Genomic DNA, 56,064 nt, shown 5'->3' on the forward strand with positions numbered 1-56,064 from the left:
ATCTGATCCACCAGAATGACTTTCTCATGCCCGGCATCGCGCAGCCCCTGCTCGATGATGGAGGCGCGGATCTTGTTGTCGTCGATGACCAGGATGGAAAGCTCGTCACTCATGCCTGCATTATGCGCAAGGCTAATTTTTATGCAATTAAAATGCTGCGACGCAGCAAATCAATTCACAGCCTGAGCAGCGTCTGCCGCCGCCTGAAGGCGGAAAATTCAAATGCTCACAACGTTTATTGGCAAATCTGCACTGGACAGATGTACCTGCCCCCCAGAAAGATATGGCAGGAAATACGGACAAGGGACATCATTATGCCGAAACCGTTTCAGGCGGGCCAGCATGTGGCGCATATGGAAGCCGTCATGGGATTGACCATCGAGGACAATTGGCGCCCGGTGGTGGAAATGCACATCACTGCGATCGAAAAGGCCGCCGAAGCGGTTCTGGCATTTCCCCTGGAAGACGATGTCGAAGCCGCGCCGGTCTTCGTGCCATGAAGGATCGGGACACAAGCATGCGCGGCTGGACCGCTGCACGAACCGCGGCCGCCGTGTCGGGCGGCGAGGTCAAGGCTCTGGAAGTTGCCTATGCGGCGCTGCAATCCATCGAGGCGCTTGATCCCAAGGTCAATGCCTTCACGGATGTGCTGAATGACCGGGCGCTGCGCGAAGCAGGTGCTGTCGACGATGCCCTTGCCGAAGGCCGCGATCTGCCGCTTGCGGGCGTGCCCTATGCCGTCAAGAACCTTTATGACGTTGAAGGCCTGACCACCCGGGCCGGCGCGAAGATCATGCGCGAGAACCCGCCGGCCGGTGCCGACGCCACGCTTGTGCGCAAGCTGAAGGACGCCGGCGCGGTCCTGATCGGCGCGACGCATATGGGCGAATACGCCTATGACTTTACCGGCGAAAGCGCTCATGACGGCATCTGCCGCAACCCGCATGACACCGGTTACATGACCGGAGGCTCGTCTTCCGGCTCGGCAGCGGCCACCGCCGCCGGTATGGTGCCCCTGGCCATGGGGTCCGATACCAACGGCTCGATCCGTGTGCCGGCCTCCTTCTGCGGTCTGTTCGGACTGAAGCCGACCTATGGCCGGCTGAGCCGTGCCGGGACCTATCCCTTTGTCGGCAGCCTGGATCATCTGGGTCCGCTGACACGGTCGGCAGAAGATCTTGCGATGATCTTCGACATTCTCCAGGGGCACGACCCTGCCGACCCGGCGCAATCGTCGCAACCCGAAATCGAGACCCATCCCCGGCTTGCAGAGGGCATCGGCCAGCTGCGCATCGCCGTTGCCGGCGGCTATTTCAAGGAAAAGGCCCTGCCGGAAGCGCTTGAGGCCACCGACCGCGTCGCAAAGGCGCTCGGGGCGAGCTTGGAAATCGACATTCCGGAAGCCGCGCGCGCGCGGGCCGCTGCCTATGTCATCACGGCTGCGGAAGGCTCCAGCCTGCATCTGAAACGGATCATCGAACGCCCGCATGATTTCGATCCCGAAACCCGGGACCGTTTCCTGGCTGGCACCATGGTTCCCGCCGTGTGGATGCAGCAGGCTCAGCGCTTCAGAAGCTGGTTCCGCGACCTGTTCCGCAAGATCTTCGAAAAGGTCGACATCCTGCTGGCCCCGGCAACGCCCTTCCCGGCCCTCGCCTCGGGCACCAAGACCTTTACCATCAATGACGAGACCATGCCGGCGCGGCCGAATATCGGCCTGTTCACCCAGCCGATCTCCTATATCGGCCTGCCGGCCGTGACGGTGCCGATCTGGCTGGAAGGCGCCAAACTGCCCATTGGTGTTCAGGTGATCGCCCCCGCCTGGCGCGAGGACCTCGCCCTGCGCGTCGCCCGTCACTTGGAATTGACCGGTGTCGCCACGGCTCCGATCGCGGATCTGGCTGACTGACAACAATGGACAATGCGTCTTCCCGCTCCAAGAACGCCTTGAGCCTTGTGCAGCTGCGCGCGCTCGAAGCCGTGGTTAGAACCGGCAGCTTTTCAGCCGCCGCCAAGGAAATCGGCGTGTCGCAGCCGTCGATCTCCAACCATGTTCAGGGACTGGAAAGCCGATTCAAGACGCGTCTGCTGGCAAAATCCGGCTATTCGGTCTCGGCGACCCCGGCACTGGAAGGCCTGCTTCCCCGGATCCGCGCGGTGCTGGCCCTGGTCGGCGATCTGGAAACCGAGCTCACCCACCAGAAGGCGCTCGCCTCCGGTGAGCTTCGGATCGGCTATTCCACATACCAGCTGGCGATCCCGAAGATCTCGCACTTCATGTCCAGCCATCCGGACATCGCAATCGAGGCCCGCGCGCTGGCAACCCGGGACATTCTCGATCTTTTTGAGAACGGCGAAATCGATATCGGCTTCATCACCGGCCGCGAGATCCCCGCCGAACTTGACGGCGAACTCCTGGTCAAGACCCGGATCGTCATTGCCGCCCCGCCCGATCACCCGTTGGCAACGAAAGGCAAAGTGACCTGGAAGGACATAGGCAAACTCGCCTTACTCCAGCGGGAAAGCTCGTCCGGCACGCGCAAGATCTTTGAAGCCGCGGCAACCGTTGCAGGGTGCAGGCCCAGAACCGTGCTTGCGCTCGGCTCTTGGGGATCGATCGCCACCTTGATTCGGTCCGGCGTCGGCGTCGGCATCGCCATGGAAGCGGAAATCACCGAGCGCGACGGCTGCGTCGCGATCCAGATCGACGATCCGTCCCTGGTGGCCCATCATTACGTGGTCTGGCAGACGGACATGGCCAAGGTGGCAGCGGTGGAGGCCTTTCGAGACAGCCTGCACGATGTTTGACACTTCCGTGTCAGGCCTCAATTTATAATGAAAAGCTATACACTTACTTTTTTCATCGACTTGTCTTGGAGCGCGTGTTCTCTGTTCCTGCTCCGCACATACGACGCAGTCGGTTTTGACGGCGCGCGGGGAAGAGATCTGCCCATCCCAAGGCGATTCAACCGGAAAACCAAGAGCCTCACCGCATGAAACTCAAATCATATGACCTTGCGATTGTCGGCGCGGGGATCGTGGGCCTTGCCCATGCCCTCGCCGCAAGCAGACGTGGCAAGAAGGTCGTTGTGATTGACCGGGACAGCGTCGCCAATGGCGCCTCCATCCGCAATTTCGGCTTTGTCACCGTGACCGGCCAGCAGGCCGGCGACTGCTGGCAGAAGGCCGCCCGCAGCCGTCAGGTCTGGGGCGAGGTCGCCGAGGCCGCGCGCATTCCGCTGCTGCAACAGGGCGTGACCCTGACAGCCCGCCTGCCTGAATCCGAAGCGGTGATCGACGCCTTCCTGAAGACTGATATGGGCGCGGAGTGCCGCCGCCTGAGCCCGGCGGAAGCAGCCGAGAAGGTTCCGGCCCTGCGCCGCGACGTCATCACAGCCGCGCTTTATTCGCCGCTGGAAGTGCGGGTGGAATCGAAGGATGCCCTGCCCCGGATCGCCAATTGGCTGGAAGAGGTTCACGGCGTCGACTTCCTGTGGCAGACCAGCGTCAATGCCATCGAGACGCCGAGGCTGGAAACCTCGCGCGGCACCCTCCAGGCAGAGACCGTGATCGTTTGCCCGGGCGATGATGCCACCACGCTGTTTTCAGACCGCATCGCATCCTACGAGGTCACCCGCTGCAAGCTGCAGATGCTGCGCGTCACGCCGAAAACCCCGATGACCCTCGGGACCGCGGTCATGTCCGACCTGGGTCTTGCCCGTTACCTCGGTTATGCCGAGCTGGCCGAAGCGACCCCTCTGAAGGACCGGCTCGACCGGGAGATGCGCGAGCACCGCGACAACGGCATTCACCTGATCGTCGTCCAGTCCGGGGACGGCAGCCTGGTGGTCGGCGACAGCCATCACTACGGCCCGACCCCGGACCCGTTCATCGATAAAAGCGTGAACGATCTTATCCTGCACGAGATGGAAACTGTTCTCGATCTTGGCGCACACGACATTTCCGAAACCTGGATCGGCACCTATGCTTCCGCGCCGGACCGCTGGCGGCTGACCGATGCGCCCGATGATGCCACCCGCATCGTCATGGTGACCGCAGGCTGCGGCGCCTCCACCGCCTTCGCCATCGGCGAGGAAACCATTGCCGACCTTTACGCCTGAGGACAAAACAGAATGAGCAAATTCAAAGCCGTGGTCTTCGACTGGGCCGGCACCATGATCGATTTCGGCTCTTTCGCGCCGATGGGCGTCTTCGTGAAGGCCTTCGAAAAATTTGGCATCACCGCCACGATCGACCAGGCGCGGGCGCCGATGGGCAAGCCGAAATGGGACCATATCCGCTCCATGATGGACGACCCGGACATTGCCGCCCAGTGGACCGCGAAATACGGCGAAGCGCCGAGCGACGCCGATGTCGACAAGGTCTACAAGATCTTCGTGCCAATGAACGAGGAAGTCGTCTCCGACTTTGCCGACCTCGTTCCGGGCGCGCTGGAAACGGTCCGTTTTCTGCGCACCAAGGGCATCAAGATCGGCTCGACCACTGGCTACACCCGCTCGATCATGGAACGGGTCCTGCCGAAGGCCGCCGAACAGGGCTATGAACCGGACAATCTCATCTGCGCCGACGATCTGCCCGAAGGCCGCCCCGGCCCGCTCGGCATGTATCAGTGTTTTGTCGATCTCGTCGCCTATCCGCCGAGCGCCGTCATCAAGGTGGATGACACCGAGCCGGGCATTGCCGAAGGCGTTGCCGCCGGCTGCCTGACCGTCGGCCTGGCGCTCTCCGGCAATTATGCCGGCAAGACCCCGGACGAGCTTGCGGCGCTGCCCGAAGCAGAGGTCGACGCGCTGCGCCGGCACGCCACCCTTAAGCTCAAGGAAGCCGGCGCAGACCATGTCATTGACACCGTCGCCGATCTACCGGCCCTGATCGAAAAGCTCGAGGCAGCATGAGCAACCGGCCGAACATTCTCCTGATCACCGCCGACCAGTGGCGCGGCGACTGCCTCAGCACTGTCGGCCATCCGGTGGTGAAAACACCCTGTCTCGACGCCTTCGCCGAGACGGCAACCGTCTTCGAGCAGCATTACGCGGCAACCGCGCCCTGCTCACCGGCACGGGCCTCGCTCTATACCGGGCTCTACCAGATGAACCACCGGGTGGTCTCAAACGGCGCGCCCCTCGACGACCGTTTCGACAACATCGCCCGCGCTGCCCGCCGGGCCGGCTACCTGCCGACCCTCTTCGGCTACACCGACACCGCGCCGGACCCGCGTCTGCACGATCCGAACGATCCGGCACTCTCGACTTATGAAGGTGTGTTGCCGGGCTTTACTGTCCGCCAGAGCCTGCCGGAAGACGACAAGCCCTGGCTGTCCTGGCTGGCGGCCCGGGGTCATGACCCGCAAGGATTTGCAACCATCCACCAGGTTTCGCCGGAAGACGGCGAAACGATCTCACGCAACGCGCCGCGCTATGGCAAAGACGAGACCCAGACGGCCTTCCTGACCGACAGCTTCCTGACCTGGCTCAAAGAACAGGACGGGAGCACGCCCTGGATGGCCCATGTCTCGTTCCTGCGCCCGCATCCGCCGATCACTGTGCCGGCGCCTTACAACACGATGTACGACCCGGAAGACGGCCCGGATTTTGTCGGCGGCACGACGCTCGCGGACGAAGCCGCGTTCCATCCGCTGGTCGCCGCCCTTCAGGCACGGCAGCATCTCTCAAGCCACATTCCGGGCGCGACAAACCACGTGCGTGATCTTTCGCGGCGCGACCTGAAACGCCTGCGCGCGCTCTATTACGGCATGATCACCGAGGTCGACACCCAGCTCGGCCGGATTTTCAACGCGCTGGAAGCGCTCGACAACACGCTGATCATCTTCACCTCCGACCATGCGGAGATGATGGGTGACCACTGGATGCTCGGCAAGGGCGGCTTCTATAAGGAGAGCTACCACATCCCGCTGATGATCAAGGCACCGGGCGGCGCGAAGGCCAACCGGGTCTCCGCCTTTACCTCGGCGACCGACATTTTCCCGACGCTGATCGACCTTCTGGAAATCGATCCGGAACACGCCCCGGACGGCGCCAGCCTTTTGCCTTATCTCGCCGGCAAGACACCGCTTTCCTGGCGCGACGCGGCTCTGTTCGAGTTCGACTACCGCCAGCTGCTGAAAGCCAATCCGGGCCTCTTCCCGGAAGGCTCCGGCTCCACTTCCGTCCTCAGCCGTCTCGGACCGGACTGGCACTATGTCCATGCTTCGGGACTGCCCTGTCTGCTCATGGAGACCGCGTCTGGAAGCCTTGAGAACAAGGCAGCCCAGAACCCCGATGTGGTCATGACCAATCTGGAAGCCCTCCTGAACGAGCGCCTCGCCCATAACGACGAAACCCTCGCCCGCTCCCTGGTCTGGGACTATTACTCGGAATAGCAAAAGAGCCGATCCGGTGAACGCTGGAGAGGCGCCGGGTTTCTCCGGCCGGTTTTAGCTCCCATTAAGCCGTGTCCCCGACAATGGGGCACGGCAAGGGAAACCGAGACATGCGCGCCAGTCCAGATCAGCATCATACGACCACGGCATCCAGACGGCACCGTTGGGCAGGCAGGCTATTCTCGCTCGCCCTCACGACGCTCGCCTTCACGCCCGTACAGGCGGTCGAACTGAAAGTCATCGACAGCAAGGACGCGCCCTGGCCGTCCATCGGCCGGGTCAATGTCGCCGGTTACCGCTCGACCTCCATGTGCACAGGCACCTTGATCGCGCCCAATCTGGTGCTCACCGCGGCCCACTGCCTTTTCAACAAGAAAACCCTGAAACCCTTCCCGGCCGACGATCTCCTGTTCATCGCGGGCGTGCGCCGGGAGGAATACTCCGCCCGCCTGGAACCGGCCTGTTTTTTCGCCAACAAGGACTATCTTCCCAGGCAGAAACCGAAGCTGCGCGACGTCCATGACGATGTCGGCCTGATTGTCCTGAAGGAACCGAGCACCCTGCCACCCGTGCCTGCGCTGACCCTGGAGGAAGCCGCTGTCCTGACCAAAGACACCCGCTTCCAGTCCGTCGGCTACCGCCGCAGCCGCCGCTTCCTGCCGACCGTGGTCGAGGCCTGCAAGGTCATGGGCACGACTGAGGACGCCTGGGTCACCGACTGCGCGTCGGAAGCCGGTGCTTCGGGCGGTCCGTTGCTGGTGGAGACGCCGGACGGGCTGCGCGTCGCAGGCGTGATGTCGGCGAAGATCGACGATGTCCGCTCGGCGATTGTGCCGTTTTTCGAGTGGCAGGAGTTGTTGGGGAATCCGAGCTGCCAGACATCTTTGGATGCCTCCACTCCCGCCCTCAGGTCCACCCTGCCGCCAGCCGAATAACAGGCGGGAAAAGTTCGCGATCACAATTTTTCGCTGCCCCTCGGCAGGAAGCCCGGCTATGGTGCAGCCCTCAAAGCCCTATCCGGGCTGGACTGTCAGAGGAAATCGCCGCAGGCCATGAACCAATCCCCACCACTGCCCAGTTCCGAAGACTACCAGCCGGTTTCGACCGAACGGCTCGCCTTTGTCGCCAGCGACACAGACGAAGCCCAGAAGGCGCGGCTGGAGCTGTCGCACCGATATGGCAATGTGCCCGCGGAAAATGCCGACGTGATCGTGGCGCTTGGCGGCGACGGCTTGATGCTGCAGACGCTGCACCGCTTCATGGGCAGCGGCAAGCCGATCTACGGCATGAATCGCGGTTCGGTCGGCTTCCTGATGAACGAATACCGGGACGACGACCTGAAGGAGCGACTTGCCCGGGCCGACGTCACCACGATCCGGCCGCTGGAAATGACCGCGACCTGCGAAGACGGCAAGCCGCACACGGCACTCGCCATCAACGAAGTCTCGCTGCTGCGCCAGACGTCCCAGGCAGCAAGGCTCAGAATTTCCGTTGACGGCCGCACCCGGCTGGAAGAGCTGGTCTGCGACGGCATCATCGTCGCGACCCCCGCCGGCAGCACCGCCTATAACCTTTCGGCCCACGGCCCGATCCTGCCGATCACGGCCCAGCTGCTGGCGCTGACGCCGATCAGCGCCTTCCGGCCCCGCCGCTGGCGCGGTGCGCTGCTGCCGAACTGGGCTCAGGTCGACATCGAGATCCTGGACGCTGCCAAGCGGCCGGTCAGCGCCTCGGCGGATCACACCGAGATCCGGCGCGTCACCCATGTGACGGTCCGCGAAGCGACTGACGCCCAGGGCGTGATCATGTTCGATTCCGACCATGGCTGGGACGAGCGCATCCTCACGGAAATGTTCCGCTATTAGCGCTGAAAGACTTTTCCGGAAACACCCTGTTAAACATGATTGCCCATACTGCCCGCCACAGGCTCCATGCCGAGCCAGGAGACGAGGGCCCCGTTTGACATGGCTGACACCGCCAAGGATCAGGAGTACGAGATCTTGACGCCGCCGACCGATCTGCGTTCGAAGGTTCGGGAGCTGACGCCGCGCGAAGCCAAGAAGTTCGACCCGGTCAAGGCCGCCGAGGCCGCTCTTGAACGCCTTGCCCCCCATTTCGGCAACTGGATGGACAACGAGACCAGGGATCTCCTGAGCGCCTGGGAAAGCATCAAGATCGACGGGCTCAACGAAGGCACAATGGCAACGCTTTATCAGGCCGCCCACAACATCAAGGGCCAGGCCTTGACACTCGGCTTTCCGCTGGTCGGCGACGTCGCCGCCGGCTTCTGCCACCTGATCGAGACCATTCCCTCCCCGGACAAGCTGCCGCCGGAGCTCGCGGAACGCTACGTGGAAGCCATCCGCGCCATGGTCACGGAAGGCGCCAAGGACGACGCCAACAAGACCGGCGTCGCACTCCTGGAAACGCTTTCCAGCGTCACCGACGCCTACCTGGCGCAGTTTCCGAAAAAAGACGGCGCCAAGGACTGATACCAACCTCAATAGATTGGAACCCATCTGATGGCGCTGATCCGGTTTGGCCGGCAAGGCGCGCTTCGCAGGACGGGCCTGGTTGGTATGCCGTCTCTTTCTATGCTGTTTTAGGGAACTCTGAGACTGTGCTCGCTTTTTGCGTCGATTGGACAATTCTGTTTCGGCCGGTTTTCTTAGCCTGATAAAGCGCGACATCGGCCCGCTCGATAAGCGTCTGCTCCGTCTCCGTTGTCGAATCCAGACATGCCAGACCGATACTGCAAGTTACAGTGAACTGGCCATTTGCAGTGGAAAACTGAAGCGCTTCAATCTCTGCCCGTATCCGTTCCAGAAACGCCATGGCTCCGCTTTTGGAGCCTTCTGGCAGCAGCAGGCAGAATTCTTCGCCCCCAACCCTTGCAACCACGTCAGACGCTCTGGCAGACGCCTTGAGAAACGATCCGACCTTGCTCAGAACTTCGTCGCCTGCCGCATGCCCAAAGCGGTCATTTATCTTCTTGAAATGGTCCAGGTCGAGCATGGCAGCAGCGAGGTCGTGCCGATAGCGAGTGGCTCTATCAAATTCTTCCGACAGCCGAATATCAAACAGGCGACGATTGTAGAGACCTGTCAGCGGATCTTCGGACGCAAGCTTTTCCAGTTTTTTGTTGGCCTCGTTTAGCGCCTGCGTGCGCTCCGCAACTTGCGCCTGAAGGTTTTCGTTCAGTTCACGCAGCGCCTTGATCATGAACGTGAAATGGTCGGCAAGATCTCTCGCTTCTTTCCAGCCCGCTCTTTCCAGGTGCGGTTCTTCGAGGGAGCCTTTTGAGGCAAGCGCGGTGTAGGCCCTCAGTTTTTCGATCGGTCTTGCAATATAGAAGGCCAACACAACCCCAACGGCAATCGCCAGCAGGACGATGACGAACTCAGCGACATAGATTAGCGATTGGTTCCGCGTCACAAGTTCGTTCACTTCCGCCTCGCTGACCTTGGCAACCAGACCCCAGTCGAGCTCCGGAAGGTACCGTGTCGACGCAAGCACAGGCTCTTCCCGGTAGTCAGGTGCGTGATCGAGAACGATTTCATTGCCAAGCATGGCTTGAATGATCGGAACATCGTGTCGGTCTTTTGAGACCCGCCGCTTGAATGCCGCTGCCGAGTCGTATTTCAGCGGTACGGCAAAAAGCGCATCGCCGTTTTCGGCCCGTACCGCCACCAGCCATTCACCGGTCTCGCCCAGTCCGGTGCGGTCCCTGGCGAGCGCATTGATGAAGTCAGCAAAAAACTGTGCTTCCACATAGCCTACGGTAGTGTGGTCGAGGATGAGCGGCTCTCGGCTGATCGCGACGGTATACCCGTCATTGGCAGCGAGCGACACTTCGATCTTTTCCGGCTTCGTTTGCAACTCGGCAGTTTGCGGCTCGGCTTCCAAGGTGGATACGACCAAGCGCCCGGCCGCATCGTAGATCCGGATTTCCCTGAGATGCGACAAGCCCTGCTTCGCGTCGTGAATGATCTTGGCGATCTTCGCCCTGTGCCGAACCTCGCCAGTCCTGGTCCACTGGTCCAGACTCAGGCGCAATTGGGTCCGGCTCGAAATCAATGCCGAATTGTCGCGGATCCGTTCAATTGCCGATTGGATACGCTGTTCGGCAATCGCCGACATAGCGGACAAATGCTCGACATATTGCTCTCGCGAATATTTGCCAAAGTGGTTGTTGAGGTATTGCAAGCCCAAAAACAGCGGCACCGCCGACATCAGGACGAACATTAGGCTCAGCAAATGTTTGAGTTTCATGCGTACCATCCTCAAACTCCCAGCCCCCTAAAACAAGGACACCAGTTAACAACCAAGAGATGCGCACTAAATTTATTCTATCAAGCAACCTGTGAGATTTTGTGATCATAAGAAAAAAAAATTAAATATTGCTTTCAATCTTCTGATAAACTTAGAGCAGCTTCTAAAAAAACAACTTATATTTGTATATCAACTGACAAAGCAAGCTGAGAATCATCACAATTGACTTCTGGAGGCTGATAGAAATCACCCTCCAGGTGGCATCAATTCATGGTCGGGACGTGAGGCTTTCGAGGTTGTGAGATTCTTGCTGCCAAAAACTGGCGCCAGCTTTGCGGCTGGACGAACTTCCGGGTTTACCCATGCTCGTAGCGTTCAACGAAATCCAGAAGCAAAAGTTGTTTTAAATGAAAATGTAATGCGTTCGGATCACGCCGCCGCGGTGACTTGAAACCCGCTGTTCTTCAAGAGCAGCCGAGCTTCCAGGCGGGCAACGTCGATGGCGAATCGGCGGAGGAAGGCGATGACGTCTTCGTCGGCACCAAGCGCGCCGTCTTGCATTTCAGCAAGCAGCGTCTCGGTCAGCATGCGGGCTTCGTCCAGCGGCAGGTCATAGGTGAAATCCGCTTCCGCCTGGCGGGCGATGTCGATTGCCAGCAAAAACGCCTGATGCGCCCGCAGCGGCAGGCCCGCCTTGCGCAGGATCGCCTGCAGGGCGGAACGGCGTACGCTCACCAGAAGCTTGCTGAGGCGTGGCAGCGGCACACCGCCGAGATTGGCGAGAGAAGCCGCGAAAAAGCGCAGGCGGCCGCAGCAGACGGCGCGCAGCAGCAGCCTCGTCGTCAACTTGCCGTCGGTACGCAGATGTTCGACAAATTCGGGCAATTCCTCCGCGCCGGCCTCGAGCGCCAAGCGCAGGACCACCTTGTCCTCCGCGTCGCTCAGGAAGGTCTGGCGCTGATTTTCCGGAACCCGCTCCAGCACGATCGGATGATCGTCGAGATTTTGCGCCAGCCGCATCAGCAGCCGGAAGCGTATGACCAGGGGCAGGTCCCGTGTCTTCAAGAGCTGGTCGCACAGGTCCGGACGGTCCTCGAAGCGCTGTGCCAGACGCAGCAACGAGGATTGAAGCACCCGGGCGCTCCGGTTTTCCAGAAGGATCCGGCAGGCCGCCTCGCAGCCGACCTCGCAAATGGCGGCGCTCACGGAGGCCGACAGGCCATCGCGCGAGGCGATGGCGCTTTGAACGGCATCGCTGCCCTCGGCCAGGAGATCGACCAGCTCGATATCGCTCAAGACCGGAGACGCGGAGAGAATCGGGATTGCGACCTCGTCGACATCACTGGCAAGGCAGCGGATGATATGGCCCGGGGCATGGGCGCTTGTGCAAAGCACCCTGGCGATCGCCTTGCGCACTGCCCGGCTGGGGTCGTCGAGAAGGATTGTCAGTGCCGCCGCCATGCTGGTCCGTTCCTGGCTGCCCGGTTCGGCGGCCAAACAGCGCTCCGCGAATTCCTCTGCGGCCTGAATATCCAAGGTGCGCTCGTTGTCATCGTGAAAGTGCAGAATGTCGTGTTGGGTCATGGCGGTAAAACGATCTTCCCATATGTCGGAGACGATCCTGACATCAAAGGCTTAACGATCGGTTCACCATAATTTTGCCAAGGTTTTCTAGGGTCTGTGGACAATTAGGTTTCGGTCTTGGCGCTTGTCGGATTTCGGTCTTCGAGAAGAAGGAAAGTCCGCAGTGGTGTGGATACCACAAGGACTTTCCGACGCACGCGAAACCGAAATCCGCTGCGTCCCGCAGGGATTTGGCTCAAATGGCTCATTTCGGCGTCGCAAAGGCTTGAAAGGGCCGGCCCTTCCTGCGCCTTTGCTCCTTGAACTCGAGCCATTTGCATCCAAACCAAGACCAAATCCTAATTGTCCACAGACCCTAGGCAGCCGCTCAGGCTGGCGGCAGCAGGTCTTTCTGTTCTTCCTCCGCCTTCAGGCGCAAGAACCTTGTCAGGTCCAGTGGCCCGCCCTGATTGGCAAGCGCCAGTTCCTGGGCCTGCACCTGGCTGGAGGCGCCGGACAACGCGCTGTAAAGCGCCGCTTCCTCGACGGCGGCAAAGGCGGAGGCAAAGCGCGGATTCACCTCGGCATTCGCGGAGGCCGGGTCATTGCGGAACAGCGCCTCGAACGGATTGGCCGTTTCGGCAGCCTGGAAGGCCGAGAGCACCCGCGTAGAGGCGCCGAAATCCGTGCCCCTGATCGAGGCTTCGGTGGGGTTCTGCGGCTGTGGCGGATTGGCTGCGGCCACAACGGTTTCTTCCAGGAAGACGGCGCTCGGCGTCGAATCGGCCGGTTTGCCCGGACGGCCTTCCGGAATAGGAACGGTGACCTCGGCAAACTCAAGCGGATCTTCGTCCGGCAGCTGCGGGATCTGGGATGCCGCTGCGGCCACCTGCACGGGCGCTTGCGGCTTGGAGCGCATGGCAAAGGCGGCGGCCGGATCCCCCGCCAGATGATCGAAGGGTTTCTGTTCGATCGGCGCGCCGACAACGGGCTTGGCGGTGGGCAATGTGGCCACCTGGGTCAGCTCGCCGGAAGTGCGCAAGTTCTTCTTGGTACCGGCCTGGGCGATCATGGTCACCGCATCATGCTTGGAGACGATGACCTCGTAGACCTCCTGCATCGACCGGGCCTTGCCGTTGCGCTCGTAAAAGATAGGCTTGTTGGCGCGGGCCTGGGCGGAGAACATCTTGTCGGCGCGCATATCCGGATTGGCGTTGGTCGCGCCGATCAGTTTGCTGGCCCCGTGCGCACCCAGGAAATGCGCCATGTAGAGTTCACCGTCCGTGGGCTCCCGGCCGATCTTGCGCTCCAGGTACTGGGCGTTCTTCTGCGTCAGCGCCCCGGCCATCATCGACGAGATTTCCGGATCCTTTCGCAGGTCCAGGATTTCCCGCCGCATATTGGCGTCGCTTACATAGAACTTCCCGCTCTTGGAGCGTTTGATGAGGTCGGAGTATTTGTCCAGCCCGTGTTTCGGCCCGGCTTCCTTCATGGTTTCCAGCCAAGTGGACTCAATGAACTGGAACAGCCCTGTTGCACTTGATGTCTTTGCCTTGGCCGACGGGTTGAACGATGACTCCCGTGCGGCCGTCTTCACCAGGTAGTCGAAGGACGTACCTGTTGAAGTACTCGCAGACTGAAACGCAAGCTCGATCCGTGACGCGACCGAGGCAGTGTCAGCAACCCGCATGACGCTCTCTCCTCGACGGAACTAAAGTTATTACTTCGTTAACTTTCGCGCTCAAAAGGTTAACAAAACCTTAACAGCACACAGACCGTACTCTTACTGGCGTCAGGAGAAATTCTTTTTTTTGTTGACCTGCGCAGAACTACCAATGCGCACGTCCGGGAATGTGGAAATCAAAGGATTCCCGGACTTTTTCTTGGGAAAAACGCGCCAAGAAAAATGTCCATGCCGCGACTGGATACCCGTCCGGCGCTGAGTCGGCAACTGGTTAATGAAAAAAGGCGCCGACTCGGCCGGCGTCTGCCCAAACGCCCCCCCCTCCTTCGTCATCCCGGACGCAGCGCAGCGGAGATCCGGGATGACGAAGGAGAGAATTTTGAGAAAAATTAAGCCCTAAGTTCCCACCTTCAGACTTTCGGCCGGCCCATCTGGAAGACTTCCGTCACCGCCGAATAGTCCATGTAGCCGAGCCGGGCGAGCGGCTGGTAGCGGGTGACGTCGATAAGGCCGTCGACCAGCACGCTGTCATCGATGTGAACACCGACAACCTGGCCGTACACCACGTAGCTGTCCGTGTCCGCTCCCTCGACGGTCTTCAGGCGCAAGGTCTGCAGATGTTTGCACTCCAGCGCGGTGACGGCCCTGGCCACGCGCGGCACCTTGACCAGATGGCACGGCGCTGTCTCCAGGCTGGCGAAATCGAATTCGGAGGTTTCGTGCGGCACGGCGGCCGAACTCCGGTTCATCTCATCCTTCAGCTCCAGGCTGGCCATGTTGCAGACGAACTCACCGGTCGCGTCGATATTGGCGACGCTGTCCTTGTAGCCGGACGAGGAGAACATCACGATCGGTGGCGAGTCGCAGACGGCGTTGAAGAAGCTGTAGGGCGCCAGATTGGTTCGGCCATCCTTGTCCAGCGAGGAAATCCAGCCGATCGGCCGCGGCGACACGATCGCCTTGAACGGATTGTGCGGCAGGCCGTGGTCGTTTTTTGCGGTCTCGTAAAACATGGGTCAGTCGGTCTCGGTCCAGTTGGAAATCAGGTCGTCCAGGGTCGGGCGTGGCCGCTCGACAGGCGGTTGTGTCGCCGTGCCGATATGCACAAACCCTGCAAAGCGTTCGCCCGGGCGGGCTCCCAGATATCTGGCGGCCTCGTCGTCAAAGGCAAACCACTCGCTCAGCCATTGCGAGGCGAAGCCTGCGGCCGCCGCGGCAGTGACCAGGTTCATGCAGACGGCCCCGGCGGAAAGTTGCTGTTCCCACACCGGTATCTTGGGATGGTCGGCCGCCTGGCTGATCACGCCGATCACGAGCGGCGCCCGGGTGAAACGGGTCAGTTCCTTGTCGCGTGCGTCTCCTTCGAGCGGTCCATGCAGCGTTTCGTAACGCGCCGCCAGCCAGGCGCCGATCCTCTCGCCATCCTCCGCGGCGCGGTACAGAACGAAGCGCCAGGGTGCAAGCTTGCCGTGATCCGGCACCCTTGTGGCGATGGTCAGAAGGTCCCGGATCTGGTCCGGGTCCGGCCCGGGTGCCGCCATGGTGATCGAGGGGTGGGAGCGGCGCCGGCGCAGAAAGGCAAGCGTTTCCGGCGATCCGGTTTGATAATCCGACATGAAGGGTCCTGTCCCGCCTGTTACAGAGTTATGATCCACGTAATTCATTGACCGTAATTGTCAACTTTGAAGACGGCGTCTTGAATTTGCCGGAATTTCAGGGCCCTTAGGGAGCCATCGGGGCTAGAGACTCAAAAACACTGGTTATATTTTTCGAGCCATAATGATAATGAAGTGGGCATGTTGAAGACAGCAACCGTATCAGCCCGGTCCCCATGGACGCGTGCCGTCATGAATATCGCGACCGGCGCGATCATCTGCGCCACCCTTCTGATGGCGCCATCCGGCTTGTCCTTTGCGCAAGATGCCGAGTTGCCGCCGGTTCCGGCCGGCAAACCGGATCCGAATGCGCCGCCGACCATTTCCGACACGCCGATCATCAATCTGCTCGACCGCGAGCCGGAACCGCTCTTTTCCGACATCATCGCGCCTTCCCCCTACGCCCCGACCTCCTTCGCGTCGACCGGCGTCAAGGGCGGCCTGCATCAGGGCGCGCTCTATCTGATGGCAAAGCTGACGCCCGACAGCCCGCCGCTCGATGACGATCTCATCTGGCGGATTTATTCGGAGACCACCAATGCCGACGGCCGGCTGGAACTGGTGGCGACGTCACGCGGCGGCGACGCCGAATTCCGCCTCGATCCGGGCACCTACCTGATCCACACAGCCTATGGCTTCGCGCAGGCCACCAACCGCATCGTGATCGGCAAGGAAGTGCAGTCCAAGATGGTCACGCTCAATGCCGGCGGCATCAAGTTCGGCGCGGCACTCAAGGATGGCGAGGATCTCGACGGCCGGCCGGTTTCCTTCGACATTTTCGGCCTGGACTTCAACCAGCGCGGCGAGCGCAATGTCATCGCCCGCAACGTCAAGCCGGGCTCCATTGTCCGCCTCAGCGCCGACACCTATCACGTCGTCAGCCGCTACGGCGACGTCAACGCCATCGTGCGGGCCGACATCCAGGTCCTGCCCGGCAAACTGACCGAGGCGACCATCTTCCACAAGGCCGCCGATATTACGCTGAAACTGGTCAACGAACGCGGCGGCGAGGCCATCGCCAACACCACCTGGTCCGTGCTCAGCCCGGGCGGCGACGTGGTCGTGGAAGCCACCGGCGCGTTCCCCGACTTCATCTTGGCGGAAGGCGAATACGAGGCCCTCGCCCGCAACAACGGCAAGACCTACCTGCACACGTTCACGGTCGATCCGGGCGCCGACCGCGAGGTTGAGGTGGTCACGTCGCTAAGTGAACTATCAGGTCAACAAACGACCGTAAACAACTGATTCTTTTTGACGCTAGGCCTAACTACGCTCCCCCGAAGCCCTCTTCATTCCGTCATCCCATGGCTTGACCATGGGATCCATGCCGTTGCCACTGCCCCAGAAACACCCCCGGTCAATCGGCCGAAGTCACGGCATGGATTGCCGGATCAAGTCCGGCAATGACGAGGACTGGCAACTGTATGAAATGGCTTGCGTTCGACAGCGCGAACCCTCTTCCGTGTTCGTCATCCCATGGCTTGACCATGGGATCCATGCCGTTGCGACTGCACCAGAAACGCCCCCGGTCAATCGGCCGAGGTCACGGCATGGATTGCAGGATCAAGTCCGGCAATGACGAAAACGGGAGGATTGTCCGAGCCTGCTCGCGATCGGCAACCAGCTGTCATCCCCGCGAAACGGGGACCCTGGAAACTTCATCGTCGCCGCAGAAAACGCCAGTTCCCGGGGGTCCTGGGTCCCGGATCTCCGCTGCGCTTCGCCCGGGATGACAAGTTGCGCGCCCGTTCAGCCCAACTCGACAGACAACACTTGCCGGGTGCCGTACCTGATAGGGGTGACAGTCGAAAGATTTCGCTCAGTGCCGCCGGCCGAGCAGGCGTTTTTCGGCGTCGACCGGGGCCATTTCCATGACCTTGGTCTGGAGGAAATCCATGATTTCCTTCTGGTCGCCGAAGCCGGACAGGGTCTCGAACGGGATCGGACGGCCAGCGCGGGCGGTGATCACCGAGCCGAGGATGCGGCGGAACTCGCGCACCAGCAGCGACAGTCGCAAGGTCAGCGAGTACCTGCTGACAAGATGGAACAGCCAGGAGTTCTGGCCGTCGAAATAAAGCGGCAGCACCGTCGCCTTGGACGAGCGGATCATCTTGGCGGTGAAGGTCTTCCAGGGAAGTTCCTCGGCGCGTCCAAAGGGCTTGGCTGCGGTAGCGACCCCGCCACCCGGGAAGACGATGATCGTCGTGCCCTCTTCCAGAAGGCGCAGGGCCTCCTTGCGCGTCGCCATGTTGGTCTTCAAGGCTTCCTTGGTTTCCTCGAAATCCACCGGCAGCGAGAACGGCCGGACTTCGGGGACCTTCAAAAGCTCGTTGTTGATCAGAATCTTGAACGGCCGGCCGAGCTTTTCGGCCAGCGCCAGGATCGCCAGGCCGTCACCGATGCCGTAAGGGTGATTGGCAATCAGAACCAGCGGTCCTTCGGGCAGGTTCTTCGGCGGCCATTCACCGCCCGCCACCGCGACATTCAGATTGATCAGGCCAAGAAGATCGTTCCAGATATAGTCGGACGTGCCGACCATCGTCTCTTGCCAGATCTCATAGATATCGACGAGCTTGCGCCGGCCGGACATGCCTTCAATGGCGCGAATAGTCCACCGCTTCAGCGGCGGGTGGTCCGGATTGGCATAACTGAATTCAGCGTAATCCACGGCGGTCGTCTTGGCCCTGAAGAATTTCTGGAAAAGTTGGAACCCAATACCAGACCTTCTGTTTCACGATTGTGACAGCGCATTGCCTTTCACACCGGAGCATATGCCCTTAGGGAAGGACAATGCGCAAGCTGTCACTTTTCTCCTAAATCGGAGGTAACCGGGCTATTTCAAGTCCGGCGGGGTCGCTTCCTCGACAAAGGCCGCGATCGCCTCGTCGAGCCCCATGGATGTCTGGTCCTTGGAGCCGAGCCGGCGGACATTGACCGTGCGCTCTTCGGCTTCGCGCATGCCGCAGACGATGATCACCGGAACCTTGGCCAGCGAATGTTCGCGGACCTTGTAGTTGATCTTCTCGTTGCGGAAATCGGTCTCCACCTTCAGCCCCTTGGCCTTGAGCAGATCCGCGACTTCCTGGCCGTAAGAATCGGCTTCCGAGGTGATGGTCGCAACCACGATCTGATGCGGCGCGAACCACAGCGGGAAATGACCGGCATAGTTCTCGATCAGGATGCCGAGGAACCGTTCCATCGAGCCGCAGATCGCGCGGTGGATCATCACCGGCGTCTTCTTCTCGCCGTCGCTGTCGACATAGAACGCGCCGAAGCGTTCCGGCAGGTTGAAGTCAACCTGGGTGGTGCCGCATTGCCATTCACGGCCGATGGCATCGCGCAGGGTGTATTCGAATTTCGGGCCGTAGAAGGCCCCTTCGCCCGGCAGGATGTCCGTCTTGACCCGGCCTTCGGACTGGGCCTCGATCTGCTTCAGCACATCTTCCATGATCTTTTCGGCGTGATCCCAGGCCTCGTCGGTGCCGACGCGCTTTTCCGGGCGGGTCGACAGTTTGACGACGATCTCGTCAAAGCCGAAATCCTTGTAGACCGACAGGATCAGGTCGTTGATCTTCAGGCACTCGTCCGCCATCTGCTCTTCGGTGCAGAAGACATGAGCATCGTCCTGGGTGAAGCCGCGCACGCGCATCAGCCCGTGCAACGCGCCGGACGGCTCATACCGGTGCACGACGCCGAATTCGGCGAGGCGCAGCGGCAGGTCGCGGTAGCTCTTCAGGCCATGCTTGAAGATCTGCACATGGCCCGGGCAGTTCATCGGCTTCAGCGCGAAGGTGCGCGTGTCTTCCGCGTCCGGATCGGCGGACTGCACGGCGAACATGTTTTCCTTGTACCAGCCCCAGTGGCCGGAGGTCTCCCACAGCGAAGTGTGCAGCACCTGCGGCGCGTTGACTTCCTTGTAGGTGTCCCGCAGCACCCGGCGCTTGTAGGCGATCAGGTTCTGGAACATGTCCCAGCCCTTCGGATGCCAGAAGACAACGCCCGGTCCCTCTTCCTGGAAGTGGAACAGGTCCATTTCCCGGCCGAGCTTGCGGTGATCGCGCTTTTCGGCTTCTTCCAGCATGTGAAGGTAGCCTTTCAGCTCCTTCTCGTTGTGCCAGGCGGTGGCGTAGATGCGGCTCAGCATCTCGTTGTTTGAATCGCCGCGCCAATAGGCACCGGCCACCTTCATCAGCTTGAAGGCGTCGCCGATCTGCCTGGTGGAGACCATGTGCGGACCGCGGCAGAGATCCAGCCACTGGCCCTGCTTATAGATCTTGAGCTCCTGGTCTTCCGGGATCGCATCGACCAGCTCGACCTTGTAGGTCTCACCCTTGGCGGCGAAATAGCGCTTGGCTTCCTCGCGGGACCAGATCTCCTTGGTGAACTGCGCGCCGCGCGCGATGATCTCGCGCATCTTCTTCTCGATCACCGGCAAGTCGTCCGGGTGGAACGGCCAGTCGTCGCCGGTGTCCGGGTGCACGCGCTTGAAATCGTAGTAAAAGCCGTTTTCGATCACCGGGCCGATGGTCACCTGGGTGCCCGGCCACAGTTCCTGCACAGCCTCGGCCATCACATGGGCGGCGTCGTGGCGGATCAGTTCCAGGGCACGCGGATCGTCGCGGGTGACGATCTCGAGCGCATGGTTGCCGGTGATCGGATCTGACAGATCCTTGAGCTCTCCGTCGAGGGTCATCGCCACGGCCTTCTTGGCCAGCGATTTTGAAATGCCCTCGGCGACGGCAAGGCCGGTGGTGCCTTGCTTGTATTCGCGCACGGAATTGTCTGGGAAAGTCAGTTGAATCATTTTCTCTCTCCTGCTCACTCCTGCAGACAAGGCAGGTAAGCTCTTCGAAGGGGGCGGAACGGGCCGGGCATACGGGATTCAGCCTAATCCGGCAACCTTTTCCCGGGCATTCCTTTAAGATTTTACCGGCAACTGTGACCTCACCGCGTCTCCAGCCGGCGCACGAACCAGCGGATCACCTGGTCCCAGACGGCATCCTTGTCGGCCTGGTCCTCGACGCCGTGCTCCAGGTTCGGATTGTCATTGACTTCGATGACGACGATCCGATCGCCGATGACCTTGAGGTCGACACCGTAAAAGCCGTCCCCGATCAGGCGCGCGGCACGCACGGCGATTTCGACCACCGCCGGCGGGGCTTCGGCGAGCGAAACCGTCTGGTGACCACCCTCAACCGACTTCTTGCCGCTCTCATGGCGCACGATCTGCCAATGTTTCTTGGCCATCTGGTATTGGCAGGCAAACAGCGGCTCGCCGTCGAGCACACCGATGCGCCAGTCGAAATCCGTCGGGCAGTATTCCTGCGCCAGCAGAATGGCGCTGTCCTGGAACAGGTCCTTCAGTTTCTCCTTGATCGCCTCCGCCCCCGCAACTCGGAAGACACCACGGCTGAACGAGCCGTCCGGGATCTTCAAAACCACGGGTGAGCCGAGCTGCGCTTCCAGATCGCCTGCCTCCTTCAAGGAGGACAGCACCACGGTTTTCGGCGTGGCAATGCCGTGGCTGGCGAGCAGCTCCGTCAGATAGACCTTGTTGGTGCAGCGGATCATCGACACCGGATCGTCGATCACCGGCATGCCTTCCTGGACCGCGCGGCGGGCGAAGCGGTAGGTGTGATTGTCGATATTGGTGGTTTCGCGGATGAACAGCGCGTCGTATTGCGCCAGCTTGTCGAGATCCCCCTTGCCGATCGGCACCACCTCGACCCCATGCCTGGCGGCAATCCTGGCCATGTGTTTGAGCGAGGCCACCGAGGTTGGCGGCAGCTCCTCCTTCGGGTCGGAGAGAACCGCAAGCGCGTATTTCATCACGGCCCGCTGTTTCGGCGCACGCCAGGGCCGAGTCGTGTAAGCTTCGATGGCAGCCAGGAACCGGGCACGCTCGTCCGGGAGCAGATCATTCACCGCCAGGACACGGATGCGCTTGATGGCGCGCCAGTCGCCGTCTTCCAACAAAACCTCCAGGACCGGCGCCCGGAACCAGTCGAACAAGAGCCGGGCAAAAGGCTCCAGCCGGCCGTCGTCCATCTGGCCGAGATAGACCAGCATCCGCTTGACCGCGCCGGCGTCTTCCGCCGGCATCTTGCGCAAGGACCGGTTCAGACGGTCTTCCAGTTCGGGCAAGGCGTGCTGGTAAAGTTGCTTGCGCGACAATTCGATCATGGTTTCGACGCCCGGCACCACCCGGTGCTGGCGGGCTTCGGCGAGCAGCGAGGCATAATAGCCCGCGCCCTGGTAGGCATAGGAGCGCGACAGGTTGAGAATGGTCGGCTTGGCTCCGGCAAAAAGCTTCGGATGCGTCAGGTAGTCCTTCACCGTCATCACCTTGTGCGGCGTTTCGGTGTTGGAGAGATCTTTCAGGTGATCGACCAGAATGACCCAGGAAGACATCGGATCAGGCGTCCTTCTTTATCAGGATCTGCGCGCGGACCGCGGTCCGGCCCCAGCGGGCCATGCGGTCGAATTCGGCAAAGGGAATGGGCAGGTTGGCGGCGTCCGCCGGGCTTTCATGGCGCTCGTGTTCCAGCCAGGGATCGTGGATAATCAGGTGCCGGGCATCGGCGCCATGCACCAGCACCCAGTGCGGCACCTTCTGGCCGAACATCCGGTAACCGGAAATGAGCACGATCGCGAGCGCCCCAACCGCCACCGCCTGGCCAAGACCGGTGGCGTCAAGCGGCTGGTCGGAGCGGCCGATGCCGAGACGCGTTGCCTCCTCGCGGTAGCCTTCCTGAACGAGCTGCAGGATCTTGCGTTTCTCGGGATTGCGCACGGAGGTCAGGAACAAAGGTTCATCGGGCGACAGGCGCACCTCTATGGAAAGTCCGCGCCGTGCGAGCGCGTTGGCGAGCCCGAACGGCCCGCAGCCGCCATGACCGGACGCCAGGAAAATCGTGGTAGCTTCGCGCCAGAGATCAAGCTCTTCCAACGGGCCGGCGGTGATGCCTCGGTCGAAACAGGTCAGCGCCATCAGTGCGCAGGCCGGTCCGCAGGTAAAATCCGTGGTCTGGGAATAATAGGGGGCCCTGCCCGTCCCGAGTTTCGGCCCGTGCAGCAGCTTTTCCATCCGCAGCGCCGCGCTGCCATCCTCGTAATAGCCCGGAACCCGGCCAAGAGCCTTGTAGCCGCCTTGCTCATAAAGACCGCGAGCACCGGCATTGTCCTCGCGCACCTCGAGCCGCAGCACGATACGATCGTGTTCGAAGGCCGCTGCCTCGGCGGCGTCAAGCAGCCTGGCGCCAAGCCCCTGCCCCTGGCGGTCCGGCGAGACGGCCAGCGAATAGAGCCGGGCCAACGCCGTCCCCTGCCGCAACAAAAGCAACACGTAGCCAACAACGCCGTCGGTATCCTCGGCAACAAGAAGACACGCCCCTGCGCTCTCCAGAAAGCGCCTGAAGCTCCTGCGGGAAATCCGGTCTCCGTCAAAGACACTGTTTTCGATGCGAACCAGATCGGCAAGGTCGGAGGCCTCCGCCTTGCGGATCAGTATGTCCCTGGTATTGGCCTGGGGAAAAGCCTTGTTCATGGCGCTTGATGAGCCCCATCAACCGGTGCGCCGCGCCCGGTGGTCATCCTTGATTGGCGACGGTCTGACTGCGGCAAATTCCAGCACTCAAACCGATCGGCGGCGGAAAGCGAAATACACCGGATTCGCGGGTCTGTCTTTGGCTATTTTCGTTACGGAAGCACAATTTTGGGAGGCAGCAATCCGGGATGTCCAGGATCAACCGCTGCACGATATGGAATTGGCCCGGCAGCGGCCGGATGCGGACAATGTCCTGATGTTCAAGACCCGACAGATGCCTTGGCTCTGTCCTTGCCGGCCTTGCGCAAGGCGGCATCGCGGTGCTGTTTGGCCACCGCCTCCGTGCCGCCGCGCGTTTCCCTGATCATCGCCAGGTCTTCCTCGCCGGAGGTGTCGAACGGCGCGATCGCAAGATCGGAGTAGGCACGACGGTTCGGATCCGCCTTCACTTTCCGGTAGATCCGGTAGACCCGCCACACGGAAGACACATAGGCCCAGTGCTTGTAAAGGATCTCGCCGAGATAGCGGGGATAGAACACAAGCGGGTTTTCGCGCGGCAGCGTGCTGCGGCGATCTGATCGGAATTTCAGGCGGAAATAGCCCCCCTCCAGCGGATGCACGCCCTCGCATTCCACCATTAGCTTGAACCACATCATCAGGAACAGCTTGTTGCCGGGTCGCCCCTTGCGATGGGCTGCGGCGCGGCGCAGCACGGTTTCGATGTGTTCATCGGAATAATAGCTCGTCCAGGCCGTGTGATAGGCCTCTTCCCACTCCGTGTCGCTCATCTTCGGATGATGGCTGACCCGGTGGTTGAGGTCGTATTTGTTAAGATCCGGATCCATCCAGATGCCCTTGTCGAGCAGCACCTTGTGGTCCTCGGAGCCGGGCAGCGGCGTCAGGTAGAAGAACTCCAGCAGGTCGAGCGGCAGTTCCTTCTTGATGATCTCGACATCGTGCAGCACCGAAGCCTTGGTATCGCCGGGAAAGCCGATGATGTAGCCGGCATAGGTGGTCGCGCCATGGGCGCGCCACTTCTGCAGCATCTCGCGGTATTCGGTGATCTTGTTCTGGCGTTTCTTGGCGGCCAGGAGATTGTCCGGATTGATGTTCTCCAGACCGATAAACACCCGGTTCACGCCGGCGCGCGTCGCCTTTTCGATGAAGTTCTCGATCCGGTGGCAGAGCGTGTCCACCTGGATGATGAACTTGATGTCGAAGCCATCCTTCTCGCGCAGCTCGATCAGGCGGTCGAACAGCGGCTCCCATTCCCGGTTGCGCGCGAAATTGTCGTCGGTGATGAAGAACCGGTCTATGCCTTGCGCGACATTGTCGCGGATGATCTGTTCCAGGTCGTCCGCCGAGCGGAACCGGCTCTTGCGCCCCTGCACATTGATGATGGTGCAGAAGGAGCACTGGAATGGGCAGCCGCGGCCCAGATCGAAGCTGGAATGGGATCCGGCGGTAAACTGGATGTGCTTGGTCGGCAGGATCGGTGTCGGCTCCCCTTCGAGCGACGGCAGATCGGCCATAAAATTGTAGAGCGGCTTCAGGTCGCCCGCGACCGCATCGCGAAAGACCATGTCGAGCCGCCGGTCTTCCGCCTCCCCGGCAAAGTAACTGACGCCCTCCTTTTGCAGCTCAACCATTTCCGCGGGCATCTCGTCGAGCATGGAAATGCAGCCCGAAACGTGAAAGCCGCCGATCGCCGTCGGCAGGCCTTCCTTGAGGAATTTCCGCGCCAGGTCTGTCGCGCGAGGAAACTGGTTCGACTGCACCCCGACAAGCGCGATCAACGCCTTGCCGCCCGCCTTTCTGATCTGGCGGGCGATCTTTTCCGGCCGGACCCGCTTGTTGGTCTCGTCGTAAGTGTGGAGATGAATTTGGACATCGTCGCCCAGACACGCACGTTCGCGCGCGGCTTCGGCAAGGCCGTTGAGGCTGGCCAGCGTGTTGGAGGGAATGGCCGAGCGCAGCCACTGGATCGGATAGCCGTCATCGTCATAATGGGTCGGCTTGATCATCACGAAATGAAAGTCGCGCACGTCTTCCCCCTCCGCCTTCTGGCTGATGGAGCAAACGTTGCACCCGCATTCCGGTAGGTCAACCGTTTGTTAATCCTATGGGCGTGTCAGCTCTGCCGCTGAACAAACAGATAGCCGCGCTTGGCGGTATGGGGCCTCCAGTCAGCACCATGCTCAGCCAAGACGTTCTGAAAGCCTGGCAGGTTAGATCGCTCATCCGCAATCAAGAGCCAACCGCCGCTCTTCACAGCATTCAGAAGCCGCGCAAGCGCGCCATGTCGCTCTGCTTCATTTAACATATGCAAGGTGCGGTCGATCAACACGACATCGAACATTCGGTCGGGGCAATATTGTGCGAGGTCCGCAACAACCCCCTCGATTGAGAGCTTTTCACGACGGGCATCGGTGAGAAGCTGATCGATGCCGTGAGACGAAAGATCGACCCCAAGGACGGAGTGACCCATACGGGCCAGGAAGAGCGCATCCCTGCCCTGCCCGCAGCCGATGTCGAGAACGGACAGGCTGCCGGCGTCAAGCTGTTTGAAGAAATCGGCGATTACCCCGGTCGGCTCTCCAAGAGCATATGGTGTCGTGCGGTAAAGTTCGTCATAATCGTAAGCCATGCCAACCCGGATAATGTGAGCTGTAACGGATGGTCAAGCGGTCTTGAACAGATGGACAGACTCTCAACAAGATCCGATTTCACTACGCTCGAACGTCATTGATTACCGTGCCGTTCTTCACGAATATTAGTCCAACCGGTGCTCTTGCGGAATATGCGCTCCCGTCCAGCGGCCGTAGCGCCAGGGCAAATACCAGGCCGCCTCCTTGGGCAAGCTTTCCGGCAGCGGGTCAAAGCCGGAAGCCCCCCAGGGATTACACCTGAGTATCCGCGCCAGGCCGATCCAGCCGCCCGCCCAGAAGCCGAAGGTGCGGATCGCCTGTTCGGTGTAATCCGAACAGGTCGGCGCATAGCGGCAGCCCCGCCCCATGAAAAGCGACAGGGAATGCCGGTAGAGCCAGATCAGGCCTATGGCCAGATGACCGGCCGGCGACAGGCGGCGGCCGGACGCGCGTTTGTCATGGGAGGGAGGACACATGGCTGATAGGAGATTGCGCGCGCCGTTCAGGCGACCGCGCTGTTTTCCTGCGCCTTGACCTCGATCTGGTCGAGCGCGTCCACAACCGCATCGAAGGTCAGCAGGGTCGAGGCGTGGCGGGCCTTGTATTCGCGCACGGGCTCGAGGAATTTCAAATCGGCGAAACGGCCGGTGGGCGGCTCACCGCCCTCCTTCAGCATGGCGCGCATGGTCTTTTGCACACCGCGCAGCTCGGCGGCCGACGCGCCGATGATGTTCTGCGCCATGATCGAGGACGAAGCCTGGCCGAGCGCGCAGGCTTTGACGTCATGGGCAAAATCGGTAACGACGCCGTCCTTCATGGCAAGATCGACAACCACGGTCGAGCCGCACAGTTTGGAATGGGCCTTGGCGCTGGCGTCGGGATGCTCGAGCCGGCCGATCCGCGGAATGTTTCCGGCGAACTCCAGGATCTTCGCATTGTAAATGTCGTCGAGCATAACTCGCCTCTTCGTGAATGCCTGTGATGCGCGACACATTGATGGCGCATCGGTTTCCTATATATAGATCAGACGCCACGGCAATTTCGCAAGGGGCAGAGTGGTCGCAGTTGGTCCTGTTGAGTGCCGCAATGGCGCTTGAAGCCGGCTTCTCCCGCTCAGAAACTGTGCGTTCGCAATTTGCGTGGAGTATGATACATGTCCGCGGCTTGACCCCGGGCTTCATGATCTGTGCACATGCGAGCGCCGTATGATGAGTGACAAGGGTAAAATTGCGAGGATCCCCATGGACGCTGTCCTCAAGCCGGTTGAAAAAACCTTCGAAAGAAAGACACCGGAGCAGCTGCATCGGCCAAGCCGCGAAGAGGCGGAGGCCGCCGTGCGCACAATTCTCGCCTGGACCGGCGACGATCCCGACCGGGAAGGCCTGGTCGAGACGCCCAAGCGCGTCGTCAAGGCCCTGAGCCAGCTCTATAGCGGTTATTTCGAAGATCCCGCGGAACACCTGGCCCGCACCTTCGAGGATGTCGGCGGTTACAAGGACATCGTGCTGGTGCGCGGCATCCCGTTCCACTCCCATTGCGAACACCACATGCTGCCCTTCATCGGCGAGGCGCATATCGCCTATTACCCTGCCGAAGGCGTGGTCGGGCTGTCCAAGCTGGCCCGTGTCGTCGACATCTATGCCAAGCGTCTGCAGACCCAGGAGAACTTGACGGCGCAGATCGCATCGGCCATTGACGATGCGCTGGCCCCGCGCGGCATGGCCGTGATGCTCGAAGCCGAGCATCAGTGCATGACCATGCGCGGTGTCCAGAAACCGGGGGTCTCCACGATCACCACCCAATTCACCGGCGTGTTCCAGGACGACCCGGCCGAACAGGCCAAGTTCATGTCCCTGGTGCGCAGCAAGGGCTGATCCCTCCGCCCTTGCCGGACAAACTCAGGCAAGGGCTTTCCCAAAAATGTCTCAAGCTGAATTTGCAGAACGCGGCGACAAGAAGTCGGTCGAGGACGGCGACCTTCTGATGCCAAAATTCGACGCCGACGGCCTGATCGCCGCCGTCGTGACCGACGTGGCCACAGGTGACGTGCTGATGGTCGGCTACATGAACGCCGAAGCGCTGAAACGCACCATCGAGACGGGTGAAGCCTGGTACTGGAGCCGCTCGCGCCAAAGCTTCTGGAAAAAGGGCGAGACCTCGGGCCAGATCCAGTCGGTGCAGGAGATCCTGACCGATTGCGACCAGGACGCCCTGGTCCTGAAAGTCTCCGTCGCCGGCAACGGCGCCACCTGTCACGTCGGCTACCGCTCCTGTTTTTACCGCAAGATCGTCAAGGCGGCAGACGGCAGCACGCGTCTGGAGCGTGTCGAGGCGGACAAGGTTTATGACCCGGCTGAAGTGTACGGCAAGGGCTGATCCCCGCCGGCCAGCAGCGTTGCAACGTCATGGAACTGCTTAATAATATTTGATACATTCGAATATTTGAATACTATTTTTACGTATTTTCTCTTATATCTCTTGTCCTCGGCTTGCACCTAAGATTTGTCCGGGTGCAAAGACACAATGCAAGTGCGCCTCTATTGTCCGCAAGCTTGAGGGAGAGGCCATGGCGGAAGACTGCGGTCAAGCCGAACGGGACAAACCTTTGGTGTTTCACCTGTCCGCTGTTGAAATTGCACTGGATTTTGCTGTCGCCACTGGCACTAAGGACACGGTTGTCTTCCGGATAAGACGGGTGTTGCCTGGCTCGTCGGCCTGCTGAAATCATGTCCGCTGATCCCTCATTTTCTGCGAGCCGCAGAGCATTCCTGAAATTGTCTCGTCAGACGAGGGAGGTTTCCATCAGCCCCCCCAGGTCCGATGAAACGACGCTTGCCGCGCACTGCACCGGATGCTCGGATTGCGTCACAGCGTGCCCTGAAAAAATAATTGTGCTCGGGAGTGACCGGCGCCCGCTTCTGGACTTCGACAAGGGGGCCTGCACCTTTTGCGACGTCTGTGCCGAGGCCTGTCCGACGGATGCCATCGATTCCACGCGCGAACTCGACTGGCCTTGGAAGGCCGAGGTTCAGAACACCTGCCTTTCCATGAACGGCGTCATGTGCCGCACCTGCGAGGACGTCTGCGAACCGCGTGCCATCCGTTTCAAGCTCGCGCTCGGCGGCAAATCGGCCCCGCTGGTTGACTTCGCTCAATGCACAGGGTGCGGCGCATGCGCACACTCCTGCCCAGCTCAAGCGATCCGCATCAACAAATCCCAGGATCAAACAAAGAAGGTCACAGCATGAACATTTGCGGCTGCCTCGTCCATGCAAAGGCTGAAAAGGCCGACGCTGTCCGCAGCGAAGTTGAGGCAATGGAAGGCGTCGAAGTTCACGCGGCCAGCGAAGACGGCCGTCTCGTCGTCGTCGTCGAAGACACGGAGACAAAAAAAGCCTCCGAACTGATCATGGCGATGCACCAGATTCCGGGCGTGATTTCAGTCACGCTCACCTACCATCATTTCGAAGATCTCGCAGCGGACGATACCGCCTCTCTGCCAGCCCAATCTAGCCAAGTCGGAGACCAGACTCATGACAACCTCTGAATCCCGCAGGACATTTCTGAAGGCGACTGCGGCTGCCGCTACGGCATCAGCCGCAGGTATCACATTGACCACGGTCCCGGCTCTTTCTCAGCCCGGATCCGCTGATATCCGCTGGGACAAGGCTCCCTGCCGTTTCTGCGGCACGGGCTGTTCCGTTCTGGTCGGAACCAAGGAAGGACGGGTTGTCGCCACCCAGGGCGACCCGGACGCCCCCGTGAACCGGGGCCTGAACTGCATCAAGGGGTATTTCCTGTCCAAGATCATGTATGGCCAGGACCGCCTGACAACACCGTTGTTGCGCAAGACAAACGGCGTCTTCGACAAGAACGGCGAGTTCGAGCCGGTGAGCTGGGACGAGGCCTTCGATATCATGGCCGAGAAGTTCAAGGCGGCGCTGGCGAAGAAGGGTCCGACATCGGTCGGCATGTTCGGCTCCGGCCAATGGACCGTCTGGGAAGGCTATGCCGCCGCCAAGTTCATGAAGGCCGGCCTCAGGTCCAACAACATCGATCCGAATGCGCGCCACTGCATGGCGTCCGCGGTTGTCGGCTTCATGCGCGCCTTCGGAATTGACGAACCGATGGGCTGCTACGACGATCTGGAGCATGCGGACACATTCGTGCTCTGGGGCTCCAACATGGCCGAAATGCACCCGATCCTCTGGTCGCGCCTCACCGACACCCGCCTGACCAAGCCGGGCTGTGAAGTTCACGTCCTCTCGACCTATGAGCACCGCTCCTTTGAACTGGCCGACAACGGCCTGGTGTTCGCGCCGCAGACCGATCTGGCGATCCTGAACTACATCGCCAACTACATCATCCAGAACGACGCGGTGAACTGGGACTTCATGAATGCCCATGTGAACATCACCAAGACGGACACGGATATCGGCTACGGCCTGCGGGACAACAACCCGCTGCAAATGGAAGCCGCCAATCCGAATTCCGGCAAGCTGTCGGAAATGAGTTTCGACGAATATGCCGCGGCGGTTTCCGAATACACCGTCGACAAGGTCTCCGAACTCTCCGGTGTTCCGGCCGCCCAGCTGGAAAAACTGGCCCAGCAATATGCGGACCCGAACCGCAAGGTGATGTCGCTCTGGACCATGGGCTTCAACCAGCACACCCGTGGATCCTGGGTCAACGGACTGATGTACAACGTGCATCTGCTGACGGGCAAGATTTCGGAACCGGGCAACTCGCCCTTCTCCCTAACTGGTCAGCCGTCAGCCTGCGGCACGGCACGAGAGGTCGGCACCTTCGCCCACCGCCTGCCGGCCGACATGGTGGTTGCCAACGACAAGCACCGCGAAATCTGCGAAACAGCCTGGAACATTCCGGCCGGAACAATTCCGCCAAAGCCGGGCTTCCACGCCGTGTTGCAGAACCGCAAGCTGAAAGACGGCGAGCTGAATGCTTACTGGGTCCAGTGCAACAACAACATGCAGGCCGCGCCCAACATGAACGAGGAAGGCCTTCCGGGCTATCGCAACCCGGAAAACTTCATCGTCGTATCCGACCCCTACCCGACCGTAACGGCCATGGCAGCGGACCTGATCCTGCCGACTGCCATGTGGGTGGAAAAGGAAGGCGCCTACGGCAACGCGGAACGCCGCACCCAGTTCTGGCGCCAGCAGGTGCAGGCGCCCGGCGAAGCCAAGTCGGATGTCTGGCAGATCATGGAGTTCTCCAAGCGCTTCACGGTCGAAGAGGCCTGGGGCGAGGAGCTGGTTGCCAAGAAACCGGAACTCGCCGGCAAGACGCTTTACGAGGTCCTGTATAAAAACGGCGTTGTCGACAAATATCCGGTGTCGGAGACCGCGGAAGGCTTCGACAACGACGAATCCGAGCATTTCGGCTTCTACGTCCAGAAGGGCCTTTTCGAGGAATACGCCAATTTCGGCCGTGGCCATGCCCACGACCTGGCACCCTTCGAAACCTATCACCAGGCCCGCGGCCTGCGCTGGCCGGTCGTCGACGGCAAGGAGACGCTCTACCGCTTCCGCGAGGGCTACGACCCGTATGTCGAGGAAGGCAAGGGTGTGCAGTTCTATGGGCACAAGGACGGCAAGGCCAAGATCATCTTCGCACCTTATGAGGTTGCCGCCGAAAGCCCGGACGAGGAGTTCGACCTGTGGCTGTGCACCGGCCGCGTTCTGGAGCATTGGCACTCCGGCTCGATGACGCGGCGCGTGCCGGAACTGCACCGGGCCTTCCCGTCGGCCGTCTGCTACATGCATCCGGAGGATGCCAAGGCGCGCGACCTGCGCCGCGGTCAGGAAATCCTGATTTCCACCCGCCGCGGAGAAATGCTGACAAGGGTCGAGACCCGGGGGCGCAACAAGCCACCGCAAGGTCTGGTGTTCGTGCCGTGGTTCGACGAGAGCCAGCTTATCAACAAGCTGACACTCGACGCGACCTGCCCGCTGTCGAAGGAAACCGACTTCAAGAAATGCGCCTGTAAGGTCGAGCGCGCCTGAGGCGCGCGCAAGGTAGCCAGCCATGTCAGCCACCTCACAGCTCAAGTCTCCCGGCCGCCGCCGTTTCCTGACGGAAACGGCGCGTGTCGCCGGTGGCTGCGCTGTTGCGGGCACGCTGCTGGCCTATGTGGCGCGTGACGCCCGCGCGCTTCCGGCGGAGGCCCTGCGTCCGCCGGGGGCTCTGCCTGAAAAGGATTTCCTGTCGGCCTGCATCCGCTGCGGCTTGTGCGTCCGGGATTGCCCCTATGACACGCTGAAGCTGGCCGAACTCGGTGAGGACGGCCCGGCAACGGGAACGCCCTACTTCACGGCTCGCGACGTGCCTTGCGAAATGTGCGACGACATTCCCTGTGTCGCCGCCTGCCCGACCGGCGCGCTCGATCCGGCATTGAAGACAATCGACGACGCCCGCATGGGCACCGCCGTCCTCGTGGATCAGGAAAATTGCTTGAATTTTCTCGGCCTGCGCTGCGACGTCTGTTATCGTGTCTGCCCCGTGATCGACGAAGCAATCACGCTGGAGACATCGCACAACACGCGGTCGGGAAAACACGCCATTTTTGCCCCGACGGTCCATGCCGACCACTGTACGGGCTGCGGCCTGTGCGAAAAGAGCTGCGTCTTGCCGGAGGCCGCCATCAAGGTGTTGCCGATCCGTTTGGCGCGGGGATCTTCCGCCGACCATTACCGCATGGGCTGGGAAGAAAAAGAACGCAAGGGCGCACCCTTGGTGGAAGGCATCATCGATCTACCCGACAGGATGCCGGCGCCGGCGGGTACTGCGCCCGAGGCAGCTGGTGGTTTTGAGCCCGCGTTCAAGCTGCCGGGAGGTGGTCAATGAGTGCCAAAACGCATCTCCCCGTCGGGCAGGAGGCCATCCGTGTCAAGGGCTGGGTCGCAGCCCATCACTATCTGCTGCTCCGCCGCTTCTCCCAGGCTTTCTTTCTGGGCCTGTTTCTGCTTGGCCCCTGGTTCGGTATCTGGTGGGTGGCCGGCACGCTTGCCGGGTCGCGCACTTTCGATGTGTTACCGCTGACTGACCCTCTTGTCCTGTTGCAGAGCATCGCCACAGGTCACCTGCCCGAGCTGACAGCGCTGGTCGGAGCCGTGATCGTGCTGGCCGTCTATGCGCTTGTCGGCGGAAGGGTCTATTGCTCTTGGGTCTGCCCGATCAATCCGGTGACAGACGCCGCCCATTGGCTGCATGACCGTCTTGGCCTGCAGAAAGGCTGGCAACCGAAACGATCAACGCGCCTTTGGGTACTGGGCACAGTTCTCCTAGTCAGCGCGCTGACCGGTACGATTGCCTGGGAGCTGGTGAACCCGGTCACCATCCTGCATCGTGGACTGATCTTCGGCATGGGCTTTGCGTGGGCGGTTGTTGCGGCGGTGTTCTTGTTTGACCTTGTCGTCTCCCGGCGCGGCTGGTGCAGTCATATCTGTCCGGTCGGCGCCTTTTACGGGCTTGTCGGCACAAGGAGCGTGCTCAGGGTCAGCGCCGCCAACCGGGCGGCCTGCGACGATTGCATGGACTGTTATGCCATCTGCCCGGAAAACCACGTCATTTCGCCCGCGCTGAAAGGCAAACCGGGCGATACACCGGTGATCCTGTCACCGGACTGCACCAATTGCGGCCGCTGCATAGATGTGTGCGCCGTCGATGTTTTCGCTTTCACCCACCGTTTTGACCAGCGCGTCAGGGAGACCGCCACCCCGGCGGAAGACGTGCCGAAGGAATATGCCGCTTGAACGGAGCAACGGAGAATTGACATGAAACTGCCGGTCCTCGTGGGAATATCCACCCTTGCAATCTCGATAGTTCTGGCCGGACTCGCGATTGCGCAATCTTCCGGCCCTGTTCAGAGCCTGCGCGGCGCCGAAATCGAGCAGTCGCTTCCTGCCGACACCGTTCACAAGCAGCTGGAAGGTCGCATCGCGCGCAACTACCGCCAGCAGCCCCCCCTTGTCCCGCATTCCATCTCCCAGTACCAGATGGACAAGCGCACCAATCAGTGCCTGAGCTGCCACGACTGGACAGTGGCGGGTGAACGCGGTGCCCCGACCCTGTCCATGACCCACTATCTGGACCGGGAAGGCAACCAGCTGGACTCGGTCGCCGGCACGCGCTGGTTCTGCAATCAGTGCCACGTTCCCCAGGCCAATGCCCCTGAACTGGTCGGCAACGACTTCCAACCTTCCAACGTGGTTCGCTGACGCGGGAACAGGAGAAAAGAGATCATGGCAGATCCGAATGACAAGCCGACAGGCGGCCTGATCCGCAGGCTCTGGAACGGTTTCTGGAGCCCGGTCGCCGCCTTCAGTGTCGGTTTCATAGCGATTGGCGGTTTTCTGGGCGGGATTCTGTTCTGGGGGGCATTCAACTGGAGCATGGAGCTGACCAATACGGAAGAGTTCTGCACCGGGTGCCACACGATGGAGACCAATCTCGGCGAATACCGGGAGACGATCCATTACAACAACCACTCAGGCGTCCGGGCAATCTGCTCCGATTGCCATGTGCCGCATGAGTGGCAGCACAAGGTGAAGGCCAAGGTTATTGCCGTGAAGGACGTCTACCATGAGATCATGGGCACGATTTCCACACCGGAAAAATACGAAGAGCACCGGCTTGCCATGGCTTCGCTTGTCTGGCGCAAGATGAAGGCGTCCGACAGCCGGGAATGCCGCAACTGCCACAATTTCGAGTACATGGATTTCACCATTCAGGAGACACGCGCTGCCTCCGAACATCAACGCGCAATTGACGAGAACATGACGTGTATCGATTGCCACCAGGGCATCGCACACGCCCTGCCGCCGGACTATCTTGAGGAGTACAAGCGCGTCACCGAAGAGCTTCAGGCCAAGTCGGAGCCGCAGTCCGGGAAAACCGATGATGTCGCAGCCATCAGGTCCTATCTCGGTGCCCTGCCCAACTAAGACCCACGCATGCGACAATATTAGATAGAAAGAGTGAAACCATGCTTGGCATTCTCGATCTGCTTGGAACCATCGGTGGCAATATTCTCAGCCTTCCGGGCATTCTGGGCCTCGCGCTTGGAATGATGACCCGAAACTGGATTTTGGCCGCCATTCTGGGCGCTCTGGTCGGCGTTTTTGAAACCGTGGTTTTTGCCGGTTTTCATCTCGGAGAGATCCGCAGCCTCGATTTCGCGATCGCGGTTCTGGTCGGTGTTCTGGCGAGCAGCCTCGGCTGTGCGATCCGGCACAGAGGCGCAACAGTCTGACACCCTGATCCGCAAGTCACCCGCAAGACTGCACTGGACGCTATAGCATTTCGAGAAAAGTCTGAGCCGACTTTAGCTGCCTCTCGGCTCTGCCTCGAACGCAAAAGTCGGCAATGCTTGTTTCAAACAATTCTCGAAATGCTTTAGCAAAGGCTGGCCAATTGGCCGGCCTTTTTGCCGCCCCCGTGTTGGCCACCCGAGTCGGCCTCCCCCCTCGGCAGATCCCCCCGGCCCGCAGCGCAACTGCTCTTCGTCAGGTTTCATGGGACACGCACGTCGAAATGCACACATGCCGGAAGCGCATGAACGCTTTCTGCTGAAGGCGAAGAAAACCAGAAGCGTCATCGCAATCAAGCTGCAGGACACGTCGGAACCCGCCCGGTGAAGTAAGCCGGACGGTGTCGCAGTCACATGGCAGCGCGTTGGCCAGCCGCATAGGCGCGCCGCTCTCGCAGCCCCCTTCCTGCAATTACAGATCGCACTTCCTAGTCTCTTAAAGCGTTTGCCCTTGCACGGTCACGCCCCTGACCTGACAAGGCATGGCCGGCGTCCCATTTTGAGGCGCCGGCCTTTTCATTTCAGCTCCGAGATCACAATCAGCCCGCTTCCCGGCGCGAGCGAACGGCTTGACGCCGCTCACCGGACTGCAACCAGGGCGTTTTCCCGAACGTGATCGCTCAGGCCATCGTGATATAGCTGCGCATCTGCTCGGCTTCGAGCTCGACCTGGGCGATCTTGAACTTGACGACGTCGCCGATGGAGATCACTCCGGTCAGCTTGCCGTCCTTGACCACCGGCATGTGGCGGAACCGGCCCTGGGTCATGCGCGCCATGACCTCGTTGATGTTGTTCTCTTCCGTGGCGGTCACGACATTCTTGGTCATGATGCCCGACACGGGCAGTTGAAGGGCCGATGGCCCTTGCGTGCCGATCACACGCACAATGTCACGCTCGGAAATGATGCCCTCGATCTGGTTGTCGCCGTTACAGACAACCACGGCACCAATTTTGTGTTTCGCCAGGGTTTCACAAATTTCGCTGAGCAGTGCGTCGCTGCGCGCTGTAATCGTTTCGTGGCCTTTCCCACTCAGGATTGCGGCTACGGTCATTCAAACACCTCCCATGGCATCACCGCCCCGTGTCATACGGGACAGCCCATCATGGCAAAAAAATCTGTCCGCGCAAACCGTTATGGCACGCTTTGCCCGTGTCCTTCCGTGGGGAGATGCGAGCCGGGTCAGCGCGGTCGCCGCTGCGGCACCGGATCCAGGAACGGGAACAGCGCGAGGCCGGCGACAAAACCGCCGATATGGGCCTGCCAGGCAACGCTGGCCGGCTGGCCGGCCAGCGGACCGCTGGTCAGGCCGAACATCAGGTTGAGACCGAACCAGATCCCGACAAACACCAGCACCTGCTGATTGCGGAAACACTCCGCGAGCGGCTGCGCCGGCACGTAATAGGCATTGCGATCGGAGCTGCGGAAAGCGCCCAGCGGTCCGCCGAGTTCAAAGACGAACCGGATCGCGGCCGCCATCTGGCCGGAAATCGCGGCCGAAGCTCCGACCATCGGCGCCCCGTCACCCCAGTTGGTGACCAGATGAGCCAGGGCGCCGCCAATGGCACACAGGGCTGAAAACAGGAGGAAGCGCCCCGCCCCAAAGCGGCGCGCCACAGCGGTCCCGAAGATCGCCATCCAGAGCAGATTGAAAACGATGTGCATAGCACCGCCATGCAGAAGTCCATAGGTGACGAAGCCCCACAGGCTCGACGCCATGTCGAGTGGCGTCAGGCTGGAAAAGGCTGCGTATTTTGCCGGCCAGAAGGCAAACAGATAGACGATCCAGTTGTCCCAGCTTGTCGGCAGCACCAGCGCACGCAAGAGATGGATCGCCACCATGGCACCGCCAAGCCAGACGATCACCGTCGGCAGATTGAACATGGGCGGCGCGGATGGCCGCTGCGGCTTCTGTTCTTTTTTGGCCTGCTCGCGTCGGGCGCGCTCTTCGTCAAACCGGTATACGTTCATAGGTCCTCCGCCGTCTCCCCCACTTCTAAGCAAGAACCGGGACAAAACAAGGGCGATCCACTTTCCCAAAGACAACTTCAACGACTTATGGTGAAGGCGGATCGGCACTTCATGAATGTCACAAACAAAACGCCGGCCATCTTCCGATGACCGGCGCCCTGCGATGCCCCCCAACAATCGGTCGCGTCCCCACGCGTCCGGTATTCGGACATGTGTTCACTTTGGCCGGCGCTGTATCCGCCCGGTCAGCTCTTGGCGGCTGTTCCTGGCGCTCCGCGGCCTTGCCAGCAACAACGGCGTCCTCCCACCCGTCGCGCTTCGTGAACCAAGCGTTAAGCTGCCAGCCAAATTGCCGCAAAACAAGCTTTACCAAAAATTAACCTTAATGGATCCGACGAAACCAAAGTTCCCGGGGTCTCAGAGACTTGGCACGCCCCCTGCTTAGTAACGGCCAAACACAAACAGGGAAAAGCAATCGTCCCGTTTTGGAACAGACACTGTCTTGAGACGAAACACCGGACGACAAGGCGAAGAGGCGAAACCAGATGAAACACGGCGTGACGCAGACTCTTTATAACTACTGGGACAACCTGCGCGGTGCGCGTCCGGCCCCCAATCGCAGCGAAGTCGACCCGGGCGAGATCCGCGGCTTGCTGGGAGACACTTTCATCCTGGAGACCAACGGACCACGCGATGTGCGCTACCGGCTTGCCGGCACCCGCCTGTGCTCGGCCCATTGCCGGGAACTGAAGGGTCGCAACTTCCTCCGCGGCTGGAGCGTCAAGGACCGGGAAGCTCTCGAGAGCCTGATCGCGGCCATCACCGAAGACGCTGCCGCCGCTGTGATCGGCATCAACGGCCACACGGAACGCGGCCAGGTCCTGCACATGGAAATGCTGCTCGTGCCGCTGAATGTTCCCGGTGAAGGCCGGATCCGTATTCTCGGCAGCTGCACGCCGATGGAAAAACCCTACTGGATCGGTCTGCATCCCATTTTGAACCAGTCGATCAGCAGCCTGCGGCTGGTGTGGCCGGACGAACGGCCGTATTTCGTCGATGCGCCGGCAGCAACCATCAATCCGATCCTGCCGCGCTTCACCGCGGAAGGCATGTCCATGCCGACACCGCACCTGCCCCAGGGCGCGGAACGCAAGGTCGGACATCTGACGGTCTATTCCGGCGGCAAGTCCTGACGGAACCTGTCGACCGACTTTTCATCGCCGCTTCTTGTGCCGGATCGGGATTCGCCCGGTCCGGCACTTTTTTCAAAGTTCCAGGGACAAAAACCGGTATTCGAGATCAGTTTTCGAGCCCTTTCCCAAAGGGAAATACGCCGGGTTCGCGCCACATACCGATCGCGCGTCGCGCACATGGTCATTTTTATCGGCTCCAAGCCTAGACCTGAGCGGCTTCTCGGCTACACTCTTACAGATCGTTAACCCCAGCTGCCTAAAGTGCTAATAAGACGTCTTGAGAATCGCATCTCAGCCGGGGGAAGTGCGGTTTGCGCACGGTTTTGGATAGAACAGGCATGAGCGCCGGATTGGCAACAGCACCAGAAGGAAGCAAATCGCTTCAAGTCACTGATCGCCGGCGACACCAACGGGTTCAGGTGAATATTCTGGGCCGCTTCATGCTTGAGGATCGCCGCGAATATCCTTGTCAGGTCATCGACATGTCGCCCGGCGGCTTGGCGATGATCACGCCTGTGACTGGCAAGGTCGGCGAACGCGTGATCGCTTATCTCGATCATCTGAGCCGAGTGGAAGGTCGAATCTCCCGCCTGATCGACGGCGGCTTCGCCGTTGAACTGCGCAACACCGTGCGCAAGCGCGACAAGATCGCCAATGTCCTGACCTGGCTTGCGAACCGGGACGAGCTCAATCTTCCCGAAGACCGCCGTCACGACCGCTTCGTACCGAAAAATCCGATGACCAAGATGATCCTGCCGGACGGTTCGGAACATGTCTGCCGGATTGTCGACGTGTCGCTGTCAGGCGCGGCCCTGGCAACGGATATCGTCCCCGAGATGGGCGACCCGATCACGCTGGGCAAAATGACGGCCCGCGTGATCCGCCGCATCGAAGGTGGCATCGCCGTTGAATTCGCAGCTGTCCAGAGCCGGGAACTTCTGGAACTCCATATCTCCGCGCCGGAAGACGATTAAGCGTCAAAGAACAACGCGAGAATTCGTTTCGCCGCCCCGCGTACACCGCGCTGGGGCGGTTTTTGTTTTGAACGCCGTGCTCTCCACCCTGTTTCACTCAAGAATTTATTTTTTTTCGACCTGGTCCAGAGGCTGCCTGAACCCGTTCCAGGGCAGGATTCTCTCTCCCCGCGAACAAGATCGACATCAATCCCGGCAGCTCAACAAAGAGGAAACCGTATTTTTTTCAATATCTTGCAGAGGACGAATCGAATTTTAGAAAAATTCGCCTCAAATTTAACTCAAACAATACTCAAATAAAAATCAAACAAGAATAAAATGTAACTCAAATATTCATATAGTTTTACTTTGAAGATTTTCTCGAAGTAAAAATCATTCGGTCATCGTTACGTCAGCCTTGGGGAGGGCGTTACGATGAAATTACTTAAGTCAACTTTACTCGCTTCAACTCTGGTCTTGACTGCCTTAGGCGCTGGAACGCCGGCTCAGGCGGATCCAGGACGGTTCATGATCATGCGCACGGCTGTGAAGGCCCCGGTGGGTTATGTCCAGTTCTGCCGCGACAACAGCTGGGCATGTCCGAAGGAAAGTTACGAACCCGTCGTCGTGCGCCTCGATGAAGCCAGGTGGAACGAGCTCATCGCCATCAACAAGGAAGTCAACCGTCGCATCCGGCCCATGACCGATGCCGACCTCTTCGGCACCGAGGAGCATTGGACCTATCCGGTCAACGGTTATGGCGACTGCGAGGAATATGTCCTGGAGAAACAGCGTGTGCTGACGGAGGCCGGTTGGCCGAAGAGCGCGCTCCTGATCACGGTCGCCAAGGACATCCAGAATGCCGGTCACGCGGTGCTGACGGTGCGCACCGACCATGGCGACATGATCCTGGACAACCAGATCGAAGCGGTTCTGCCCTGGTATTCGACGCCTTACCGCTACATCAAACGCCAGTCCGCCAACTCGCCCGTGAAATGGACGGGCATTTCCGACACGCGTGTGACCACGGTCAGCAGCGTGTCCAACTGAAATCAGGGAATTGGCCGGCCCAGCCGGCCTCTTGGACGATCCGGTCGCGTCCCCACCCTCCCCATCCCTACCACGACCGGATCCAGGGAACCGGCCCGCCCCCCGCAGGCCGGTTCCCGCTTTTTTGCAGGTCATGATGGGATGGACCCCGGTCAGAGCGCCTTCAGGCCGGCCTTGAACCGCCGCCAGTTGCGTACATAACCATCGGCCGAATTGGCAATGCCCCGAGCGGCCTCGGCCGGCAGTGTCTTGACGACCTTGCCGGGGATCCCGACCACCAGGGAGTTGTCCGGAATTTCCTTGCCCTCGGCGATCAGCGCATTGGCACCGATGATGCAGTTCGAGCCGATCACCGCGCCGTTCAAAACCGTGGCACCCATGCCGATCAGCGTGTTGTCCCTGATGGTGCAGCCATGCAGGATCGCCTTGTGACCGATGGTGCAGTTGTCGCCGATGGTCAGCGGATAGCCCATGTCCGTATGGAAGACGCAGCCGTCCTGAACGTTGGAACGGGCACCGACCGTGATGGTTTCATTGTCCCCCCTGAGGACCGCCCCGAACCAGACGCTTGCCGCCTCCTGAAGGACGATATCCCCGATCAGGGTCGCCGTGGGGGCAATCCAATAGTCACCGGTCTCCGGAAAGACGGGCGCGCGGCCGTCGAGAGCGTAAACGGGCATGTCACCTCACGGGAAACGGTTCAATCAGCTGTAGCCGACGAGGACCATGGCCACATTCATCACCAAGATGCCGGAGCACATGCTCCACATGCCGGCAATGGTCGAAGACGCAACCAGCCAGCCAAGCGGACGCTTTTCGATCAGCCGTCCCCTGATGGCATTGCGCATGATGATAAACGGACCGGCAAAGACGCACAGGAAAATCGCAACAAGAAACGCGATCAGTCCCTCGCTGGAGAAGTTGAATTTGGGCGGCTCGCGCATAATCAGCTGATAGAGACTGCCAAGCACTCCCGCAGCCACAAACCCCGCGCAGGCGATATATCCAACGAGAAGAAGTTTGAATAGCACGGCCGTTAACCCCTTGTTAACTCTTTCCCTCGGAAAGTGATTAAGAATTCCTAAAGGGTCAAGAGCAAAGACTGTGCCGGACCGGCAAATGGGCAAATTTCGCAGAAATCAGTCGTTTCGAGCGACGCCATCCGCATCCCTCAGCGGGACACCTGTCCCGTTTCAGGACAGGCTGTGCCAAATGGGTGCGCGTCCTTGCGGGGCGGGCTTCCGGTGATCCCGCTCTCCCTGCCCGAACCCAGCAATTCAAAACCGCGCCATTTTGCCTGGATGTCTCTGGCCCTTTGTCTCCTTGGCGCCGCCCTCTTTGTCGAGAAGGCACGCGGTCTGTCGGAGCACTGGCCCGCGCCCCGGTCGATCAGCCCTCTTGAGCCGGTCTCTGCCCATGTCGGCCCGGTGCAATTCGCCTTGCCTGAAAACCTGATAGCAACCGCCTATCAGCGCCGGCTCGCCCGCTCCCCTCATGCCCGCTTCGCGACGCTCCGGCTGGCGATGGCCTGGCCCGGCTTGACGGCAACAGACATGAGCGGGCAAGGGCCGGAAGGCACCACACTTCTGATTGACCTCGACAGCAGCCCGGGCCGGGAAAGCCTGCGTGCGCGGCTTGAACCGTTCTACCGTCGTCTGGCGCGGGGCGGCGAATTGGCCGGCCCCGACGGTCTGAAGATGTTGACCCTGTCACCGCGCGGTGCGGAAGCGACGGACCTGGTAGCCTATGACCCGTCTGAACCGGACGGCTTCATCGTCCGCTGCCGTAAGGGAACTCCCACCGGAACAGCCGTCTGCCACCGCGCCTTCAGCTTCGCTGCCGGTCTGGAGCTGCGCTACCGTTTCGACCAGACGCTTCTGCCCGACTGGCGGCGGCTGGACAGCGCCGTGAAGGCCCGGTTCGAGGCCTTGCGGGTCGGCAGCACGGCACACTGATGCAAGAAAAAAGGCGGCCCCGCGAGGGACCGCCTTTCCTGATTTCCATCGGCTGAGCGATCAGACGTCTTCCAGATCGATCTCCAGAATGGCCATCTGGAAGTTCCAGCTCAGATCCTCGTCTTCATCGTCGCGGAAAATCACGCCGATAAACTCTTCGCCGATATAAACCTCCGCGCTGTCGTCCTTGCGCGGCCGCGCCCGGACCTGAAGGCTCGGCAATTCGAATTTCGAGCGCATATACGCTTCGATCTTGCGGATTTCATCGGGCTTCACGGCGATCTCCTGTTATTGCCTTGGCTTTGACTGGCCGGGACCCTACAGGACCGTGCGGAATTGCCAAAGCCTTTCCGTCACCTATCCCCGTCTTCCTGTGCGCTATTGTGACGCCTTACTCGGCCTGCACGTCCTCGCCCAGCAGCTGGTTCATGCTGCGGGCCGGTTCCGGACACCCGGCTTTCCCGACGATCTTGGCCGGCACCCCGGCAACCGTCGTGTTTGCCGGCACGTCCTTGAGCACAACCGAGCCGGACGCGATCCGCGAGCAGTGACCGATCTCCAGGTTGCCCAGCACCTTGGCGCCGGCGCCCAGCAGCACACCGTGGCGGATCTTCGGGTGGCGGTCGCCACCCTCCTTGCCCGTGCCGCCAAGGGTCACGCCCTGCAGGATGGACACTTCGTCCTCGATCACCGCCGTGCTGCCGACGACAATGCCGGTGCCATGGTCGATGAAGATGCCGCGGCCGACCGGCACGGCCGGATGGATGTCGATTTGGAAGACCTCGGAAGCCCGGCTCTGCAGATAAAGCGCAAAGTCCTTGCGGCCCTTGCGCCACAGCCAGTTGGCAAGGCGATGGGTCTGCAGGCCGTGGAAGCCCTTGAAGTAGAGCACCGGTTCCAGATAGCGGAAGCAGGCCGGATCGCGGTCATAAACCGCAACGATATCGACCCGGAAGATCTTCGCGAGTTCCGGTTCGTCCGCCAGAGCTTCCAGATAGGTCTGCCGGATCAGCGACGCGGAGACGATATCCCGGCCAAGACGATCGCCCAGACGGTGCAGCACCGCTTCTTCCAGGCTGTCATGGTTCAGGACCGTTTCATAGACAAATGAAGACAGCGCCGGCTCATTGGCCACCATTGTCTGCGCTTCGTCCCGCAATTGCTGCCAGACCGGATCATGGGTCGGAACTTGTTTCAAGTCGGACTTGCTGATCGGTGCCGACATGGCCTGTCTCCTTTTCAAGCCGTCACGTTCGTGTCCTAAAGATAGGACTGTCGTCTGATATTCCAAAATGAAACTTGCTGATATCAGATATGAACCCCTCTTATGAAGCAACAAAGTTCAAGATTTCCAGCGTGTTGCAAATTTGAAAACCATGTTTTGAGGAATGAGCATGACACCGCCACCTGCCGACACCACCGAGAACCCGCTCTTGTCCGTCCGGGGCGCCGCCGCCGAACTCTGGCTCAATGCGCCGGCCAAGAAGAACGCGCTGCCGCTGTCCGCCTGGCAGGCGGTGCCCGCTCGGCTCGACCGTCTTCGCGAAGATCCCGCCATCCGGGTCTGCATCGTCCGCGGCGCCGGCGGCAGGAGCTTCTGTGCCGGGGCCGACATATCCGAGTTCGAGGCGATCCGCTCCACCCCCGAAGCCGCAAAACACTATGACGCCATCAACGTCGCAGCCTTCAAGGCGCTGAAGACCTTGCCCGTTCCTGTGATCGCAGCCATCGAAGGCCCCTGCCTGGGTGGTGGTCTGGGGCTGGCACTGGCCTGCGACCTGCGCATTGCGGCGCGCTCCGCCTATTTTGCCATTCCCGCCGCCCGTCTCGGTCTCGCCTATCCGCCGGAAGCCCTCGGCGACCTCCTGGAAGCCGTCTCCCCCTCCGACGCCAAGGCCCTTCTGTTCACGGCGGAACGGCTGAGCGCGGAGAAAGCCTTGCGGATCGGACTGATCAACGAGGTTGTCGAAGACACCGAACTGGACCGGCGGATCGAACTGCTGTGCGCGACCCTGTGCGCGAACGCGCCGCTGTCGCTGAAGGCCGCCAAACGCGCCATCAACCGCCTTGCCGCTCCGGCCGCGGCTGCCGAGTTGGATACCCTCTTCGAAGACGCGGAAACCTGTATCAACAGCGCGGACTATCGGGAAGGCTGCCGGGCGTTCCTGGACAAGCGGGCACCCCGGTTCACCGGCAGCTGAGCCGCCGGCCGCAAGCCTGATTCAAGATCTCAGATCTCATGCGCAAACCGCTGAAGGGAATCCGGTTTCCGGTTCAGGCCGGCTCCGCGCCGGCGCGCAGGCCGATCAGGAACTCCTCGACAGCGCCGGCGAAAACATCGTTCTTGTCGCCGGCCACCATATGTCCTGCGTCACGGATGTCGGTGAATTGCGCATGGGGCACCTGCTCCTGAAACTCGCGCACGTGCTCCATGGAGACAAGCTCGGAGTTCTGGCCGCGAATGAGCAGGACCGGACAGGCCAGATTGCCGGCCGCTGTCAGCATATCCTCCTGGGCGTGGACGGCTTCGGCCGGATCCGCATGCCGCTTGGACTTCAAAAAGGCCGGATCCCAATGCCAGCGGTAACGGCCGTCCTCATGCAATCTCAGATTCTTGGAGAGACCTGACAGATCCTTTGGACGGGCGCGGTTCGGCAGGTAGCGCGCAATCGCGTCGGCGGCTTCCTCGACCGTGGCAAAGCCGTACTCGACCCGGTCGCTCATGAAGCCGATGATCTTGCTGACACCGCCCATGTCGATCCTTGGGGTGATGTCCACCAGCACAAGTGCCGACAGCCCGCCCGGGTTTTCCTGGCCCTCCGCCAGCATGCCGGCAAAGCCGCCCAGCGACGCGCCGACGACAACCGGCTTCTCGCGATGCAGCGCGCCGACCTGCCGGGTTACCGCAACGAGATCCCGGGCGAAGTGTTCAAAAGCATAGTCTTCTGAGGCAACCCAAGCGCTTTCGCCATGGCCGCGCTGGTCGAGCGAGTAGACCGGATGGCCGAGATCGGCGATACGCCGGGAAGCAGCGTCCCAGGAGTGGCGCGTCTGACCGCCGCCATGCAGCATGATCACCGGCTGCTCGCCGCTGCCATAGCGATCGGCGATCAGGCTGTTTTTTTCCGCGCCCTGGAATTCAACTCGCTTCGGACCCATGAGACCTCCCACATTCTGTTCCCTGCCGCGGATGCCCTCCCCGGCCATCCGCACAACCGGTTAAGCGTCGACGTTGTTCAAAAAGGCGAGAACGCCCTGTTTGTGGACCTTGTCTCCAACTGCGACCATGTGATCGCGCCCCGGGATCTCAAGCACATCCGCATGCGGGATCAGCGCCGCCAGTTTCTGCGGTGAACCGGCGACGTCGTCCTTTGTGCCGACCGCCACCAGCACCGGGCGCTCGATGCGCGCCACATCCTCTTCGCTGATCTTCTGGCGCGAGGAACGCATGCAGGCGGCAAGCGCCCGCCGGTCGGAGCCGGTCTGTTCTGCGAACGCCCTGAAGGCCCGGCCTGTCCGGTCGGAGATGTCCTGGATGCGGTCCGTCTCCAGCGCGGTCGCAATGGGTTCCGGATCACCGATCCCGCTGATCATGCCGTAGCCAAGGCCGGAAAAGACCGCCCGGCGCACACGCCCCGGATGGTTGAGGGTGAGAAAGGCCGAAATCCGGGCGCCCATGGAATAACCCATGACATCCGTGCTTTCGATCTTGAGGTGATCCAGCAATCGCCTTGCGTCCTCCGCCATGATCGGCGCGCCATAGGCCGCCGGGTCATAGAATTTCTGGCTGTCGCCATGACCGCGATTGTCGAGGGCGATCACGCGGCGGCCATCCTTGACCAGAAGATCGACCCAACCGGGATATTGCCAGTTGACCTGCTTGTTGGACGCAAATCCATGGATCAGCAGGATCGGATCTCCCTCGCCCTCGTCCAGATAGGAAATCCTGACCCCATCGTATTCGAATTGCGGCATTAATTGCTAACCTTTACGTAAACGGAAAACGTAATTCTGCGATACCCTAAGGGGTTTAGGCCGGATTGGCAAAGCCGAATTCGAGGCAAACGGTACGCGCCTGCGGCGGTGGATCGCGGCACAAACCCCCTATCCAGAAATGTTACCAACGGCTATGGTTCGCAAAATTTGCTATCGGGGTCCCACCCTTGAAACAAAAGGACTTTCAAAATGGCGGATCACGTCGTCCCGCATTTTCAAAATACAAGCGGACACGATTCTGTAGCCATCGGCGCGCGCGAATTCATGTGCATCGGTGCGAACCCACCGTTTGACCATCCGCATGTGTTCCTGGACATGGGCGCCGAAAACGAAGTCGTGTGCCCCTATTGCTCGACGCTCTACAAGTTTGATGCGACGCTGCAGGCAGGCGAGTCCTCGCCAACCGATTGCAGCTGGACACCTGCTGCAGCTTAACGGCCGCTGCATAAGCCACGAGCGGCAACATGAGCACCAATGGTGAGGCTGATCATCCGATTGTCATTGCCGGCGCCGGCATAGGCGGTCTTGCGGCCGCCTTGGCCTTGCGCGCGCAAGGTCACGAGATCATCGTGATGGACAAGGCGCGCGCGCTGGAGGAAGTTGGCGCCGGCCTGCAGCTGTCCCCCAACGCCTGCGCGGTCCTCGCCAAGCTCGGAGTGCTCGACGAACTTGCCCCCTTTGCCTATGCGCCGGACAATTTGCGCATCTGGTCCGGTACGACCGGTCGCCAGCTGGCGACCGTGCGCATGGGCACGTTCCTGAAGGACCGGCATGGCCAGCCCTTCTGGCAAATCCACCGGGCCGACCTGCAACGGGTTCTGCGGAACAAGGCGGAAGCGACCGAAGGCATTTCGCTGCGTCTGTCCAGCGAGGTCGTCGACCTGACCGCAACGCCCTACGATCACCTGACCTGCATCTATCAGGACGCCGAGGTCACGGGTAATGAAGGCTGCAAGGCGCTGATCGGCGCCGACGGGGTCTGGTCCAGGGTCCGGCGGCTGGTGCCCGGCCACAGGAACGCGCATTTCAGCGGCCAGGTCGCCTACCGCACGACCGTGCCGATCGACACCGTGCCCACACGCTGGGCAGGAGATGCCGGGCTGTGGCTGCACCAAAAAACGCATCTTGTGCATTACCCACTGCGCGGCGGCCGGGAACTCAATATCGTCGCGCTGGCCGAGGAAGCCTGGCAGGACGAAACCTGGTCGGCCAAGGCAGACCAGGAAACGCTGCTGAAGCTGTTCAGGGACTGGCCGACCGAAGTCCGCAATCTGCTCAGATCCTCCGACAACTGGTTGAAATGGGCTCTCTGCAGCGTGCATGCCTCCGGGCCCTGGTCCCATGGCCACATCGCCCTGATCGGCGACGCCGCCCATGCCATGTTGCCGTTCATGGCCCAGGGAGCCGCCATGGCCATCGAGGACGCCGCCATCCTGGCCAGGCATCTGCCGAAGGGAACCGACAACATTCCCGCCGCGCTCAGGGCCTATGAACGCCACCGCAAGTCCCGCGTGTCGCGGGTTCAGAACATTTCCTTCGGCAATGCCCGCACCTTCCACTATTCCGGTGCGCTTGCGTTTGCGCGCGACACCGTCATGAAGCTGTCGAAACCAACCTCGCTGGCGACCCGTTTCGACGACATTTATGGCTGGACGCCCGAACAATAGTCCGCGCTTTTGCTTGAGCCGCGCGGTCGCTTGCGATAAAGCCAATCCCCATCCAGGTGCAGGGAGAGTGAAGATGACCGGTCAGCAGACAGACAACGTTGTAACCGCAGCGTTTCTGGTCATCGGCGACGAGATCCTCTCCGGCCGCACCAAGGACAAGAACATCGGCTTCCTCGCCGACTACCTGACCTCTCTCGGTATCGACCTGAAGGAAGTGCGCATCGTCCCGGACGAACAGCCAGAGATTGTCGGCGCGGTCAACGCGCTCCGGGCCAAATACGATTACGTCTTCACGTCCGGCGGCATCGGCCCGACCCACGACGACATCACCGCGGAAAGCATCGCCGCCGCCTTTGATGTACCGCTGAACCTCGACCCCCGGGCCATTGCCATCATGGAACCCCATTATGCGCCCGGACAGTTCACCCCGGCCCGCCAGCGCATGGCGCGCATTCCGGACGGCGCCGACCTGATCGAAAACAAGGTCTCCAAAGCGCCCGGCTTCCGGATCGGCAACGTCCACGTCATGGCCGGCGTACCCTCGATCATGCAGGCCATGATGGACGCGGTCGCGCCGACCCTGAAGACCGGGGCCAAGATGCTCTCCGAAACCGTCGCGGCCGACATGCCCGAAAGCAGGATCGCCGAACGGCTGTCCGCCATTCAGGACGCCCATCCACAAACGCTGATCGGCTCCTATCCGCGGGCCAGCGACGGCAAATTCTCCACCCAGATCGTTATTCGGTCCCGGGACGAGGCCGTCCTGCAGGCGGCCGTCAGGGACGTCGCCGCGGCCGTTGCCGATCTCTCGGGATAATCTGAAGGACAAAACATGGAAAACCCCGCACAAAACAAAGCCTTCCCGGTTTCCTGGGACATGTTCCACAGGGATTCGCGTGCCCTCGCCTGGCGGCTTTCCAGCGAAGGCGAATGGAAGGCCATTGTCTGCATCACCCGAGGCGGCCTGGTCCCGGCCGGGATCGTCGCCCGCGAACTGGGCATCCGCACGATCGAGACCGTCTGCATCGCCTCCTATCACGACTATGACAACCAGGGCACGCTCAAGGTGATCAAGCCGATCGATCCCAAGGTCATCGACCTTGAGGAAGGCCAGGGCAGCGGTGTTCTGGTGATCGACGATCTGGTCGACACGGGCAAGACCCTGAAGGTGGTGCGCGAGATGCTGCCCAAGGCCCATTACGCCACTGTCTATGCCAAGCCGGTCGGCGTACCGATGGTCGACACCTTCATCACCGAGGTTTCCCAGGACACGTGGATCTATTTCCCGTGGGACATGGGCTGGCAGTTCCAGCCGCCGCTTTCCAAGGACACCGCCGGCTGATTGCAAAGACCTGCAACCAGCGCATCTGCCCTGACGCTTTGTCAACCGCCGCACCGGATGGTGACGGCTGTGAAGAGTTTCAGCCGGAAATATCCCGAAAAGTTTCGAACGACCGGTTGGGTAGTCGCCCCAACCGGTCTTTTTCGTCTGGAAGAACCGATTTCTGGTGGTTTCAAGCCCTCGCGAATCCGGTTCAATAGGACGTTGCGATAGTGCTGTAGAGGTTGGTCCGCACCACGCGTGCTCCGGGAGCTCTCGCACGCAGGATCTGAACGGGACACGGAATGCTGAACCGACGTTTGTTCCTCGCCTCCGCGACGGCGGCCCTGGCGACCGGCTGTCAGTCCGGACACCATCGCGGACCGCTGCCGCAGCGCCCGGCACCGGCCAACGCTCCGGCAACGACCGGAGCCAGCATTGCCACGGATTACGTCCAGATGTACCGGGCGATGCCGGAAGAGAAATTCCCCATCCCCGCCATCGATCTGAGCAAGATCGATCCCGTCTATTACCGTCAGCTGGTGGACTATTCCGCTCCGGAACCAGTGGGAACCATTGTCGTCGACACTCCCAACCGGTTTCTCTATCTCACGATGGCGGACGGCAAGGCCATGCGCTACGGCGTTGGCATCGGCCGGGCCGGCTTCTCCTGGGGCGGCCGGGCAAAGATACAACACAAGAAGGCCTGGCCGACCTGGACACCGCCGGCGGAAATGATTGCCCGCGAACCGAAGCTGGAGAAATACCGGGACGGCATGCCTCCCGGCCCGCAAAACCCGCTTGGCGCGCGCGCGCTTTACATTTTCGAAGGCAACCGTGACACGCTCTACCGCCTGCACGGAACGACACAGCCCTGGTCCATCGGCCGGGCCGTGTCGTCAGGCTGCGTGCGCCTGCTGCAACAGGACGTTATCGATCTCTACAACCGGGTGCCGGAAGGAACGCCGATCGTCGTCCGGCAGGCCTGAGGCCTAGGGTCAGGACCCATTCATTTGAGTGAAATGGTAGGGATGAATTTGTTCGGATACGAGGCGCAAAGCTGCAGGAAACCGTCCGGTTTCCAAAGATTTGCAACGACGTTGCCGGGCGAATTCACCCTATCCCGGAGCGACGCAAAAACGGCTTTGATTTGCTGCGTCAAACCGCTCAACCGGGCAGGAAGCCCGCTTTTCGCGCTTTTCCTTGCAACTCGTTGCCGTTTGTTGCGCCATTTCGACCAAATTAATGAGTCCTGACCCTAAGTTCTCAGTCGATCGCTATTGTCACCGCTTTGACCGCATCGATGCCGTCCAGGCGCACATCGCAGCCGATGGCGTAGGCCTCGACACCGGCGGCACGTGCGGCCTCGAAGGCGGCCGCGTAGGCCGGATCAATGTCGCCCGCCAGGCTGATCCGGTCGCAGTCCGGACGTTGGACCAGAAACACCATCGCGGCCCGGTGTCCTTCCGCCACCATATCGGCGAGTTCCGCCAGATGCTTGGCGCCGCGCGCGGTCACGCTGTCGGGAAATTCCGCAAGCCCCGGCTGGCGCATCAGGTGCACGTTCTTGACCTCGACATAGGTCCGTGCACCCTCGCTGCGTTCCAGGAGAATATCGATCCGGGAATTCTTGCCGTATTTGACCTCCCGGCGCAGGCTGTCATAGCCGGTCAGCCCTTCAATGCGTCCGGCTTCGAGCGCCTCCTCCACCAGCTTGTTGGGATGTGCGGTGTTGATGCCGACAAGCGCGCCGTCCGCCTCGATCACTTCCCAGGAATATTTGAGCTTGCGCTTGGGATTGTCCGACTGCGACAGCCAGACCCTGGAGCCGGGTTCCTTCAGGCCGAGCATGGATCCCGGATTGGCGCAATGGGCTGTAATGGCACCGCCGTCATCCAGAAGCACATCGGCGAGAAAACGCTTGTACCGTTTTACGAGACGGCCGCTGACGAGAGGCGCTGAAAATTTCATGCCGGACAATCCTTGCTTCAAATGAAAAGAGCGGAACCGGCCTACTTGGACCAGAAATCCGGATCAAGCAGAACCAGGACGGTGAACAATTCGAGACGGCCCACCAGCATGGCAAAGGACAAAAGCCATTTGGCGCCATCGGGCAGCGGTGCGAAATGACCGGCGGGACCGATCATGTGACCGAGACCCGGGCCGACATTGCCGACGGACGTGGCGGCGGCGGAAATCGCGGTCACCAGATCCAGGTCGAAAAACGACAGGGCCACCGTGATGATGCCGACGGAGCCCATATAGACCACCAGGAAGGCCAGAACCGAGAAGGACAGTTCCGGTGTCAGGCGTGTGCCGCCATATTCCTCGGACATGATCCGGTGCGGACGCACCATGCGGCGCAGATGCGCGCGCACCGTCCCGAAAAATACCAGGAAGCGGAAAATCTTGATGCCGCCCGTCGTCGACCCCGTACAGCCGCCGACGAACATCAGCAGCAGGGTGATGCCGATGACGGGCGCGCCCCATTGCGAAAAATCGCCAAGCGCGTAGCCCGTTCCGGTGACAATGGAGACCACGTTGAAGGTTGCCCGCAGCAAAGCCTCGTCGAACGGGAAATGCATGTTGATGCCGAGATAGACCGTCAGGGTCAGTGAGACCAGAGCCAGGAAACCGATCAGCGCCCGAACCTGCGGATCGCGCCACAGCTGCAGCGGATGCCCGCGCAGCGCCTGCACAATCAGAACGAACGGTAAGGCCCCGATCACCATGAAAACAATCGCGACCCAGCCCGAGGCCGGGTTGGTGAAATAGCCAAAGGACAGGTCATGGGTGGAAAACCCGCCCGTCGCAATGGTGGTGAGGGCGTGGTTGAACGCGTCGAACAGCTGAATGCCGGTGGCCAGATAGGCCGCGATGCAGGAGACGGTCAGGAACAGATAGGCCAGGCCGATCAGCCGGATCAGCTCCACGGAGCGGCTGACGATCTTTTCGGACCGGTCGGAACTCTCGCTCTGGAACAGCTGCATTCCGCCGATCCTGAGGAACGGCAGCAGCACGATCGCCATGACGACGATGCCGATGCCGCCCATCCACTGCATCAGCGAGCGCCAGACCAGAAGCCCCGGCGGCAGACCGTCGAGACCGGTCAGCACGGTGGAACCGGTGGTGGTAAAGCCGGACACGGCCTCAAATACCGCATCCGCATAGCCAACTCCGAGCCACAGGAACGGCAGGGCTCCGAAAGCCGGAAGCGTGGTCCAGGCCAGGGTGGTGAGAATGAAGGTCTGACGCGTATCGAGCCCCTCGCGCAGGGAGCCGCCGACGGCAATCGACAGCAGCATACCGACCATGCCGGTCAAAAGCGCCGAAAAGACAAAGGCCTGCCAGTCCGCGTTTTTCTGGGCAACATCGACAATCGCCGGGATAAGCATGGCGGTTGCCAGGCCGACATACAGGAAGCCGAGGACATTCAATACGGGTCGGAGAGAAATCAAACGGCAATCATCCCAATAAACCGGACTGGACGGTTCCCAAGTCGTCCGCACGGCCTGACTTGACCGCCTCTGCCCACCGTCCTACCCGCTTTCGGGGCATTTTCCAATGGGGCGCGCGCGCCTTCCCCGGAAGATGCCTTCCCCGACGTGCAGATCCTTTCTCCCTGGCCGACAACTTCCCCTGCGGAACAACCGATTTTATCGACGCGCGTTCAGGATTTCGTAGCGAATACCGATTACTTTTACGTGCTATGTTGGAAAAAGCTCCATATACGTGAAAATGACAAGGATTGAGTGAAATTTCGCAGCTGGGTCTACACACGCTTGTATTCCGGATAAGTTGTATTCTGGTCATAATGGTGCTCTGCAGCATCGGCCTGGTTTCGGGGCTGAGCTATTATGAACTCTCCAAAACGACACAGGAGAATTCCACCATCCGGATAGACCGCGCGGCCCGCGCAGCCGTCGCGATCCTCTGTTATGGCACGAATTCCGTGTTTCATCCGGAGTTCGACGAAGCAGGCAATCCCCTGTCCCTTCACGTTGCAGAAGCGGCCGGAACCTCGGCGTTGGCCCCCAGCGAAACACTGGACAAGCTGATGGCGGCCATCGGCAAAACCAATCAGGGCGCCGCCAACCTGTTTGCATGGAACGGAAGCGCGCAGTCCTTCGACCGCTTCGCCACCACCTTCAGGTCACCAGATGGCGGGCCGCCTCCGGCCTTTTCCATCCGTCACGGCCATCCGGCCTTTGCCAGCCTGGCGAAAGGACACCCCTTTGTCGGCAACGTTCCCGTGCAGGGCCGGCTGCGGTTGGCTTATCTGACGCCGATCCTGGCCCCCGGTGGCGGCGTCGCGGGAGCCATTGCGGTCGATGTCGGCTGGGTGGACGATCTGACGCTGGCGGAAAACCGCCTGAAGACCCGGATCACGACCGCTGCCATTATCATTCTGACCGCCGTCATTCTCATCGGCGGCCTGTTGTTGCGCCTGGAATTGCGCCCCTTGCGCCAGCTCGCCCGGACCGCCGACGAGCTCGCGGGCGGGGACCAGCCGACTAGCATCCCCTTTACCGAGCGCAAGGACGAGATCGGTGACCTCGCCCATGGGCTTGAGAAAGTCAACGACCTCCAGGACAAACTCCGCAAGCTTGCCTACACCGATCCGGTCACAACGGCCGGCAACAGAACCCGCTATTTCTCGGACCTGAGCAAGGCGCTCAAGCGAGCCAGACAGGAAAACTACTCGGCCTCGCTCATACATCTGGACTTCAACGGCTTTGCCAAAGTGAACGACATTTTTGGCCAGCAGGTGGGCAATCGTGTCCTCCTGCAGGCCTATGCGAGACTGGCCAGCATATTCGGCCCCAGCGCCAAGATTGCGCGCATTTCCGCCGACGATTTCTGCATCATCCTTCCCTTCGACAACAAAGGCGCCATCGCCGAGGACTATGCCGTCCAGGCGCTCGACCTTCTTTCCTCGCCGTTTCATCTGGAAGAAGGCGAGATCCGTGTCGAGCCGAGCATCGGCATCGCGCTTCTGCCGCAGGATGCCGAAGACGCCGAAACCGCGCACCGGGTCGCCGGTCTGGCGCTCCGAGCCGCCAAGGACAAGGAAGGCACGCGCTACGTCTTCTTCTCTCCACCTTTGAATGAGCGTATCCAGAAGGAGATGTTGACGGAAACCCTGCTGCGCGCCGCCTTGAAGACCAGACAGCTTGAATTGCACTATCAGCCGCAGGTCAGCCCTGCTGACGGACACCTGCTGGGCTTGGAGGCGCTTATCCGCTGGCCAAGCGAAAAACGCGGTTTCATCCCGCCGGGCGAGTTCATACCGGTCGCGGAGAAAACCGGTCTTGTCATAGAACTCGGCCAATATGTCCTGGAAGCCGCCTGTGCCCAAGCCGCCAAATGGCGTTTGTCGGAATTTGACTTCGGTCACATCTCGATCAATGTGTCCCCCCTGCAGTTCCGACAGCCGAGCTTCGCCGCAACGGTGCGGCGGGCATTGGAGGACTATGATCTGCCGGCCAATAAGTTGTGCCTGGAAGTCACGGAAAACGTCTTTGTCGACACCAGCGAACAGACCGTGCTTGACATCCTGTCCGAGCTGCAGGAGATCGGCGTTCAGTTGTCGCTGGATGACTTCGGTTCCGGTTACTCCTCCCTGATCTATCTGCATCGGCTGCCCTTCCAGGAACTCAAGATCGATCGCGCCTTCATCGCCGAGGCGGACTTGACCCCGCAGAGGGAACACCTCTTTCAAGGCATTGTCGGCCTCGCTCGCAGCCTGGGTCTGCGCGTGATTGCCGAAGGCGCGGAGACTGAAGGAGAATTCACGCTGGCAATCAGGCATGGCTGCGATGCGTTGCAGGGCTATTTCTGCGCGCCGGCGGTTCCCGCCGACGAGGTCCAGATCCGGCTCAAAGCTTTTCAAGGCGAATTGTCCGCTCGCCTTGGCTCGCCTGCCGGACACTCGGTCAAGAAGCGTGCCTAGCGTACAGGGGCCAGGCGTTTATCCGGACAGTTTCCCGGTCATCAGGATCGGGGCGGCATCAAGCTGATGCGCATTCATCATTTCAGCGATGCGTTCGATGGCCGATACCAGCTGTTTGCGGTCCTCCGACGAGAGGGCGTCGAATTTCTTTTCGAATTCGTCGTGCAACAAACCCGGCAGATCGGAGGCGACAACCTCCCCCTGGCTGGTCAGTCTGGCATGGACGATTCGGCGATCCGAGATCGACCGATAGCGTTCGATCAGTCCCTTTTCCTCGAGTTTGTCGAGAATGGTCACAACAGTTGCCGAGCTGAGATCCGCGTTTGCCGAGAGGGCTTTCGTAGTAACCTCCCCGAGGTCACGAATGCCTTGTAAGACAACAATTTGCGGGATTGTCAGACCGGTCTGCCTGGACACCTCCCTGGAGCGCAGATCAATGGCCCGTACGATCTTACGGATGGCCTTGACCACTTGCGATGACTCCATCGCCTGCATCATTACACCTCTATTCATTTGAACTCTAATGATTAGAGTTCTATATAGTGCTCGTCTTTTCAAGCAACGGAGAAATTTGTCAATATGTGCGGCATTTGCGGCGAAGTGGTTTTTGGGGATGCGCAAGCGGATGTGGTCCGGGTTTCTCGGATGGCGGACGCAATGGAAGCGCGCGGGCCGGACGGCATGGGTGTCACCCAACGCGGCCGGGTTGCTTTCGGACATCGGCGCCTCAGGATCATCGACTTGAGCGAACGCGGCGCCCAGCCGATGACCGACATGGCGCTCGGCCTGTCGCTGGTCTTCAACGGCTGCATCTACAATTACCAGGAGCTGCGTGAGGAGCTGACCGGCAAGGGTTATGCGTTCTTTTCCACCAGCGACACCGAAGTCATTCTCAAAGCCTGGGCCGA

General features: G+C 60.8%; 57 protein-coding genes (2 of these 57 running past the window's edge). 32 read left to right on the plus strand and 25 right to left on the minus strand.

What is annotated here, in order from left to right:
* Nucleotides 1-113 carry the 5' portion of an ANTAR domain-containing response regulator gene (locus M0H32_RS20340; RefSeq protein ID WP_248157139.1) on the minus strand. It extends 475 nt beyond the left edge of the window, so the window shows 113 of its 588 coding nt (coding positions 1-113); it begins with the start codon at nt 111-113; the stop codon falls past the left edge of the window.
* Between the two features lie 201 nt (nt 114-314).
* Here M0H32_RS20340 and M0H32_RS20345 point away from each other — a divergent pair, with 201 nt between their 5' ends.
* From M0H32_RS20345 to M0H32_RS20385, 9 genes are all read left to right on the plus strand, one after another.
* Entirely contained in the window at nt 315-500 is a 186-nt protein-coding gene (locus M0H32_RS20345; RefSeq protein ID WP_248157140.1) for a DUF4089 domain-containing protein, read from the plus strand.
* Nucleotides 501-517: 17 nt separating this feature from the next.
* Entirely contained in the window at nt 518-1,909 is a 1,392-nt protein-coding gene (locus M0H32_RS20350; RefSeq protein WP_248157141.1) for an AtzE family amidohydrolase, read from the plus strand.
* Nucleotides 1,910-1,914: 5 nt separating this feature from the next.
* The gene (locus M0H32_RS20355; RefSeq protein WP_248157143.1) at nt 1,915-2,808 is read left to right on the plus strand and encodes a LysR family transcriptional regulator; all 894 of its coding nucleotides are present in this window, start codon (nt 1,915-1,917) and stop codon (nt 2,806-2,808) included.
* Nucleotides 2,809-2,993: 185 nt separating this feature from the next.
* Entirely contained in the window at nt 2,994-4,121 is a 1,128-nt protein-coding gene (locus M0H32_RS20360) for a TIGR03364 family FAD-dependent oxidoreductase (RefSeq protein WP_248157145.1), read from the plus strand.
* A 12-nt stretch (nt 4,122-4,133) separates the two neighbouring features.
* Entirely contained in the window at nt 4,134-4,916 is a 783-nt protein-coding gene (gene phnX / locus M0H32_RS20365; protein WP_248157148.1) for a phosphonoacetaldehyde hydrolase, read from the plus strand.
* On the plus strand, nt 4,913-6,400 hold the full coding sequence (locus M0H32_RS20370) for a sulfatase-like hydrolase/transferase (protein ID WP_248157150.1): 1,488 nt from the start codon (nt 4,913-4,915) through the stop codon (nt 6,398-6,400). The genes phnX and M0H32_RS20370 overlap by 4 nt, the downstream gene beginning before the upstream one ends.
* 110 nt (nt 6,401-6,510) lie before the next feature.
* Nucleotides 6,511-7,335: a trypsin-like serine peptidase gene (locus M0H32_RS20375; protein ID WP_248157152.1), complete on the plus strand. Its 825-nt coding sequence runs from the start codon at nt 6,511-6,513 to the stop codon at nt 7,333-7,335.
* A gap of 117 nt (nt 7,336-7,452) precedes the next feature.
* Nucleotides 7,453-8,265 (plus strand): NAD kinase, encoded by an 813-nt coding sequence (locus M0H32_RS20380; RefSeq protein ID WP_248157153.1) that lies wholly within the window; start codon nt 7,453-7,455, stop codon nt 8,263-8,265.
* A gap of 99 nt (nt 8,266-8,364) precedes the next feature.
* Entirely contained in the window at nt 8,365-8,892 is a 528-nt protein-coding gene (locus M0H32_RS20385; RefSeq protein ID WP_248157155.1) for an Hpt domain-containing protein, read from the plus strand.
* A gap of 100 nt (nt 8,893-8,992) precedes the next feature.
* On the opposite strand, the gene M0H32_RS20390 is transcribed toward M0H32_RS20385, so the two are convergent.
* The 5 genes from M0H32_RS20390 to M0H32_RS20410 all read right to left on the minus strand — a co-directional run bounded on the left by M0H32_RS20390 (nt 8,993) and on the right by M0H32_RS20410 (nt 15,535).
* Entirely contained in the window at nt 8,993-10,672 is a 1,680-nt protein-coding gene (locus tag M0H32_RS20390) for a sensor domain-containing diguanylate cyclase (protein WP_248157156.1), read from the minus strand.
* A gap of 429 nt (nt 10,673-11,101) precedes the next feature.
* On the minus strand, nt 11,102-12,256 hold the full coding sequence (locus tag M0H32_RS20395; RefSeq protein WP_248157157.1) for a DUF2336 domain-containing protein: 1,155 nt from the start codon (nt 12,254-12,256) through the stop codon (nt 11,102-11,104).
* Nucleotides 12,257-12,623: 367 nt separating this feature from the next.
* Nucleotides 12,624-13,925 carry a transglycosylase SLT domain-containing protein gene (locus M0H32_RS20400; RefSeq protein WP_248157158.1) on the minus strand — a complete coding sequence of 434 codons (1,302 nt, stop codon included), beginning with the start codon at nt 13,923-13,925 and terminating at the stop codon, nt 12,624-12,626.
* A 404-nt stretch (nt 13,926-14,329) separates the two neighbouring features.
* Entirely contained in the window at nt 14,330-14,932 is a 603-nt protein-coding gene (locus M0H32_RS20405) for a flavin reductase family protein (protein ID WP_248157159.1), read from the minus strand.
* 3 nt (nt 14,933-14,935) lie between these two features.
* Nucleotides 14,936-15,535 (minus strand): nitroreductase family protein, encoded by a 600-nt coding sequence (locus M0H32_RS20410; RefSeq protein WP_248157160.1) that lies wholly within the window; start codon nt 15,533-15,535, stop codon nt 14,936-14,938.
* 231 nt (nt 15,536-15,766) lie between these two features.
* Between M0H32_RS20410 and M0H32_RS20415 the strand changes: the two genes are divergently transcribed.
* Complete coding sequence (locus M0H32_RS20415) at nt 15,767-16,819, plus strand: hypothetical protein (protein ID WP_248157162.1); 1,053 nt, start codon at nt 15,767-15,769, stop codon at nt 16,817-16,819.
* 574 nt (nt 16,820-17,393) lie between these two features.
* Here the strand turns inward: M0H32_RS20415 and M0H32_RS20420 are convergent.
* From M0H32_RS20420 to M0H32_RS20455, 8 genes are all read right to left on the minus strand, one after another.
* The gene (locus M0H32_RS20420; protein ID WP_248157164.1) at nt 17,394-18,242 is read right to left on the minus strand and encodes a lysophospholipid acyltransferase family protein; all 849 of its coding nucleotides are present in this window, start codon (nt 18,240-18,242) and stop codon (nt 17,394-17,396) included.
* 165 nt (nt 18,243-18,407) lie between these two features.
* Nucleotides 18,408-20,378 carry a threonine--tRNA ligase gene (thrS, locus tag M0H32_RS20425; protein WP_248157166.1) on the minus strand — a complete coding sequence of 657 codons (1,971 nt, stop codon included), beginning with the start codon at nt 20,376-20,378 and terminating at the stop codon, nt 18,408-18,410.
* Nucleotides 20,379-20,518: 140 nt separating this feature from the next.
* On the minus strand, nt 20,519-21,985 hold the full coding sequence (locus M0H32_RS20430; RefSeq protein WP_248157168.1) for a RimK family protein: 1,467 nt from the start codon (nt 21,983-21,985) through the stop codon (nt 20,519-20,521).
* Between the two features lie 4 nt (nt 21,986-21,989).
* Nucleotides 21,990-23,120, minus strand: a complete 1,131-nt coding sequence (locus tag M0H32_RS20435) for a GNAT family N-acetyltransferase/peptidase C39 family protein (protein WP_248157170.1) — start codon at nt 23,118-23,120, stop codon at nt 21,990-21,992.
* A gap of 260 nt (nt 23,121-23,380) precedes the next feature.
* A complete protein-coding gene (locus tag M0H32_RS20440) occupies nt 23,381-25,144 on the minus strand; it encodes a B12-binding domain-containing radical SAM protein (protein WP_248157259.1) in 1,764 nt (587 codons plus the stop codon).
* Nucleotides 25,145-25,251: 107 nt separating this feature from the next.
* A complete protein-coding gene (locus M0H32_RS20445) occupies nt 25,252-25,767 on the minus strand; it encodes a class I SAM-dependent methyltransferase (protein ID WP_248157172.1) in 516 nt (171 codons plus the stop codon).
* 126 nt (nt 25,768-25,893) lie between these two features.
* Nucleotides 25,894-26,244, minus strand: coding sequence for a membrane protein insertion efficiency factor YidD (gene yidD, locus M0H32_RS20450; RefSeq protein WP_248157174.1), 351 nt, complete (start codon nt 26,242-26,244; stop codon nt 25,894-25,896).
* 26 nt (nt 26,245-26,270) lie between these two features.
* Nucleotides 26,271-26,723, minus strand: coding sequence for an iron-sulfur cluster assembly scaffold protein (locus M0H32_RS20455; RefSeq protein WP_248157177.1), 453 nt, complete (start codon nt 26,721-26,723; stop codon nt 26,271-26,273).
* A 286-nt stretch (nt 26,724-27,009) separates the two neighbouring features.
* On the opposite strand from M0H32_RS20455, the gene folE reads away from it, so the two are divergent.
* The 10 genes from folE to M0H32_RS20500 all read left to right on the plus strand — a co-directional run bounded on the left by folE (nt 27,010) and on the right by M0H32_RS20500 (nt 35,042).
* On the plus strand, nt 27,010-27,642 hold the full coding sequence (gene folE, locus M0H32_RS20460; RefSeq protein WP_248157179.1) for a GTP cyclohydrolase I FolE: 633 nt from the start codon (nt 27,010-27,012) through the stop codon (nt 27,640-27,642).
* A gap of 46 nt (nt 27,643-27,688) precedes the next feature.
* Complete coding sequence (gene hisI / locus M0H32_RS20465) at nt 27,689-28,144, plus strand: phosphoribosyl-AMP cyclohydrolase (RefSeq protein ID WP_248157181.1); 456 nt, start codon at nt 27,689-27,691, stop codon at nt 28,142-28,144.
* Between the two features lie 350 nt (nt 28,145-28,494).
* Complete coding sequence (napF, locus tag M0H32_RS29750; RefSeq protein ID WP_425607339.1) at nt 28,495-29,016, plus strand: ferredoxin-type protein NapF; 522 nt, start codon at nt 28,495-28,497, stop codon at nt 29,014-29,016.
* Entirely contained in the window at nt 28,941-29,315 is a 375-nt protein-coding gene (locus tag M0H32_RS20470) for a chaperone NapD (RefSeq protein ID WP_248157183.1), read from the plus strand. The genes napF and M0H32_RS20470 overlap by 76 nt, the downstream gene beginning before the upstream one ends.
* Complete coding sequence (gene napA, locus M0H32_RS20475) at nt 29,302-31,794, plus strand: nitrate reductase catalytic subunit NapA (protein WP_248157185.1); 2,493 nt, start codon at nt 29,302-29,304, stop codon at nt 31,792-31,794. Before M0H32_RS20470 ends, napA begins: the two co-directional genes overlap by 14 nt.
* 22 nt (nt 31,795-31,816) lie before the next feature.
* A complete protein-coding gene (napG, locus tag M0H32_RS20480; RefSeq protein ID WP_248157187.1) occupies nt 31,817-32,635 on the plus strand; it encodes a ferredoxin-type protein NapG in 819 nt (272 codons plus the stop codon).
* A complete protein-coding gene (gene napH, locus M0H32_RS20485) occupies nt 32,632-33,543 on the plus strand; it encodes a quinol dehydrogenase ferredoxin subunit NapH (protein WP_248157189.1) in 912 nt (303 codons plus the stop codon). The genes napG and napH overlap by 4 nt, the downstream gene beginning before the upstream one ends.
* Nucleotides 33,544-33,564: 21 nt before the next feature.
* Nucleotides 33,565-34,008 (plus strand): nitrate reductase cytochrome c-type subunit, encoded by a 444-nt coding sequence (locus M0H32_RS20490; RefSeq protein ID WP_248157191.1) that lies wholly within the window; start codon nt 33,565-33,567, stop codon nt 34,006-34,008.
* A gap of 24 nt (nt 34,009-34,032) precedes the next feature.
* Nucleotides 34,033-34,734 (plus strand): NapC/NirT family cytochrome c, encoded by a 702-nt coding sequence (locus M0H32_RS20495; protein ID WP_248157193.1) that lies wholly within the window; start codon nt 34,033-34,035, stop codon nt 34,732-34,734.
* 41 nt (nt 34,735-34,775) lie between these two features.
* Nucleotides 34,776-35,042 (plus strand): hypothetical protein, encoded by a 267-nt coding sequence (locus M0H32_RS20500; RefSeq protein ID WP_248157194.1) that lies wholly within the window; start codon nt 34,776-34,778, stop codon nt 35,040-35,042.
* A 677-nt stretch (nt 35,043-35,719) separates the two neighbouring features.
* On the opposite strand, the gene M0H32_RS20505 is transcribed toward M0H32_RS20500, so the two are convergent.
* Nucleotides 35,720-36,151, minus strand: coding sequence for a CBS domain-containing protein (locus tag M0H32_RS20505; RefSeq protein WP_248157195.1), 432 nt, complete (start codon nt 36,149-36,151; stop codon nt 35,720-35,722).
* Nucleotides 36,152-36,279: 128 nt separating this feature from the next.
* Nucleotides 36,280-37,068, minus strand: a complete 789-nt coding sequence (locus tag M0H32_RS20510; protein WP_248157196.1) for a rhomboid family intramembrane serine protease — start codon at nt 37,066-37,068, stop codon at nt 36,280-36,282.
* A gap of 557 nt (nt 37,069-37,625) precedes the next feature.
* Here M0H32_RS20510 and M0H32_RS20515 point away from each other — a divergent pair.
* The 3 genes from M0H32_RS20515 (at nt 37,626) to M0H32_RS20525 (ending at nt 40,264) form a co-directional block, all read left to right on the plus strand.
* The gene (locus tag M0H32_RS20515) at nt 37,626-38,261 is read left to right on the plus strand and encodes a PAS domain-containing protein (protein WP_248157197.1); all 636 of its coding nucleotides are present in this window, start codon (nt 37,626-37,628) and stop codon (nt 38,259-38,261) included.
* A gap of 338 nt (nt 38,262-38,599) precedes the next feature.
* Nucleotides 38,600-39,235: a PilZ domain-containing protein gene (locus M0H32_RS20520; RefSeq protein ID WP_248157198.1), complete on the plus strand. Its 636-nt coding sequence runs from the start codon at nt 38,600-38,602 to the stop codon at nt 39,233-39,235.
* A gap of 507 nt (nt 39,236-39,742) precedes the next feature.
* A complete protein-coding gene (locus tag M0H32_RS20525; protein ID WP_248157200.1) occupies nt 39,743-40,264 on the plus strand; it encodes a transglutaminase-like cysteine peptidase in 522 nt (173 codons plus the stop codon).
* A gap of 152 nt (nt 40,265-40,416) precedes the next feature.
* Here M0H32_RS20525 and M0H32_RS20530 read toward each other — a convergent pair whose 3' ends face one another.
* Nucleotides 40,417-40,944, minus strand: a complete 528-nt coding sequence (locus M0H32_RS20530; RefSeq protein ID WP_248157202.1) for a gamma carbonic anhydrase family protein — start codon at nt 40,942-40,944, stop codon at nt 40,417-40,419.
* Between the two features lie 24 nt (nt 40,945-40,968).
* Nucleotides 40,969-41,295: a DUF6949 family protein gene (locus M0H32_RS20535; RefSeq protein WP_248157204.1), complete on the minus strand. Its 327-nt coding sequence runs from the start codon at nt 41,293-41,295 to the stop codon at nt 40,969-40,971.
* Nucleotides 41,296-41,490: 195 nt separating this feature from the next.
* On the opposite strand from M0H32_RS20535, the gene M0H32_RS20540 reads away from it, so the two are divergent.
* Complete coding sequence (locus tag M0H32_RS20540; RefSeq protein ID WP_248157206.1) at nt 41,491-42,219, plus strand: hypothetical protein; 729 nt, start codon at nt 41,491-41,493, stop codon at nt 42,217-42,219.
* 60 nt (nt 42,220-42,279) lie between these two features.
* On the opposite strand, the gene M0H32_RS20545 is transcribed toward M0H32_RS20540, so the two are convergent.
* Together M0H32_RS20545 and cysE are read right to left on the minus strand one after the other, a co-directional pair.
* Nucleotides 42,280-42,495 (minus strand): DUF3126 family protein, encoded by a 216-nt coding sequence (locus M0H32_RS20545; RefSeq protein ID WP_248157208.1) that lies wholly within the window; start codon nt 42,493-42,495, stop codon nt 42,280-42,282.
* Nucleotides 42,496-42,610: 115 nt separating this feature from the next.
* Nucleotides 42,611-43,444 (minus strand): serine O-acetyltransferase, encoded by an 834-nt coding sequence (gene cysE, locus M0H32_RS20550; protein ID WP_248157209.1) that lies wholly within the window; start codon nt 43,442-43,444, stop codon nt 42,611-42,613.
* A 169-nt stretch (nt 43,445-43,613) separates the two neighbouring features.
* Between cysE and M0H32_RS20555 the strand changes: the two genes are divergently transcribed.
* The gene (locus tag M0H32_RS20555) at nt 43,614-44,420 is read left to right on the plus strand and encodes an enoyl-CoA hydratase-related protein (RefSeq protein WP_248157210.1); all 807 of its coding nucleotides are present in this window, start codon (nt 43,614-43,616) and stop codon (nt 44,418-44,420) included.
* 73 nt (nt 44,421-44,493) lie between these two features.
* On the opposite strand, the gene M0H32_RS20560 is transcribed toward M0H32_RS20555, so the two are convergent.
* Both M0H32_RS20560 and M0H32_RS20565 read right to left on the minus strand, forming a co-directional pair.
* The gene (locus M0H32_RS20560; RefSeq protein ID WP_248157211.1) at nt 44,494-45,378 is read right to left on the minus strand and encodes an alpha/beta fold hydrolase; all 885 of its coding nucleotides are present in this window, start codon (nt 45,376-45,378) and stop codon (nt 44,494-44,496) included.
* Between the two features lie 60 nt (nt 45,379-45,438).
* Nucleotides 45,439-46,194 carry an alpha/beta fold hydrolase gene (locus M0H32_RS20565; protein ID WP_248157212.1) on the minus strand — a complete coding sequence of 252 codons (756 nt, stop codon included), beginning with the start codon at nt 46,192-46,194 and terminating at the stop codon, nt 45,439-45,441.
* A 210-nt stretch (nt 46,195-46,404) separates the two neighbouring features.
* On the opposite strand from M0H32_RS20565, the gene M0H32_RS20570 reads away from it, so the two are divergent.
* From M0H32_RS20570 to M0H32_RS20590, 5 genes are all read left to right on the plus strand, one after another.
* Nucleotides 46,405-46,650 (plus strand): zinc-finger domain-containing protein, encoded by a 246-nt coding sequence (locus M0H32_RS20570; RefSeq protein ID WP_248157213.1) that lies wholly within the window; start codon nt 46,405-46,407, stop codon nt 46,648-46,650.
* Between the two features lie 29 nt (nt 46,651-46,679).
* Entirely contained in the window at nt 46,680-47,882 is a 1,203-nt protein-coding gene (locus M0H32_RS20575; protein WP_248157214.1) for an FAD-dependent monooxygenase, read from the plus strand.
* Between the two features lie 73 nt (nt 47,883-47,955).
* A complete protein-coding gene (locus M0H32_RS20580; protein ID WP_248157216.1) occupies nt 47,956-48,699 on the plus strand; it encodes a competence/damage-inducible protein A in 744 nt (247 codons plus the stop codon).
* A 15-nt stretch (nt 48,700-48,714) separates the two neighbouring features.
* Nucleotides 48,715-49,224 carry a xanthine phosphoribosyltransferase gene (gpt, locus tag M0H32_RS20585; RefSeq protein ID WP_248157217.1) on the plus strand — a complete coding sequence of 170 codons (510 nt, stop codon included), beginning with the start codon at nt 48,715-48,717 and terminating at the stop codon, nt 49,222-49,224.
* Nucleotides 49,225-49,508: 284 nt separating this feature from the next.
* Nucleotides 49,509-50,192 (plus strand): L,D-transpeptidase, encoded by a 684-nt coding sequence (locus M0H32_RS20590; RefSeq protein WP_248157218.1) that lies wholly within the window; start codon nt 49,509-49,511, stop codon nt 50,190-50,192.
* 277 nt (nt 50,193-50,469) lie between these two features.
* Here the strand turns inward: M0H32_RS20590 and sfsA are convergent, their stop codons facing one another.
* Both sfsA and M0H32_RS20600 read right to left on the minus strand, forming a co-directional pair.
* Nucleotides 50,470-51,174, minus strand: a complete 705-nt coding sequence (gene sfsA / locus M0H32_RS20595) for a DNA/RNA nuclease SfsA (protein ID WP_248157219.1) — start codon at nt 51,172-51,174, stop codon at nt 50,470-50,472.
* Between the two features lie 41 nt (nt 51,175-51,215).
* The gene (locus M0H32_RS20600) at nt 51,216-52,640 is read right to left on the minus strand and encodes a TrkH family potassium uptake protein (RefSeq protein WP_248157260.1); all 1,425 of its coding nucleotides are present in this window, start codon (nt 52,638-52,640) and stop codon (nt 51,216-51,218) included.
* Nucleotides 52,641-53,017: 377 nt separating this feature from the next.
* Between M0H32_RS20600 and M0H32_RS20605 the strand changes: the two genes are divergently transcribed.
* On the plus strand, nt 53,018-55,156 hold the full coding sequence (locus M0H32_RS20605; RefSeq protein ID WP_248157220.1) for a bifunctional diguanylate cyclase/phosphodiesterase: 2,139 nt from the start codon (nt 53,018-53,020) through the stop codon (nt 55,154-55,156).
* 18 nt (nt 55,157-55,174) lie between these two features.
* Here M0H32_RS20605 and M0H32_RS20610 read toward each other — a convergent pair whose 3' ends face one another.
* Nucleotides 55,175-55,642, minus strand: a complete 468-nt coding sequence (locus M0H32_RS20610; RefSeq protein WP_345779352.1) for a MarR family winged helix-turn-helix transcriptional regulator — start codon at nt 55,640-55,642, stop codon at nt 55,175-55,177.
* Nucleotides 55,643-55,735: 93 nt separating this feature from the next.
* Here M0H32_RS20610 and M0H32_RS20615 point away from each other — a divergent pair, with 93 nt between their 5' ends.
* A protein-coding gene (locus tag M0H32_RS20615; RefSeq protein ID WP_248157221.1) for an N-acetylglutaminylglutamine amidotransferase crosses the window boundary here: on the plus strand, nt 55,736-56,064 show its 5' end (the start). The gene runs 1,447 nt beyond the window's last position; 329 of the gene's 1,776 nt are visible here — the first part of the coding sequence; its start codon is at nt 55,736-55,738; its stop codon lies beyond the right edge, outside the window.

Source organism: Roseibium sediminicola, assembly GCF_023156505.1.
In the GTDB taxonomy this organism is placed as follows: Bacteria; Pseudomonadota; Alphaproteobacteria; order Rhizobiales; family Stappiaceae; genus Roseibium; species Roseibium sediminicola.

Excerpts from the sequence above, each read along its gene's own strand:
- M0H32_RS20345 (WP_248157140.1), top strand. The coding sequence starts at position 315 with ATGCCGAAACCGTTTCAGGCGGGCCAGCATGTGGCGCATATGGAAGCC.
- M0H32_RS20350 (WP_248157141.1), top strand. The coding sequence starts at position 518 with ATGCGCGGCTGGACCGCTGCACGAACCGCGGCCGCCGTGTCGGGCGGC.
- M0H32_RS20355 (WP_248157143.1), top strand. The coding sequence starts at position 1,915 with ATGGACAATGCGTCTTCCCGCTCCAAGAACGCCTTGAGCCTTGTGCAG.
- M0H32_RS20360 (WP_248157145.1), top strand. The coding sequence starts at position 2,994 with ATGAAACTCAAATCATATGACCTTGCGATTGTCGGCGCGGGGATCGTG.
- phnX (WP_248157148.1), top strand. The coding sequence starts at position 4,134 with ATGAGCAAATTCAAAGCCGTGGTCTTCGACTGGGCCGGCACCATGATC.
- M0H32_RS20370 (WP_248157150.1), top strand. The coding sequence starts at position 4,913 with ATGAGCAACCGGCCGAACATTCTCCTGATCACCGCCGACCAGTGGCGC.
- M0H32_RS20375 (WP_248157152.1), top strand. The coding sequence starts at position 6,511 with ATGCGCGCCAGTCCAGATCAGCATCATACGACCACGGCATCCAGACGG.
- M0H32_RS20380 (WP_248157153.1), top strand. The coding sequence starts at position 7,453 with ATGAACCAATCCCCACCACTGCCCAGTTCCGAAGACTACCAGCCGGTT.
- M0H32_RS20385 (WP_248157155.1), top strand. The coding sequence starts at position 8,365 with ATGGCTGACACCGCCAAGGATCAGGAGTACGAGATCTTGACGCCGCCG.
- M0H32_RS20390 (WP_248157156.1), bottom strand. The coding sequence starts at position 10,672 with ATGAAACTCAAACATTTGCTGAGCCTAATGTTCGTCCTGATGTCGGCG.
- M0H32_RS20395 (WP_248157157.1), bottom strand. The coding sequence starts at position 12,256 with ATGACCCAACACGACATTCTGCACTTTCACGATGACAACGAGCGCACC.
- M0H32_RS20400 (WP_248157158.1), bottom strand. The coding sequence starts at position 13,925 with ATGCGGGTTGCTGACACTGCCTCGGTCGCGTCACGGATCGAGCTTGCG.
- M0H32_RS20405 (WP_248157159.1), bottom strand. The coding sequence starts at position 14,932 with ATGTTTTACGAGACCGCAAAAAACGACCACGGCCTGCCGCACAATCCG.
- M0H32_RS20410 (WP_248157160.1), bottom strand. The coding sequence starts at position 15,535 with ATGTCGGATTATCAAACCGGATCGCCGGAAACGCTTGCCTTTCTGCGC.
- M0H32_RS20415 (WP_248157162.1), top strand. The coding sequence starts at position 15,767 with ATGAATATCGCGACCGGCGCGATCATCTGCGCCACCCTTCTGATGGCG.
- thrS (WP_248157166.1), bottom strand. The coding sequence starts at position 20,378 with ATGATTCAACTGACTTTCCCAGACAATTCCGTGCGCGAATACAAGCAA.
- M0H32_RS20430 (WP_248157168.1), bottom strand. The coding sequence starts at position 21,985 with ATGTCTTCCTGGGTCATTCTGGTCGATCACCTGAAAGATCTCTCCAAC.
- M0H32_RS20435 (WP_248157170.1), bottom strand. The coding sequence starts at position 23,120 with ATGAACAAGGCTTTTCCCCAGGCCAATACCAGGGACATACTGATCCGC.
- M0H32_RS20440 (WP_248157259.1), bottom strand. The coding sequence starts at position 25,144 with ATGATCAAGCCGACCCATTATGACGATGACGGCTATCCGATCCAGTGG.
- M0H32_RS20445 (WP_248157172.1), bottom strand. The coding sequence starts at position 25,767 with ATGGCTTACGATTATGACGAACTTTACCGCACGACACCATATGCTCTT.
- yidD (WP_248157174.1), bottom strand. The coding sequence starts at position 26,244 with ATGTGTCCTCCCTCCCATGACAAACGCGCGTCCGGCCGCCGCCTGTCG.
- M0H32_RS20455 (WP_248157177.1), bottom strand. The coding sequence starts at position 26,723 with ATGCTCGACGACATTTACAATGCGAAGATCCTGGAGTTCGCCGGAAAC.
- folE (WP_248157179.1), top strand. The coding sequence starts at position 27,010 with ATGGACGCTGTCCTCAAGCCGGTTGAAAAAACCTTCGAAAGAAAGACA.
- hisI (WP_248157181.1), top strand. The coding sequence starts at position 27,689 with ATGTCTCAAGCTGAATTTGCAGAACGCGGCGACAAGAAGTCGGTCGAG.
- napF (WP_425607339.1), top strand. The coding sequence starts at position 28,495 with ATGTCCGCTGATCCCTCATTTTCTGCGAGCCGCAGAGCATTCCTGAAA.
- M0H32_RS20470 (WP_248157183.1), top strand. The coding sequence starts at position 28,941 with ATGCGCACACTCCTGCCCAGCTCAAGCGATCCGCATCAACAAATCCCA.
- napA (WP_248157185.1), top strand. The coding sequence starts at position 29,302 with ATGACAACCTCTGAATCCCGCAGGACATTTCTGAAGGCGACTGCGGCT.
- napG (WP_248157187.1), top strand. The coding sequence starts at position 31,817 with ATGTCAGCCACCTCACAGCTCAAGTCTCCCGGCCGCCGCCGTTTCCTG.
- napH (WP_248157189.1), top strand. The coding sequence starts at position 32,632 with ATGAGTGCCAAAACGCATCTCCCCGTCGGGCAGGAGGCCATCCGTGTC.
- M0H32_RS20490 (WP_248157191.1), top strand. The coding sequence starts at position 33,565 with ATGAAACTGCCGGTCCTCGTGGGAATATCCACCCTTGCAATCTCGATA.
- M0H32_RS20495 (WP_248157193.1), top strand. The coding sequence starts at position 34,033 with ATGGCAGATCCGAATGACAAGCCGACAGGCGGCCTGATCCGCAGGCTC.
- M0H32_RS20500 (WP_248157194.1), top strand. The coding sequence starts at position 34,776 with ATGCTTGGCATTCTCGATCTGCTTGGAACCATCGGTGGCAATATTCTC.
- M0H32_RS20505 (WP_248157195.1), bottom strand. The coding sequence starts at position 36,151 with ATGACCGTAGCCGCAATCCTGAGTGGGAAAGGCCACGAAACGATTACA.
- M0H32_RS20510 (WP_248157196.1), bottom strand. The coding sequence starts at position 37,068 with ATGAACGTATACCGGTTTGACGAAGAGCGCGCCCGACGCGAGCAGGCC.
- M0H32_RS20520 (WP_248157198.1), top strand. The coding sequence starts at position 38,600 with ATGAGCGCCGGATTGGCAACAGCACCAGAAGGAAGCAAATCGCTTCAA.
- M0H32_RS20525 (WP_248157200.1), top strand. The coding sequence starts at position 39,743 with ATGATCATGCGCACGGCTGTGAAGGCCCCGGTGGGTTATGTCCAGTTC.
- M0H32_RS20530 (WP_248157202.1), bottom strand. The coding sequence starts at position 40,944 with ATGCCCGTTTACGCTCTCGACGGCCGCGCGCCCGTCTTTCCGGAGACC.
- cysE (WP_248157209.1), bottom strand. The coding sequence starts at position 43,444 with ATGTCGGCACCGATCAGCAAGTCCGACTTGAAACAAGTTCCGACCCAT.
- M0H32_RS20555 (WP_248157210.1), top strand. The coding sequence starts at position 43,614 with ATGACACCGCCACCTGCCGACACCACCGAGAACCCGCTCTTGTCCGTC.
- M0H32_RS20560 (WP_248157211.1), bottom strand. The coding sequence starts at position 45,378 with ATGGGTCCGAAGCGAGTTGAATTCCAGGGCGCGGAAAAAAACAGCCTG.
- M0H32_RS20565 (WP_248157212.1), bottom strand. The coding sequence starts at position 46,194 with ATGCCGCAATTCGAATACGATGGGGTCAGGATTTCCTATCTGGACGAG.
- M0H32_RS20570 (WP_248157213.1), top strand. The coding sequence starts at position 46,405 with ATGGCGGATCACGTCGTCCCGCATTTTCAAAATACAAGCGGACACGAT.
- M0H32_RS20575 (WP_248157214.1), top strand. The coding sequence starts at position 46,680 with ATGAGCACCAATGGTGAGGCTGATCATCCGATTGTCATTGCCGGCGCC.
- M0H32_RS20580 (WP_248157216.1), top strand. The coding sequence starts at position 47,956 with ATGACCGGTCAGCAGACAGACAACGTTGTAACCGCAGCGTTTCTGGTC.
- gpt (WP_248157217.1), top strand. The coding sequence starts at position 48,715 with ATGGAAAACCCCGCACAAAACAAAGCCTTCCCGGTTTCCTGGGACATG.
- M0H32_RS20590 (WP_248157218.1), top strand. The coding sequence starts at position 49,509 with ATGCTGAACCGACGTTTGTTCCTCGCCTCCGCGACGGCGGCCCTGGCG.
- sfsA (WP_248157219.1), bottom strand. The coding sequence starts at position 51,174 with ATGAAATTTTCAGCGCCTCTCGTCAGCGGCCGTCTCGTAAAACGGTAC.
- M0H32_RS20605 (WP_248157220.1), top strand. The coding sequence starts at position 53,018 with ATGGTGCTCTGCAGCATCGGCCTGGTTTCGGGGCTGAGCTATTATGAA.
- M0H32_RS20610 (WP_345779352.1), bottom strand. The coding sequence starts at position 55,642 with ATGGAGTCATCGCAAGTGGTCAAGGCCATCCGTAAGATCGTACGGGCC.